The organism is Haloarchaeobius salinus, assembly GCF_024464185.1.
Taxonomy (GTDB): Archaea; Halobacteriota; Halobacteria; order Halobacteriales; family Natrialbaceae; genus Haloarchaeobius; species Haloarchaeobius salinus.
The window spans coordinates 1-55,469 of the sequence record NZ_JANHAU010000005.1; the positions used below are offsets into that span (position 1 = coordinate 1).

The 55,469-nt window shown below is 64.7% G+C and carries 55 protein-coding genes and 1 pseudogene (1 of these 56 running past the window's edge); 35 read left to right on the plus strand and 21 right to left on the minus strand.

Annotated elements, in window-relative coordinates; genetic code table 11:
• Positions 1-167: 167 nt before the first annotated feature.
• A complete protein-coding gene (locus tag NO345_RS15215) occupies positions 168-1,448 on the minus strand; it encodes an RNA-guided endonuclease InsQ/TnpB family protein (protein WP_256300588.1) in 1,281 nt (426 codons plus the stop codon).
• Positions 1,449-1,654: 206 nt separating this feature from the next.
• Here NO345_RS15215 and NO345_RS15220 point away from each other — a divergent pair, with 206 nt between their 5' ends.
• Positions 1,655-2,488 (plus strand): high-potential iron-sulfur protein, encoded by an 834-nt coding sequence (locus NO345_RS15220; protein ID WP_256300590.1) that lies wholly within the window; start codon positions 1,655-1,657, stop codon positions 2,486-2,488.
• A gap of 1 nt (position 2,489) precedes the next feature.
• Here NO345_RS15220 and NO345_RS15225 read toward each other — a convergent pair whose 3' ends face one another.
• Positions 2,490-3,347, minus strand: a complete 858-nt coding sequence (locus tag NO345_RS15225) for a universal stress protein (protein WP_256300592.1) — start codon at positions 3,345-3,347, stop codon at positions 2,490-2,492.
• Positions 3,348-3,592: 245 nt separating this feature from the next.
• On the opposite strand from NO345_RS15225, the gene NO345_RS15230 reads away from it, so the two are divergent.
• The gene (locus tag NO345_RS15230; RefSeq protein ID WP_256300594.1) at positions 3,593-3,757 is read left to right on the plus strand and encodes a hypothetical protein; all 165 of its coding nucleotides are present in this window, start codon (positions 3,593-3,595) and stop codon (positions 3,755-3,757) included.
• A 1-nt stretch (position 3,758) separates the two neighbouring features.
• Here the strand turns inward: NO345_RS15230 and NO345_RS15235 are convergent, their stop codons facing one another.
• The gene (locus NO345_RS15235) at positions 3,759-4,496 is read right to left on the minus strand and encodes a type 1 glutamine amidotransferase (RefSeq protein ID WP_256300596.1); all 738 of its coding nucleotides are present in this window, start codon (positions 4,494-4,496) and stop codon (positions 3,759-3,761) included.
• Positions 4,497-4,697: 201 nt separating this feature from the next.
• On the opposite strand from NO345_RS15235, the gene trxA reads away from it, so the two are divergent.
• From trxA to NO345_RS15255, 4 genes are all read left to right on the plus strand, one after another.
• Entirely contained in the window at positions 4,698-5,120 is a 423-nt protein-coding gene (trxA, locus tag NO345_RS15240) for a thioredoxin (RefSeq protein WP_256300598.1), read from the plus strand.
• A gap of 256 nt (positions 5,121-5,376) precedes the next feature.
• Complete coding sequence (locus NO345_RS15245) at positions 5,377-6,378, plus strand: lysylphosphatidylglycerol synthase domain-containing protein (RefSeq protein WP_256300600.1); 1,002 nt, start codon at positions 5,377-5,379, stop codon at positions 6,376-6,378.
• Positions 6,379-6,476: 98 nt separating this feature from the next.
• Positions 6,477-7,343: a universal stress protein gene (locus tag NO345_RS15250; RefSeq protein WP_256300602.1), complete on the plus strand. Its 867-nt coding sequence runs from the start codon at positions 6,477-6,479 to the stop codon at positions 7,341-7,343.
• A gap of 93 nt (positions 7,344-7,436) precedes the next feature.
• Positions 7,437-8,204 carry an SDR family NAD(P)-dependent oxidoreductase gene (locus NO345_RS15255; protein WP_256300604.1) on the plus strand — a complete coding sequence of 256 codons (768 nt, stop codon included), beginning with the start codon at positions 7,437-7,439 and terminating at the stop codon, positions 8,202-8,204.
• Between the two features lie 37 nt (positions 8,205-8,241).
• On the opposite strand, the gene NO345_RS15260 is transcribed toward NO345_RS15255, so the two are convergent.
• The 4 genes from NO345_RS15260 to NO345_RS15275 form a co-directional block, all read right to left on the minus strand.
• The gene (locus NO345_RS15260) at positions 8,242-8,931 is read right to left on the minus strand and encodes a LiaF transmembrane domain-containing protein (RefSeq protein ID WP_256300606.1); all 690 of its coding nucleotides are present in this window, start codon (positions 8,929-8,931) and stop codon (positions 8,242-8,244) included.
• Positions 8,932-9,050: 119 nt separating this feature from the next.
• Positions 9,051-9,767: a DUF2270 domain-containing protein gene (locus NO345_RS15265; protein ID WP_438266774.1), complete on the minus strand. Its 717-nt coding sequence runs from the start codon at positions 9,765-9,767 to the stop codon at positions 9,051-9,053.
• Between the two features lie 15 nt (positions 9,768-9,782).
• The gene (locus tag NO345_RS15270) at positions 9,783-10,367 is read right to left on the minus strand and encodes a DsrE/DsrF/DrsH-like family protein (RefSeq protein ID WP_256300608.1); all 585 of its coding nucleotides are present in this window, start codon (positions 10,365-10,367) and stop codon (positions 9,783-9,785) included.
• A 2-nt stretch (positions 10,368-10,369) separates the two neighbouring features.
• A complete protein-coding gene (locus NO345_RS15275; protein ID WP_256300610.1) occupies positions 10,370-10,612 on the minus strand; it encodes a sulfurtransferase TusA family protein in 243 nt (80 codons plus the stop codon).
• Positions 10,613-10,933: 321 nt separating this feature from the next.
• On the opposite strand from NO345_RS15275, the gene NO345_RS15280 reads away from it, so the two are divergent.
• The 3 genes from NO345_RS15280 to NO345_RS15290 all read left to right on the plus strand — a co-directional run bounded on the left by NO345_RS15280 (position 10,934) and on the right by NO345_RS15290 (position 12,388).
• Entirely contained in the window at positions 10,934-11,428 is a 495-nt protein-coding gene (locus tag NO345_RS15280) for a YeeE/YedE family protein (RefSeq protein ID WP_256300612.1), read from the plus strand.
• Entirely contained in the window at positions 11,425-11,904 is a 480-nt protein-coding gene (locus NO345_RS15285) for a YeeE/YedE family protein (RefSeq protein WP_256300614.1), read from the plus strand. Before NO345_RS15280 ends, NO345_RS15285 begins: the two co-directional genes overlap by 4 nt.
• A 79-nt stretch (positions 11,905-11,983) precedes the next feature.
• Positions 11,984-12,388: a helix-turn-helix domain-containing protein gene (locus tag NO345_RS15290; protein WP_256300616.1), complete on the plus strand. Its 405-nt coding sequence runs from the start codon at positions 11,984-11,986 to the stop codon at positions 12,386-12,388.
• Between the two features lies 1 nt (position 12,389).
• Here NO345_RS15290 and NO345_RS15295 read toward each other — a convergent pair whose 3' ends face one another.
• The 6 genes from NO345_RS15295 to NO345_RS15320 form a co-directional block, all read right to left on the minus strand.
• The gene (locus NO345_RS15295; protein ID WP_256300618.1) at positions 12,390-14,657 is read right to left on the minus strand and encodes an amino acid permease; all 2,268 of its coding nucleotides are present in this window, start codon (positions 14,655-14,657) and stop codon (positions 12,390-12,392) included.
• A complete protein-coding gene (locus NO345_RS15300; RefSeq protein ID WP_256300620.1) occupies positions 14,654-15,070 on the minus strand; it encodes a universal stress protein in 417 nt (138 codons plus the stop codon). The genes NO345_RS15295 and NO345_RS15300 overlap by 4 nt, the downstream gene beginning before the upstream one ends.
• Positions 15,071-15,119: 49 nt before the next feature.
• The gene (locus tag NO345_RS15305) at positions 15,120-15,899 is read right to left on the minus strand and encodes an Lrp/AsnC family transcriptional regulator (protein ID WP_256300622.1); all 780 of its coding nucleotides are present in this window, start codon (positions 15,897-15,899) and stop codon (positions 15,120-15,122) included.
• A gap of 128 nt (positions 15,900-16,027) precedes the next feature.
• The gene (locus tag NO345_RS15310) at positions 16,028-17,122 is read right to left on the minus strand and encodes an ABC transporter ATP-binding protein (protein ID WP_256300624.1); all 1,095 of its coding nucleotides are present in this window, start codon (positions 17,120-17,122) and stop codon (positions 16,028-16,030) included.
• Between the two features lie 2 nt (positions 17,123-17,124).
• A complete protein-coding gene (locus NO345_RS15315) occupies positions 17,125-17,922 on the minus strand; it encodes an ABC transporter permease (RefSeq protein WP_256300626.1) in 798 nt (265 codons plus the stop codon).
• A complete protein-coding gene (locus NO345_RS15320; protein WP_256300628.1) occupies positions 17,906-18,811 on the minus strand; it encodes an extracellular solute-binding protein in 906 nt (301 codons plus the stop codon). Before NO345_RS15320 ends, NO345_RS15315 begins: the two co-directional genes overlap by 17 nt.
• A gap of 119 nt (positions 18,812-18,930) precedes the next feature.
• Between NO345_RS15320 and NO345_RS15325 the strand changes: the two genes are divergently transcribed.
• The gene (locus NO345_RS15325; protein WP_256300630.1) at positions 18,931-19,620 is read left to right on the plus strand and encodes a YqjF family protein; all 690 of its coding nucleotides are present in this window, start codon (positions 18,931-18,933) and stop codon (positions 19,618-19,620) included.
• Positions 19,621-19,626: 6 nt separating this feature from the next.
• Here NO345_RS15325 and NO345_RS15330 read toward each other — a convergent pair whose 3' ends face one another.
• Positions 19,627-20,388, minus strand: coding sequence for a geranylgeranylglyceryl/heptaprenylglyceryl phosphate synthase (locus NO345_RS15330; protein ID WP_256300632.1), 762 nt, complete (start codon positions 20,386-20,388; stop codon positions 19,627-19,629).
• Positions 20,389-20,580: 192 nt separating this feature from the next.
• Here NO345_RS15330 and NO345_RS15335 point away from each other — a divergent pair, with 192 nt between their 5' ends.
• From NO345_RS15335 to NO345_RS15345, 3 genes are all read left to right on the plus strand, one after another.
• On the plus strand, positions 20,581-21,834 hold the full coding sequence (locus NO345_RS15335; protein ID WP_256300634.1) for an MgtC/SapB family protein: 1,254 nt from the start codon (positions 20,581-20,583) through the stop codon (positions 21,832-21,834).
• Positions 21,835-22,096: 262 nt separating this feature from the next.
• Positions 22,097-24,103 carry an SLC13 family permease gene (locus tag NO345_RS15340; RefSeq protein ID WP_256300636.1) on the plus strand — a complete coding sequence of 669 codons (2,007 nt, stop codon included), beginning with the start codon at positions 22,097-22,099 and terminating at the stop codon, positions 24,101-24,103.
• A 294-nt stretch (positions 24,104-24,397) separates the two neighbouring features.
• Entirely contained in the window at positions 24,398-24,577 is a 180-nt protein-coding gene (locus NO345_RS15345; RefSeq protein WP_256300638.1) for a hypothetical protein, read from the plus strand.
• A 614-nt stretch (positions 24,578-25,191) separates the two neighbouring features.
• Here NO345_RS15345 and NO345_RS15350 read toward each other — a convergent pair.
• Positions 25,192-26,898, minus strand: a pseudogene (locus NO345_RS15350) (transposase).
• 67 nt (positions 26,899-26,965) lie between these two features.
• Positions 26,966-27,406 carry a hypothetical protein gene (locus NO345_RS15355; protein WP_256300640.1) on the minus strand — a complete coding sequence of 147 codons (441 nt, stop codon included), beginning with the start codon at positions 27,404-27,406 and terminating at the stop codon, positions 26,966-26,968.
• Positions 27,407-27,830: 424 nt separating this feature from the next.
• Here NO345_RS15355 and NO345_RS15360 point away from each other — a divergent pair, with 424 nt between their 5' ends.
• From NO345_RS15360 to NO345_RS15395, 8 genes are all read left to right on the plus strand, one after another.
• Positions 27,831-28,208, plus strand: coding sequence for a winged helix-turn-helix domain-containing protein (locus tag NO345_RS15360; RefSeq protein ID WP_256300642.1), 378 nt, complete (start codon positions 27,831-27,833; stop codon positions 28,206-28,208).
• On the plus strand, positions 28,205-28,480 hold the full coding sequence (locus NO345_RS15365; protein WP_053947866.1) for a DUF7521 family protein: 276 nt from the start codon (positions 28,205-28,207) through the stop codon (positions 28,478-28,480). Before NO345_RS15360 ends, NO345_RS15365 begins: the two co-directional genes overlap by 4 nt.
• A gap of 194 nt (positions 28,481-28,674) precedes the next feature.
• Positions 28,675-31,275, plus strand: coding sequence for an efflux RND transporter permease subunit (locus NO345_RS15370; RefSeq protein ID WP_256300644.1), 2,601 nt, complete (start codon positions 28,675-28,677; stop codon positions 31,273-31,275).
• Positions 31,276-31,925: 650 nt separating this feature from the next.
• A complete protein-coding gene (locus NO345_RS15375; RefSeq protein WP_256300646.1) occupies positions 31,926-32,222 on the plus strand; it encodes a Rossmann-fold NAD(P)-binding domain-containing protein in 297 nt (98 codons plus the stop codon).
• A 671-nt stretch (positions 32,223-32,893) separates the two neighbouring features.
• On the plus strand, positions 32,894-33,769 hold the full coding sequence (locus tag NO345_RS15380) for a ParA family protein (protein ID WP_256300648.1): 876 nt from the start codon (positions 32,894-32,896) through the stop codon (positions 33,767-33,769).
• On the plus strand, positions 33,766-34,194 hold the full coding sequence (locus NO345_RS19855) for a DUF7970 domain-containing protein (RefSeq protein ID WP_368407885.1): 429 nt from the start codon (positions 33,766-33,768) through the stop codon (positions 34,192-34,194). The genes NO345_RS15380 and NO345_RS19855 overlap by 4 nt, the downstream gene beginning before the upstream one ends.
• Positions 34,195-34,393: 199 nt before the next feature.
• Entirely contained in the window at positions 34,394-35,143 is a 750-nt protein-coding gene (locus NO345_RS15390; protein WP_256300652.1) for a PGF-CTERM sorting domain-containing protein, read from the plus strand.
• A 253-nt stretch (positions 35,144-35,396) separates the two neighbouring features.
• Complete coding sequence (locus NO345_RS15395) at positions 35,397-36,779, plus strand: ATP-binding protein (RefSeq protein ID WP_256300654.1); 1,383 nt, start codon at positions 35,397-35,399, stop codon at positions 36,777-36,779.
• Between the two features lie 21 nt (positions 36,780-36,800).
• Here NO345_RS15395 and ilvA read toward each other — a convergent pair whose 3' ends face one another.
• Positions 36,801-38,018, minus strand: coding sequence for a threonine ammonia-lyase (gene ilvA, locus NO345_RS15400; RefSeq protein WP_256300656.1), 1,218 nt, complete (start codon positions 38,016-38,018; stop codon positions 36,801-36,803).
• A 174-nt stretch (positions 38,019-38,192) separates the two neighbouring features.
• Between ilvA and NO345_RS15405 the strand changes: the two genes are divergently transcribed.
• The 7 genes from NO345_RS15405 to NO345_RS15435 all read left to right on the plus strand — a co-directional run bounded on the left by NO345_RS15405 (position 38,193) and on the right by NO345_RS15435 (position 43,713).
• Positions 38,193-38,867 (plus strand): SCO family protein, encoded by a 675-nt coding sequence (locus NO345_RS15405; RefSeq protein ID WP_256300658.1) that lies wholly within the window; start codon positions 38,193-38,195, stop codon positions 38,865-38,867.
• The gene (locus NO345_RS15410) at positions 38,864-39,391 is read left to right on the plus strand and encodes a TlpA family protein disulfide reductase (protein WP_256300660.1); all 528 of its coding nucleotides are present in this window, start codon (positions 38,864-38,866) and stop codon (positions 39,389-39,391) included. The genes NO345_RS15405 and NO345_RS15410 overlap by 4 nt, the downstream gene beginning before the upstream one ends.
• Entirely contained in the window at positions 39,384-40,046 is a 663-nt protein-coding gene (locus NO345_RS15415) for a cytochrome c biogenesis protein CcdA (RefSeq protein ID WP_256300662.1), read from the plus strand. The genes NO345_RS15410 and NO345_RS15415 overlap by 8 nt, the downstream gene beginning before the upstream one ends.
• A 126-nt stretch (positions 40,047-40,172) precedes the next feature.
• Positions 40,173-40,598, plus strand: a complete 426-nt coding sequence (locus tag NO345_RS15420; protein ID WP_256300664.1) for a DUF2267 domain-containing protein — start codon at positions 40,173-40,175, stop codon at positions 40,596-40,598.
• 243 nt (positions 40,599-40,841) lie between these two features.
• A complete protein-coding gene (locus NO345_RS15425; protein ID WP_256300666.1) occupies positions 40,842-41,891 on the plus strand; it encodes a metal ABC transporter substrate-binding protein in 1,050 nt (349 codons plus the stop codon).
• On the plus strand, positions 41,888-42,694 hold the full coding sequence (locus tag NO345_RS15430) for a metal ABC transporter ATP-binding protein (protein ID WP_256300668.1): 807 nt from the start codon (positions 41,888-41,890) through the stop codon (positions 42,692-42,694). The genes NO345_RS15425 and NO345_RS15430 overlap by 4 nt, the downstream gene beginning before the upstream one ends.
• Positions 42,691-43,713, plus strand: coding sequence for a metal ABC transporter permease (locus tag NO345_RS15435; protein ID WP_368407886.1), 1,023 nt, complete (start codon positions 42,691-42,693; stop codon positions 43,711-43,713). Before NO345_RS15430 ends, NO345_RS15435 begins: the two co-directional genes overlap by 4 nt.
• 110 nt (positions 43,714-43,823) lie before the next feature.
• Here NO345_RS15435 and NO345_RS15440 read toward each other — a convergent pair whose 3' ends face one another.
• Both NO345_RS15440 and NO345_RS15445 read right to left on the minus strand, forming a co-directional pair.
• On the minus strand, positions 43,824-44,696 hold the full coding sequence (locus NO345_RS15440) for a DUF6920 family protein (RefSeq protein WP_256300670.1): 873 nt from the start codon (positions 44,694-44,696) through the stop codon (positions 43,824-43,826).
• The gene (locus tag NO345_RS15445) at positions 44,693-44,893 is read right to left on the minus strand and encodes a hypothetical protein (protein ID WP_256300671.1); all 201 of its coding nucleotides are present in this window, start codon (positions 44,891-44,893) and stop codon (positions 44,693-44,695) included. The genes NO345_RS15440 and NO345_RS15445 overlap by 4 nt, the downstream gene beginning before the upstream one ends.
• A 145-nt stretch (positions 44,894-45,038) precedes the next feature.
• On the opposite strand from NO345_RS15445, the gene NO345_RS15450 reads away from it, so the two are divergent.
• The gene (locus NO345_RS15450) at positions 45,039-45,629 is read left to right on the plus strand and encodes a hypothetical protein (protein WP_256300673.1); all 591 of its coding nucleotides are present in this window, start codon (positions 45,039-45,041) and stop codon (positions 45,627-45,629) included.
• A 90-nt stretch (positions 45,630-45,719) separates the two neighbouring features.
• Positions 45,720-46,637: a sodium:calcium antiporter gene (locus NO345_RS19860; protein ID WP_256300675.1), complete on the plus strand. Its 918-nt coding sequence runs from the start codon at positions 45,720-45,722 to the stop codon at positions 46,635-46,637.
• Positions 46,638-47,071: 434 nt separating this feature from the next.
• On the opposite strand, the gene NO345_RS15460 is transcribed toward NO345_RS19860, so the two are convergent.
• Positions 47,072-48,235: a Rossmann-fold NAD(P)-binding domain-containing protein gene (locus tag NO345_RS15460; RefSeq protein ID WP_256300677.1), complete on the minus strand. Its 1,164-nt coding sequence runs from the start codon at positions 48,233-48,235 to the stop codon at positions 47,072-47,074.
• 109 nt (positions 48,236-48,344) lie between these two features.
• On the opposite strand from NO345_RS15460, the gene NO345_RS15465 reads away from it, so the two are divergent.
• Both NO345_RS15465 and NO345_RS15470 read left to right on the plus strand, forming a co-directional pair.
• Positions 48,345-52,346, plus strand: coding sequence for a PAS domain S-box protein (locus tag NO345_RS15465; RefSeq protein ID WP_256300678.1), 4,002 nt, complete (start codon positions 48,345-48,347; stop codon positions 52,344-52,346).
• A 260-nt stretch (positions 52,347-52,606) separates the two neighbouring features.
• Positions 52,607-53,065, plus strand: coding sequence for an ArsR/SmtB family transcription factor (locus NO345_RS15470; RefSeq protein WP_256300680.1), 459 nt, complete (start codon positions 52,607-52,609; stop codon positions 53,063-53,065).
• Positions 53,066-53,324: 259 nt separating this feature from the next.
• Here NO345_RS15470 and NO345_RS15475 read toward each other — a convergent pair whose 3' ends face one another.
• Positions 53,325-53,807, minus strand: coding sequence for a dihydrofolate reductase (locus tag NO345_RS15475; protein ID WP_256300681.1), 483 nt, complete (start codon positions 53,805-53,807; stop codon positions 53,325-53,327).
• 119 nt (positions 53,808-53,926) lie between these two features.
• Between NO345_RS15475 and NO345_RS15480 the strand changes: the two genes are divergently transcribed.
• From NO345_RS15480 to NO345_RS15490, 3 genes are all read left to right on the plus strand, one after another.
• Entirely contained in the window at positions 53,927-54,343 is a 417-nt protein-coding gene (locus NO345_RS15480) for a hypothetical protein (protein WP_256300682.1), read from the plus strand.
• Between the two features lie 129 nt (positions 54,344-54,472).
• Positions 54,473-55,390, plus strand: coding sequence for an ABC transporter ATP-binding protein (locus NO345_RS15485; RefSeq protein WP_256300684.1), 918 nt, complete (start codon positions 54,473-54,475; stop codon positions 55,388-55,390).
• On the plus strand, positions 55,387-55,469 hold the 5' portion of the coding sequence (locus tag NO345_RS15490) for an ABC transporter permease (RefSeq protein ID WP_256300686.1). Its footprint extends 724 nt past the window's final position; 83 of the gene's 807 nt are visible here — the first part of the coding sequence; it begins with the start codon at positions 55,387-55,389; the stop codon falls past the right edge of the window. The genes NO345_RS15485 and NO345_RS15490 overlap by 4 nt, the downstream gene beginning before the upstream one ends.

The following is a 55,469-nucleotide window of genomic DNA, read 5'->3' on the forward strand; positions in this document are numbered from 1 at the left end:
CTACGTTCGGCGGCGTTCCCTCGCTCGGTCTCCACAGAGTTCGTCGAGAGATATTCCGAAACTCATTGCGAGACCGAATCAGTGGAGAGGTTCAACTCCGAGAACGATTTGATTCGGCGTCTACTGTGAAGGGCGAGGATTCCCGACCGCCGTTGGGATATTGTGGTTTACGACGTAGCCTGTTCTTGAGGTGCGAATGCACCAGTTTCCTTGTCAAACAAGAACGTCGATGGCTGTGCCAACCAGCCGTTACTCCTATCTCCCCCATCAGAGGCGAGACTCGGAGATACTTTCTGTCGGATATTCTCAGCACCGTTCACATCAGCGTTAGCTACCGTACCGCACTCATCGCAGACGTACAACCCGCGTTCAACACGGTTCGACTCGCGCTTTCTTCCACAACACGAACACGACTTCGATGTATCCCGTTCGGACACCTGCTCAACTGTGATGTCCTCTATCTCTGCTTTGTAGGTGAGCATCGAGGTGAAGCGGTCGAACGCCCACGAGTGCAGATCAAGGTTCCCGTGCTTTCCCCAGTTCTTCGACTCGCCGTTCTCCCCGTCCTCGCGGATACCGGAGAGGTCGCCCACCACAATCGTTCCAACTCCCTCTTCTACACACCGCTGGACGATGTGCTTGGAGAGCGTGTGGAAGTAGTGAGTGCGACGAGCCGACTTCTTCTGGTTCAGCCGGGTTGCTTGTTCGGAATCAGAGTCGTCACAGCGAGCAATCCGCTTGCTGAAGTAGTAGTCGTCCTGCTTCAAGCAGTTGAGCGGGTACAGTTCGCTGTTGCCGTCTTCGAAGGCGAGCGCGGCGAAGTTGTTGATACCGAGGTCAACACCCACGGTCTTCTCACCGGGTGATTCGGAAACCTCGATTGCGACTTTGCACACGAAGTGCAGTTCCCACTCATCACCTGTCCAGACTGCTCGAACCTGTTGGACGCTCTCCATGGTGGAGAGGTCAACGTCGGGCCGGGTCTGGTATTCGCAGAGGATGAAGTCCGACCAGTAGTCTTTCAGGGCCGAGCCTTTGCTGAGTCTGACCCGCTGGTATTTAGTGTCAATTTTGAAGCCTGCGGCTTTGAACGTGACCGTGGAACGCGGGTGGTTGTCACCGTGTTTGCGATACTTCGGCGGGTTCGCGTTCGTGTCTCCGTTGCGTCGGTTGCCGTACCAGCCGTTGAACGCCTCAGCGAGTTCTTGAAGGACTCGCTGACTTGACTGAGAATGCAGGTCATCATAGCGTTCGTGCGACTTCAGGTAGGTGGTGAGTTCGTTGTGACCGGGAATATGGCCTATCTCAGACCAGACGCGGTCGCACGTCCACCGTCCGACGTTCCAGAGTTTCGAGGCGGCGAACCCGAGCGAATCAAGGTCGTCGGACACCTGTTGCTGGTTCCGTATGGAAGCAGTGTAGGTGCGGGTGACGACCTGTCTCACCATACGTAACCTATGTCTGTATTATTACTTGAAGGTATGGACGGCGTGACGTGGAATATCCGGTCTTGCCATCGCCCGGCGGGTGCGGAGAGTATTGTCGGATTCATCCCCGTCCTGAAGGGCGGGGCTTTCTCCTTGACTCTCCGTAATGCCACGTTTCCAGTTATCAGTAGTTCATAATTTTGTGTGAGAGGAACCGACGGACACGCATGGCGAGTCGACGCTCGCGGGCGGACGACGGTTCGGGGTATCACCTGTGGAGCCGGCGACACTATCTCGTCGCCACGGCGGGGATCGGGGCGCTGAGCGGTTGTCTCGGCGGTGACGGGGACGACGCAGACGGCACCACCGTCGTCGAGACGACGACGATGGCGGCCGATGATACGGACGATGATGCGGACGACGGTGAGGACGACGACGACGAGGAGCTGCCGGAGGGCGTCTCACGGGAGGAGTTCGAGAGCGGTCCCGTCCCCGACGTCTACCTATCGGCGACCTCTATCGGCGGTGAACAGCGGGGGAGCGAGGAGCTGTTCCCGAAGGCGGACGTCCAGTTCTCCGAGTACGAGGAGGCACAGGAGAACAACGCCCATCAGCCGGGTCGGTGCTGTGCGAACTGTCACGAGTACATCTACGACCGGAACGGCGACGCGTTCGGTGCCTGTGTGACAGTCGAGGGCTACATCGACGGCGCGGACTGGTGTACCGTCTGGGAGGAGCTGCCCGAGCCGAGTGTGCCGGAGGGCCTGACGGAGGACGAGCTGCCGACCGCACAGGTCCCGGAACAGTACCGGACCGCCAGCTCACAGGGTGGTGGGGAACGTGACCCGACCGACCTCCAGACGCAGGAGGACGTTCGACTGATGGAGTCGGTGGACGCCATCGCCGACGGCCTCGGACAGCCGGGGCAGTCCTGTGGCAACTGCGCGGAGTTCATCCCGGACGAGAACGGCGACGGCTGGGGTGCCTGTGCGAAGGTCGAGGGCTACGTCGCGGCCGAGGACTGGTGTGCGATCTGGGTCCACATTACCGACGCACTCTGATTCAGCGCGTCCCAGTCGGGGGAACGAGCAGCACGTTGCACTGTGCCCTCGCGGTGACGTCCTCGGAGACACTGCCCAGCAGCAGGCGTCGCATCCGGCTCCGACCACGCGAGCCCATGAGGATGGTCGTGGGCTCGAACTCCTGCTCGGCGGCGAGGATCTCCTCGACGGCCGCACCCTCACGGACGACGGTCCGCGTCTCGATGCCCAGCTCCTCGAGTTCGGCGGCGAGTTCGGCGAGCCGGGCCTCGGCGTCGGCGACGGCGTCGGGGTCGCTTCCGGACCGGCGTTCGGGCGGGGCGACGTGGAGCAGCGTCACCTCCTTCGCCGCGTGCTGGAGGTGCTGGAACTGGTCGAACGCCCGCTCGGCGTTCTCCGAGAAGTCGGTCGCATAGAGGACGCGCTGGAAGAGGTGCTCGGCGGCGACCTCGTGTTCCTCCTCGCCGTGTTCGAGGATGCGCTGTACCAGGAGCGGTCGGCTCGCGGTGCGGGCCACGTTCTTCGCGGTTCCACCGATGAACCGCTGTTCGAGCGGGCTCTGCCCGCGGGACCCGATGATAACCAGATCCGCGTGCACGCGGTCGGCGAGCCCGTTGATGCGCCGGTGTGGCGTGCCCCGCATCACGTGCGTCCGCACGTCGAACCCCTCCTCCTCGAGCAGCCGGCGCTGGCGTTCGAGTCCGCGCTTCGTGCGAGCCCCGATGTCGCTACCGGGCATCCCGGATGTGACGTTCGGACTGGTGACCGTGACGAGGTCGATCTGGTCGATGCCGTACCGTTCGAGACACTCGAGACAGGTGCGTGAACTGATCGCGGTCTCGATGGCGTCGGACAGGTCGGTCGCGAGTACTGCGCGCATACGTTCATCTACGAGGACCGAGCTATTCAGTATTGTGCAAAATTGTGTTTATTGTTGGTGGTCTATCGGGCGCTCCTGCAGGGGCCTCTGCGAGGGGCCCTACTGTACTCAGAAATCACACACCTGACAGACAACCTATCGGAGTAGTATTGAAGGGACATCGCAAAAATGATGGTGGAAGATCCGGAAGCTGGAGCTATGAACGGTCGCACGGACACACCGGTCCCTGTGGTGGTGTGCTGGTGATGATCGAAGTGTTCGGTGGGACAGGGATTGGCGTGCTCATCATCGCCCTGGTCGTCCCCGCGGTCCTCGTCGCCTTCGGGACGTACGTCGGAGTACTGATGGCCCTCCAGGAGTTCTTCGGTGCGGAATCGTGGACGGAAGTCGCGGAGCGAGCGGACGAGTGAGTCAGTAGCGACGGCCTTCGAGCGGCGCTGTCCCCGGCTGGTGTGAGTCGACGAAGTCAAGGAAGTTCGGGAATACGGCTTTCGCTGCCTCGGCTTCTGCCACGGTCTCGTCCGTGATTGCGTCGAGGACCGCCTGGATGCGTTCGTCGGGGAGGTCCTTGCTCTCGGTGACCCAGACTGCCGTCTGCCGGTCGTACTCCGGGTGGAACTGCACGCCGTACGCACTGCCCACACGGAACGCCTGGACGCCGTAGTCGTTTCGCGCCAGCACGCTCGCCCCCGGCGGGAGCTCCGCCACCCGGTCGGAGTGCGTCTCGAAGCTGACGAACTCAGTCGGAACCTCGTCGAACAGTGGGTCCGTACCGACCCTGGAGAGCTCGCGGTATCCGAGCTCGTACTCCCCCATGTCGACCACGCGACCGCCCAGTGCCTGAGCGATGAACTGGTGACCCCAGCAGATGCCCAGCATGGGGACGCCAGCAGCGTGGCTCTCCCGTAGCCAGGCCGTCGCGTCGTGGATCCACTCCCGGTCCTCGTAGACGGAGGTCTGGGAGCCACTGACGACGACACCGTCGTAGTTCCACTCCGGGCTGGCCGCGGTAGGAGGAAGCGCCCCGGTGGGTAGCTTGTACACGTCGACGACGACGTCCTCGGCGGCGGCCGCGAGTTCGCGCCGGAGGTTGCGCTCGGCGGGCGTGTCGCCGAGCGACGCGTCGAGCACTGCGATGTGGCGGGCCATGCTCACACGTACGAGCCGGAGCGCCATAGTATTTCGTATTATACACACGATGGTGAACGTCGGGGGAACGTCATGAGTGGGCAAAAAGGCGTGAATAGCCTCACAAATCCGTTCTATCCTGTCACCTGTCTATTTTCGTAGCCACTATATTGTACGACTACAGCACAACACCTAAGTTCGAGGAGCGACAACCAACTGGTGATGAGTGGAGATAGTACAATCGAGGACATCCGCGAGCAGAAGAAGAAGGAACTCCAGAACCAGACCGAGGGTGAGACCACCGACGCGGTGGCTGACGGAGCCGCTCCGGCCGACCCCGTGTACGTGAACGGCGTCGACGAACTGACGTCGACCACCGACGAGTACGACGTCGTCCTCGTCGACTTCTACGCCGACTGGTGTGGCCCCTGCCAGATGCTCGAGCCCGTCGTCGAGTCCATCGCCGAGAGCACGGACGCCGCCGTCGCGAAGGTCGACGTCGACGCGAACCAGCAGCTCGCCGCCCAGTTCGGCGTCCAGGGCGTGCCGACGATGGTCCTGTTCGCCGACGGCGAGCCGGTCGAGCAGATGGTCGGGTTCGAGGACGAGGGCACCCTGCGCAGTCTCATCCAGCAGTACAGCTAACGGCTGATTCCCTTCCCGGGTGACCGTCCCGCCGCCCCCGACCCGTCTCTCCGGTCCGACGGGCACTCCGCAGTCACTCCCGCTGTCCGTCGGTGAGGACGTCGTCCGACCCGTCGACGAACAGCAGGTCGAACGCGACCACGTCGGGGTGATCCCGGACTGACTATACAGGAGGGGCGGCACGGATTCCGAGAGATCCAGTGGCCGGCCGCCGGGTGACGGCGGGTTTATCTGGATGCCCTTCGGAGACGGTGGTGTGCGCCCCGCCGTGCGGTTCCTCGTCGGTGTGACGTTGGGTGTGACGGCGATAGCCGCGTATCTCTGGTTCGTCGGTGTCGGCACCGTCGTCAGCCGGGCAACGACGCTCGCACCCTTGTTCGCGCTGCTGGTGCTCGTACTGGTCCTGGCCGAGGGAGCCGCGGACGGTATCGGCGTCTGGGCCTCGCTTCGGCCGCTCAACGGTGGGATTTCCCCGGGGAGGAGTGTCCAGTTCGCGTTCGCCGGGGACTTCTTCGACACCCTCAGCCCGGCCGGTCCGGTGACCTCGGAGCCGATCATGGCGCGGTTCATCGCCGTCGAGACCGAGACGACCTACAGCGAGGCGCTGGGTGTCCGAGGCGTCGCCAAGTACGTGAAGTCGGGCTCACAGCTGTTCGTCTCGACGCTCCTCGTCCTGGTGTTGGTCCTGCTGGGTCCGACCCCGTCGTTCCTCGTCTACACGCTCGGTGGGGCGGTCGGGGTGCTCCTCGTCGTCGGCCTCCTGCTGGCTGTGACTCACGCCCGGTTGAGCGATGGTCTCGTCGTCCTGCTGGCCCCACCGGTCAGCTTCGTCTCGTCGCTCTACCGTTCGGACCCGCACGACGGTGAGACCGTGGCGGCCGCCGTCGACCGGTTCTGGATGCGCGCGGGGGAGTTCCGTGACGCCCCGGGGCTGGTCGCCCTCATCGCGGTGGGTGGCATCGTCGAACAGCTGCTCACCGCGGTGACCCTCTGGGTGGCCCTCGGCGGCATGGGGACACCGGTTGCGCTGCTCCCCATCGTCGCAGTCATCCCGCTTCCGCAGGCGGCCAGTGTCTTCCCAATCCCGGCGAGTCTGGGTGCATACGACGTACTCCTGGGGGCCGTGCTGGGACTGCTCACCGCCGCCAGCCAGGCGGACGCGGCGGCTGCCGTGTTCGCGATGCGGACGTTCAGCATCGGCTCCGCACTCGCGGTGGGTGGTGTCTCGACGGGATTCCTGCGGGGCTGGCGTCCCTGAGGCGACCCGCCCGTCAGCCCCGGGTTTCCGGTCTGCCCGAACACGACCATCCGCTCCACCCCCGACATTATTGTCGTGCGACGACGAATCAACGGACGATGTTCGACGAGATACTGGTCCCGACCGACGGCAGCGAGTGTGCGACGGCGGCCGTCGGCTACGCGGAGGACCTGGCCCGTCACTACGATGCCGCAGTCCACGTCCTGCACGTCGTCGATTCGCGCACCGCCGAGAACGTCCCACAACAGGAGGAGAGAGGTCTTCGCGCTGAGGCCATCGTCGAGGAGGTCACCGAGGAGGTCGAGGCGGCCGACCTCGAGGTCGAAGGGGCCGTGCGGACCGGCGTCCCCCACAGGACCATTCTGGAGTACGTCGAAAAGAACGACATCGACCTGGTGGTGATGGGGACCCACGGTCGGACCGGCGTCGAACGCTACCTGCTGGGGAGTGTCACCGAGAAGGTGCTCCGTCGTTCGGACGTGCCGGTGCTGACGGTCAGGGACACCGACGACGGCTCGGTCCACTACCCGTTCGAGTCGGTGCTCATCCCGACGGACGGGAGCGACGCAGCCGACGCGGCTGCGGACGTCGGCCTCGACGTGGCGGCCCGGTACGGCTCCGAGGTCCACGTCGTCTCCGTCGTCGACGCGTTCTCGATGGGTCTGGACGTACGTTCCCAGCTGATGACCGACGCACTGGAGGACGCTGCAGCGGAGGCGGTCGAGAGCATCGCCGGACGGGCCGACGACTCGGTCGCCCGTGTCGAGAAAACGGTCGGCTACGGTCGGCCGTACAGGAAGCTCCGACGGTACGTCGAGGAGAATGACATCGACCTGGTGGTGATGGGGACCCACGGTCGAACCGGGCTCGAGCGCTACCTCATCGGGAGCGTCACCGAGAAGATCGTCCGCACCTCGCCCGTCCCGGTTCTGACCGTCCGGGATCCGGACCTCGACGCTGACTGACACCCACCGTTCGCGGGGGGCCGGCTCTCACCGTCTCGGAACTGTCGTCTTGTTTTATCTTGTCTCGGTGAGAAGTCCGAACGGTGTTCACAGATGTCACTACTCGATGACGAGATCGCGGTCATCACGGGCGGGAGTTCCGGAATCGGTCGCGGAATCGCACTCACGTTCGCCGAACACGGCGCGGAGGCCGTGGTCGTCGCAGACGTCCGCGAGGACCCCAAGGAGGAGGGGAAAGCAACCCACGAGAAGATCGAGACGGAGACCGACGCCGACGCCGCGTTCGTCCACTGTGACGTGACCGACCGGGACGACCTCACGGTGGCCATGGACGCTGCAGACGAGTTCGGCGGCGTCTCCATCATGGTGAACAACGCGGGCGTCTGGCGCGCCGAGGACTTCTTCCAGGTCAGCGAGGAGGACTACCGCTGGCTGATGGACATCAACCTCTACGGCGCGTTCTTCGGCTCGCAGGTCGCGGCCGAGCGGATGGCGGAGGGCGACGGCGGCAGCATCATCAACATCTCGAGCATCGCCGGCCTGTTCGGGAACGGCAACTGGCCGACGTACTCCGCCTCGAAGGGCGGACTCACGATGCTGACGTACTCGCTCGCCCACAAGCTCGCCGAGCACGACATCCGTGTCAACGCGATCCACCCCGGCGGCATCGAGACGATGATCGGTGGCGACCAGGAGAGCAGCGACGAGGCGGACGCGTCGTTCGCCCAGCAGGTCCCCCTCGGTCGACAGGGTCGGCCCGACGAGATCGGCGGGGCGGCGACGTTCCTGGCGAGCGACCTCGCGAGCTACGTCACGGGCGAGTCACTCGTCGTCGACGGCGGCTGGACGAGCTGGCGGTAGCTCGTCGGCTGGCCCCGAAAAATTGTCTCGCGCGGTTTCAGTCCTTGACCTCGATGCCACCGAACGCGGTGAAGCCACCGACGACGAGGTCGACCTCGTCGTTGATGGTCTCGTAGCGCCGACGGGAGTCCTCGGCAGCACCGAGGACCGGCAGGACGTCCATCTGGACGTTCCAGTCGCGAGGGACGATGACCTCGGCTGCACCGAACAGTGCCACTGCGTTGATACGGGCCGGTCGGTCGGTGACCTCTGCGTCGCGGAGGTCGATCTCTGCACCTCCGAAGAGAGCGGTGAGGTCGGCCCCCGTGAACGCCTTCGAGGTGTTCCGCCGTTCGACGCCACCGAAGGCCGCGAACATCGAGGTGTACGCGTCGTCGATTGCGACGGTCTTCGCCCGGTAGGTCCCGAGGACCACCGAGAGGCCGAACGCGATGACCAGCACCGGCCAGAAGACGATGACGTCGTCGACGGTCGCGAAGTCGAGCGCGACGGCCTGCCAGGCCGCTCCGATGGTGACGAGGACGACCGGGCCGACGATGTTCCGGAGTCGGCTCTGGAACAGCGCCCAGAGGCCGACGACGACGAACAGCGACGGGGCGTACAGTAGCAGGTCGGTCGTCGGGAACACGCCGGTCGTGTCGAGCAGCAGTAACGCTCCGAGGACGACGACGAGCGCGCCGAACAGTACCTGGACGGACGGGATTCTACGGGATGAAGTGGTGCTCATGGTTTAACATACGTCAGCTGATAAGATAAAGCCGCACTATCTGTCCCGTCGACTGAGAACCGGCACATCCGGTTCCCCGTGTCGGAGCGTGAGTCCGCGATGGGTCGCCTCGCCAGGTCTCACTTCCGGAGGTCCTCGAACCTGAGTTCGCCCCGCGCACGCCAGGTCCGGGGACGGAAGGCAACGAACAGTGCGGCCGCGTAGAAGACGGCCACCGACAGCGCGACGGTCGACCCAGGTATCGCGCCGACCCTGGCGGTCGCGAGCCAGGAGTCCGTCGCGAACGCGGTGATGCGGACGGCCCAGGCGACGAGCAGGAGGCCGAACAGCGGCAGGTAGATGCGGCGCAGCCGGTGTGCGATGGCCTCCTCGGTCGTGATCTTCAACGTCGGCCGGCTGTAGTCCGCCGCCAGCCCCGTCCGCCAGTCCGGGTTCGCGAGGTCGATCTCCGGGTCGAGCCCCTTCGCGAACACGTTCTGCTGGAGCGAGCGGACCCGGGTCCGCCAGATGTCGTACCCCCGGTAGCGGCGCGCCTCGATGACGAGGAAGACGGTCAGCGTCGCGATACCGATGAGGATGACGTAGTGTGGCGTGTCCGAGGAGGAGAACGACCACGTCAGGAGCGCGGAGATGACGACGACGGCCCAGTTCGTCGTCCGGTCCAGTCGCTCCCGCCAGAACGTCATCCGATGGATCTCGCCACGGTAGAGGTGGGCCATCGACGAGCTCGGCCCCATCTCCTCGTCGAGCATGCCCTCGCCCACCAGTGGGTCGGTAGCATCCCGGCTGTCCGTCTCGGCCTGCTGCGTCCGCTCGTCGGGGGATTCCTGTGTCATGAAGGAACTGGTCGGTCAGACCAGGAGCTGGATGTCGGCCTCGGCCATGTCCTGGATGGCCGTCGCTGCGCCGACGCCGGTCGTGACGCCGTCGAAGAAGTCGTCCTCGTCGTAGTCCATCAGGTCGATGGTCATCTGGCAGGCCTGGAACTCGACACCCATGTCGAGCGAGGTGTCGATGAGCTCCTGGATGGTCGCGGTGTCGTTGTCCGCGATCTGCTTCTCCATCATCTTGGTCGTCATCCGGTCCATGCCCGGCAGCGCGCCGATGACGTTCGGGACGGGCATGCTGGGGTTCCCGACCGAACTCAGCTGGAGCTTCTTGGACTTCTCCTCGTGCAGGATGTCGAGGCCCCAGAACGTGTGGAACACGGTGACCTCGTAGCCGAAGGCGGCCGCGGTGCTCGCGAGGATGAGCGGCGGGTACGCCATGTCGAGGGTGCCCTTCGTCGCGATGATGGACATCTTCGGGGTGTCGTCGGCCGTGTCGGCCTCGACGTCGGAGAGCCGCTGCTCGAGCGCTTCGACCTGTGCGGCCAGCTCGGCACGCGACGGCTCCTCGGCGTCGGACCCTGCGGCGTCTGGTGTGTCGGTCGACATGGTCACTCGGTCTTGCGCACGTAGTGCGTGTAGAGGCCGTCGCCCTCGACCTGGTCGACGAGCTCCACGCCGGGCGTGGAGTCCGCCCAGCCCGCGAGGTCGCTCATGCTCCCGGAGTCGGTCGACAGGACCTCGAGCACCTCACCGGCTGCGAGGGTGTCGATGTTCTGCTTGGTCTTGACGACCGGCATCGGGCAGTTCTCTCCTTTCACGTCGAGCGTCTCGGTGGTTTCGTACTCCGTCATGGTATTGGCTTCACCACCCAATACTGGTGGGTCAGTAAAAAGGGTGTCGGTAGCAGTTCGTGTTCTGAACACGACTGCCCATGGTCACGTAGGCGTAACCAGATATTTGAACGCTTTCGGTGGCGGTCTGCCTCTCCGGTATTGTGTAGCAATAGAATTACTATGCAAAGTCTTATCTGTGCGTCCGCTGTAGATGGAACCGACAATGACAGACGGACGGTACACCGGCCGCTCGACGGTCGGCGACCACGGTCCGGGCATCGACGCCAGCACCGCCCGGCGAACCGACACCGGAGACAACCGGGGGGGTGTCACCGCGAGATGACCGAACTCACACCGCTGCTCGCCCTGGGTGAACTCTTCCCCCGCGGGATACTCCCGTACGCCATCGGCGGCTTGCTCGTCGGGCTGGGAGCGTCGATAATCTACCTCTCGACGGGCATCATCGCGGGCGCGAGCACGTTCCTCGAGTCCACACTCTCGTACGTCTCGGACGTGGACCGGTTCAACCGCTTCAAGTACGTCCAGTCACGCGACTGGCGGCTCGTGTTCACCGCGGGTATCGTCAGCGGTGCGGCGATCTGGGGGCTCGTGTTGAACCCGGGTATCTGGACCACCGAGGTGCAGTGGTGGCGGCTCCTCGGCGGCGGCTTCCTCGTCGGGGTCGGCACCCGGCTCGGCAAGGGCTGTACGTCCGGACACGGCGTCTGTGGCGTCGGCTCGCTGTCGAACACCTCGCTCGTGAACGTCGCGACGTTCATGGCGTTCGCAATCGGGACAGCTCAGCTCGTGATGGCGCTGGGGGTGAACCCATGAGCACCGCAGAGCGGAGCCCGCTGTTCCTGCCCGCCATCTACCTCGGCGGCATCGTCTTCGGGCTCGGGCTCGCCATCAGCGGGATGGCCCGGCCGGAGGTCGTGCTCGACTTCCTCCAGTTCCAGGACTTCGGACTGCTGTTCGTGATGGGCGGTGCGGCGGTCGTCACGGGCGTCACGTTCTTCGTGGCGACGACGTTCCTCGACCGCGCGCCCATCACCGGCGACGAGTACAAGCGCCGCGTGAAGTCGTTCGACCGCAACGTCGTGATCGGTGGCTCCATCTTCGGCGTCGGCTGGGGTCTCTCCGGAATCTGTCCCGGGGCCGCCTACGCGAGCTTCGGCGTCGGCAACTACCCCATACTCTGGGCCATCGGGGGCATGTTCCTCGGCGCATACGCCCAGGGCTACTGGCGGTCCATGCGGTCCGCTGACAGCGCAGAGCAGGGTGCAGATCACGCCTCGTCGCAGGACTGAGCCCCTGTATTCGACGTTGCCGGCAGTATTGTGCCGAATTTGCAAACACTTTTGAGTGGGCAGCCCCTACGTTCATCAAATGGCTGACTCGATGAGCGAGATGCTCCGGCAGGACATGTACTGCGAGGGCCTGCTGGAGTGCTTCCACGACCTGAAGGGCATCGACAAGGAGATCTTCCAGCTGCTGAACCAGCGCGACGAGGGACTCACCGTCGACGAGATCGCCGAGGAGATCGACCGCGAACGCTCCACCGCGTACCGAGCGGTCCAGCGCCTGCTCTCGGCGGGCTTCCTGCAGAAGGAGCAGATCAACTACGACCAGGGTGGCTACTACCACGTCTACCGGCCACGTGATGCCGAGGAGATCGCCCAGGAGATGCAGCGCATGCTCAACGACTGGTACGCGAAGATGGGCAACCTCATCGGCGAGTTCAGCGAGAAGTACGCCGAAGGCGAGACGCAGTCGCCGCCGGCCCAGAGCTGACTCAGTTCCCGAACAGCTTGTCGAGGAAGCTCTTCTCGCGTGCCCGCTCCGCCAGGAGCACCGAGCACGACACCTCGTCGACCACGTCCAGCACGAGCGAACGCCTGACCAGCCGGGAGAGCAGCCCCTGTTCGGTCGCACCGACGATCATCATACTGGCGTCCTCGGCGGCCCGCGCGATGGCGTCCTCGACGTCACCGGACTCGACGAGCAACTCGGCGTCTTCGAGGCCGTGTCTCTCCGCCCAGTCGGCGAGGAACTCCCGGCCGGCGTCGGTGTCGTCGGCGACGTGGAGCAGCCGGATGGTCGAGCCGTACTCGGCCTGGAGCAGCTTCGCGACCTCGGCCGAGAGGTCCGAGTCCGGGCCGCCAGACGTCGGCACGAGAATCTCCGAGGCGTCGAAACCGCGATCCTTCAGCACCAGGAAGTCACAGGGCAGGTCCTCGGTCAGCTCGTCGAGTGCGCTCTCGACGCGCCCGGGCGAGCCGTGAGCGTCCTCGTCCCAGCCCATCACGACCATGTCCGCGTCGTGTGACTTCGCGGCGTCGAAGATTTGCTCGAACAGCCGGTGCGAGAGGATTGTGTGGGTCTCCACGTCGACCCCGAACGTCTCGGCGTTCTGTTCCGCCGCGTCGAGTATCCCGTGGTAGTCCTCCTCGAACACCTCGGGGTTCTCGGCTGCGTACTCCAGCGAGGTCTGGTCCGGGGCCTTGACTATGTGGACCGCGTCGACGGTGCCGCCCTTCTGCTTCGCGATGGCGCTCGCCAGCGTGATGAGGTCCTTCTCGGTCTTCGGGTTCGCGAGTGGGACCATGACGGAGAAATCGTCGTCCTCGTTCGGGGCTACCGCGTCAGCCGCGTCGACGACACCGTCCGGTAGCTCGTCCTCGCGCCGCGTGACGTACTCCGAGAGGACTCCCTCCTGCGTGGTTTCGTCGCGGGCGTAGAGGAAGTACCACACGATGGCGGCGAGGACGAACGCGCCCGACAGTGCGATCTCGATCTGATCCATGAACGCGACGAGACCGAGTGAAAGGAACCCACCTACTATCGGTGTGACCGGGTAGAACGGCACCGTGAACTCGGGGTCGTACTCCGGGTCGGCCTCTCGGAAGACGATGAGGGCCACGTTCATCAGTGCGTAGACGATGAGGTGGAGCACACTGGCGGCCTTCGCCAGGACTTCGATCTCCTGGCCGAGTGCCGCGATGAAGACGATGATGAGCGCACCGGTGACGAGGATCGACCGGTAGGGCGTCGCGTAGCTGGGATGGATCTCGTTGAGCCAGTTGGTGACGATCCGGTCCCTGCCCATCGCGAAGTTGATGCGTGCGGAGGCGAGGATGGACGCGTTCGCCGAGGAGGCGGTCGCCAGCAGCGCACCGAGGGTCATCACCGAGGCCGCGACCGCTGCGACCCCGCTGAAGCCGAGGAGGCTGCTGGGGAACGCGATTTCGGCGGCCTGCGCGACCGGTGCGTCCTCGACCAGATCCCGCCACGGGACGACGCCCAGCATCGTGCTGACCAGGATGGCGTAGATGGTCGTGACGATGGCGACGCTCCCGATGATGGCGATGGGGAGGTTGCGACCGGGATTCTTCAGCTCCTCCGCGACGGTCGCGATCTTCGCGTAGCCCAGGAAGGAGACGAAGACGAGTGCGGTTCCGGGGAGGATGACGCCGTACCCGTTCGGCGTGAGCCCTCCGTCGCTGGTGAGGATTCCGTAGTCGAACGAGAAGAAGCCGGCGACGGCGAAGGCCGCGAGGATGGCGAGCAGGAGCGTGACGATGACTGTCTGGACCCCGCCGGTCTCCTTCGCGCCGATGTAGTTGACGGCGACGAACACCGCCCCCGCGACGAGTGCGCCGACCTGGATCGGCGAGAGGAACGCGAGCGAGGGGAGTCCGACGAACACCGCGAGGTACTGCCCGAAGCCGATGCAGTAGAACGCGGACGCGAAGGCGAGCCCCATCCAGTCGCCCATCCCAGCGATGGAGCCGAACATCGGCCCGAGGGACTTGTTGATGTAGTAGTAGCCGCCGCCGGCCTTCGGCATGGCCGTCCCGAGTTCGGAGATCGAGAGCGCGTTCACCATCGCGATGACGCCCCCGACGAGGAACGAGACGACGACGATGGGGCCGGCGTCGTTGGTGTTGGCGGCGACGCCTGGCAGGACGAAGATACCCGCACCGATCATCGTCCCGATACCGATGGTCATCGCGGAGACGAGCCCGAGGTCCTTGGCGAGTTCCTCGTCGCCCTCCGTCATTCGTCGTCCTCCGAGGGGAGGGAGATGACCGGAATCGGTGACTGCGTCACGAGACGGAGCGAGTGGTCACCCGAGAGGAACCGGACGATGCGCCCCTCCTCGCGGGGCCTGAACGCGATGGCGCTGGCGTCCTCCTGTTCCGCGAGGTCGATAATGCCCCCGACCACGTCACGCCGGTAGGCGAGTGCGTCGTCGGCGTCCGGGAAGGTCTCGCGAAAGGCGGCGAAGGAGGCCTCGGCGATCTCCTCGGACTGCTCGACCGGGGTCTTGTCCGGTGCACCACCGGCCTTCTCGACGACGTGGACGACGACGACACGGTCGACGTCGTACGGTTCGAGGGCCGCTGCGGTCTTTCGGGCGTCCGATTCGTGTGCGACTGGAACGACTACTGTGTCGGTGAGTCTCTTGCTCATACGTGGATCTCCTGGTCCGTCGTTTCGGTCGGTCTCGCTGTCTGTCGGTTCATCCGTCGACGACCTCCGGATTGCCGCTACGGAACGTCTCCAGCACTCTCTCGTTCGCCGAACTGCGTGACAGTACGGTGACGATGTCGTCCGGCCGGACCTCGGTCCCACCGTGGGGGGTCAGCTCGGACTCCTCGCGTTCGATACCGATGACGAGCGTGTCCGAGTCGAGGATTCCCTCGGCGCTCGCCTCTTCGAGGCTTCGGCCGGCGATGGGGGCGTTCCCTTCGACGGTTATCTGGACGATGTTCGCCTCGCCGGTGAGGCTGATGACGTCCTCGGGGGCCCGGTCGCTACCGTCCCCATCGGGGTCGAACGGGGCGTAGGGGCTGAAGAACTCGTCCTCGACGAGGTCCTCGTCCTCGATCTCGATACCGAGCTGGGAGAGCTTCCGGGCGACCCGTTGCAGGTCGTTCGTCGTCTCCCCGACGGCGACGACGTGGAGGTTCTCCCGCCCCGTCATCAGGGCCCTGACGTTGATGACGCCCGGGATGGCTCGTGCCCGGTGTGCGAGCGCCTCGCGCTCCGGCACTGGCACGTTACAGAGGTAGAGGTTGGTGAGGTTCCCGCCCGCGCGCTCGAAGTCGATGTGTGCCGTGTACCCGCTGATGACACCCGCCTCCTCGAGGTTGCAGATCCTGTTCCGAACGGTCGCGCCGGAGACGTTGACCGTCTCGGCGATGGCCGCCGCCGTCGTGTGACGGCTCTCGCGCATCAGCATGTAGAGTATCCGGCGGTCGATGTCGTCGAGACGGTACTCGGTGTCGTGCTGTGGCATTCCTGGTCTCCGTGATGTTTCGGTTCTACAAACAGACGAACCCTGAATTCACTTAATGCTTGCTAGAGCGGCCCCGGATTACGCATTTCGAAACGACACCGCCCGACGGTCGATGACAAATCTTCACCTCAGTCGATGACGTGAACGTCTCCCGGTGAGATGGTCAAGGAGACGCTGTCACCCAGTTCGAGGGTGAGCCGGTCGACCATCGTCGGCGCGACCGTCGCGGTCAGTTCCACCGCGTCCGTCGTCACGCCGGTCGGGTTTCCCCCGTCCTGGCTCTCGTCGACCGGTTGGACGACGACCCGGTACTGGTCGCCCTCGTTGACCAGCCGACGGACCGTCCCGTGGAGTCGGTCATGCCGTCCGGTCGTCCCCGTCGATGGCGGTCCGAGTTCGAGTCGTGCGGGGTGGACACTGACGGTGACGGTCTCACCCACGGCGGGGCCGGAACCCGGATCGACGGCCCTCGTCGAGAGCCGTCCGTCCCCGACATCGAGGAGTAGACTGTCCGCCTTCCGCTCCACGACCCGCGCTTCCAGGACGTTCTCGCTGCCAGTGAACCGGGCGACGAACGGCGTGGCCGGTCGCTCCAGCACCGCTGCCGACGGGCCGACCTGTTCGACCTGCCCGTCGTGTAGCACCGCCAGACGGTCGCCGAGTGCACTCGCCGTCCGCTGGTCGTGCGTGACGTAGACGACCGGGATGTCGAGCGACTGGAACAGATCGTGGAGTTCCAGTCGGAGTCGTCGACGGATCGGCGCGTCGAGGCTCGAGAGCGGTTCGTCGAGCAACAGTGCATCCGGTTCGGCGGCGAGCGTACGCGCCAGTGCGACCCGCTGTCGCTCGCCACCCGAGAGCGCCCCCGGCCGGCGGTCGAGCACGTCGGCTATCTCGAGCAGTCCCGCCAGCTCGTCGACGCGTTCCGCGTCGGTCGCGGCGTAGGCGACGTTCTTCCGGGCGGTCATGTGGGGGAACAGCGCGCCCTCCTGGAACACCACACCGGTACCGCGGGCCTCCGGTGGCCTCCCGGTCAGGTCGCGACCGTCGAGACCGACCGAGCCGCCGGAGGCATCGACGATGCCTGCAACCGTGGACAGGAGCGTCGTCTTGCCACTGCCGGATGGCCCGAGTACCGCGAGCACCTCCTCGTCGACCGTCAGGTCCACGGGGCCGAACGTGAAGTCGCCGTACCTCGTTTCGAGGGAGTCGAGTTCGAGCATGGTCAGTCGAGTGGGTTGGTGCCGAGGAGGTTCAGGACGACGAGGCTGACGACCGCGACGGCGAGGAGGACGACGGCGACCGGGAACGCCTCGGACAGGCCCGCGGTGCTGAACGAGACCCAGATCTGGACCGGCATCGTCCGTGGGTAGTACGCCAGCATGATGGTCGCCCCGAACTCGCCGATGGCCCGGGCGAACGCCAGCGTCACCCCGGCGACGACGCCGGGCCATGCCAAGGGGAGCGTCACTCGTCGCACCGTCGTCGCCCTGCTCTTGCCGAGTGAACGGGACGCGGCCTCCAGCTGGTCGTCGACCCCTTCGAACGCCGCCTTCGCCGTGACCACGATGAACGGCGAGGCGACGAACGTCTGGGCGAGCACCACGCCCGCGAACGAGCGCGTGAGCGGGAGCCCACCTGCCGCCGCCAGACTCCCCACGAGCGTGTTCGGGCCCACGACCGTCAGCAGTACCATCCCACTGACGATGGGGGGCAGGACGAGCGGCAGGACGACGAGCGCGGTCAACAGCGTCTCGACCCGGCCCTCGGTCCGTGCCAGCCAGTACGCGAGCGGGAGTCCGAACGTCGCACCGATAGCTGTACTCACGGCCGACGTCGCGACGGACGTCGTCGTCGCCCCGACGACCGCCGGATCGTCCAGCCGCGAGAGGACGGTCCCGGGTGACTGGCTCGCGAGCAGCGAGAGCACCGGGACGAGGTAGTAGCAGAGCAACAGCGCCCCGAGCACGGTCGCGACGGCGAGCCAGTCCGGCCCGCGTTCCGACTCAGTTCGCGATGCCATCCGGTAGCTGTCCCGTGTAGCGGGGATACGATTCGGGGACGGCGAACCCGAACTCGGGCAGGTAGCCGTCGCCGATCAGTGCATCGAACACCGTGGTCGTGGCCGGAGACTCGTGTCGCTGTGTCGCCGCGTAGCTGATGGGGGCACCGCTCACGACCGTCCCGCCGGGCAGTTCGTAGCTCGTCGAGGCGTACTGTCCGGCCAGCCCGGGGTCACCGAGGTCGATAGCTGCGGGCAGGTCGACGAACTCGTAGCCACGGTCGACCGCCATGCTCCGGTAGGTGAAGGCCGCCTCGACCGCGCCGGTCTCGAACTGGCTCACGAGCTGGGTCTCCGGGTAGAGCTGGTCCGGGGAGGGTATCGCGGCCCTGAGGTCGGTGCCGGTATCGTAGTGGTCGGTCGCCAGTTCGAGCGCGAACAGCGTGCGGTAGCCCAGCGGGTCCAGGTCCGGGTCCGTCCGCCCGAGGGAGACGTCGTCGTTGAGCAGCGGCCGCCACCAGCCGTCCGTACCGGCGTCGGCGACGCGGCGGCCACCGGGGCTCTCCCCGTCGTAGGCGAGGACGACCGAGTTCGTCGCGAACTCCGCGTACCACGGCGGCGTGAGTGTCGACTCGAACAGCGCGACGTCCGCGACGGCGACGATGTCGGGGTCCTTCTGTCCCTCAGCGACGAGTCTGGCCACCCGGGCGGAGCCGTGTGCTTCGACCGTCACGCGCTGGGCCACTCGCTCTCGGAGCCCGTTCTCCAGTGCGTCGTTCAGGCTCCCCGCCGCGAGCACCGACACTGCCGACCCGGCACCGAAGAGGCCGCTGCAGCCCGCGAGACCGGCCGTCCCCCCCGCCACCCCGGCGAGAAACGCCCGCCGTCGGGGTGTGCCTCCAGTCGTCATGGCCTCACCTCGGGAGGGTCGACCAATAAAGGTACCTCACGGACGGACCGTCCTGGCCGCCCCGATTCAGCAGCGGGCTCGGGAGAGGAGTTTTCCACGCACGGTCCCAACTGGCAGCTATGCTACCACTGGCGATGGGCTGGCGGAACCTCCTCTTCGACAACTACCCCGTCGCGCCGGAGGTCGTGGACGCACACCTCCCTGACGCTATCGACGTCGACACGTACGATGGCGATGCGTGGCTCTCGGTCGTCCCCTTCACGAACGTCGACGTGCGGCCGAAGGGCGTGCCCGAGGGATGGGGGATGGCCCTCCCCGAGTTGAACCTCCGAACCTACGTCACCTGTGACGGCGAGCCGGGGGTCTACTTCTTCAACCTCGACGCACAGGGAGTTCTGGGCGTGACCGGCGCTCGGCTCTTCCATCACCTCCCGTACTACTACGCCCGTATCTCGCTGGATGACGTCGACGGCAAGGTCAGGTTCCTGAGCCGACGGCTCCACCCCGGAGCCCGGCCCGCACAGTACGAGGCGACGTACTGGCCGACGGGCGAAGCATTCAAAGCCCCCGACGACCCGCTCGCACGGTTCCTGCTCGAACGGTACCGGTTCTACACCGAGGCACCCGACGGGACGGTGCGCTACTCGAACGTCGACCACGAGCCGTGGACGCTCTATCCGGCCAGTGTCGAGGAGGGGACGAACACGCTGTTCGCCGCGAACGGCTTCGACTCCCCCGACAGCGAGCCGGTCAGGTACTACAGCCCGGGAGTGGACGTCACCGCGTCGCGGTCGAGGCGCTGGGACTGACCGTCCTCAGGGGAGCGTGTCGAGGTATCGCTCCGGGTCGTCGTGGAAGCAGTCACCGACGACGACCGCGTCCGCGCCGGCGTCGAGGACCTCCCGCGTCTGTCGCTGGCTCGTGATGCCGCCGCCGTAGAGCAGGACCGTCTCGTCGAGGTACTTCGCGGCGGCCGCGACGTCCTCTGTTCCGCCGTACGTTCCCGAGTACTCGATGTAGAAGATGGGGAACCCGTAGAACGACTCGGTGGCGAGTGCGGCCCCGGCGACCTCGTCGGGACTGTACGTCGTCTCGACGCCCGAGACGGACGCAGCCTTCGAGTCGAGGTTCTGGATGACGTAGCCCTCGCCGACTATCCGCTCCGATATCTCCGTAATCGCCTCCCGGCCACGCGCTGCGATGAACTCACCGACGACCGGCAGTCCCGTTCCGACGACCTCCGCCGGCCTGGTGCCGATCTCCGTGAAGAAGTCGACGTGTTTCGTGACGAAGCTCTCCCGGTCGCCGTTGTACACAGCGGGTACCGAGAGGTAGTCGGCCGAGTCGACGGTCTCCGTCGAGACGTGATTCGAACTGTAGGGTTCCTGGAACACTGGCAGGTCCGGAAACCGGGACTTGATGCGCTCGATCGCCTCGAGGGAGTTCTCCCGTGTCACGCCGTCGGACCCGCCGACGATGACGAGGTCCGTCCCGCCGAGGATGTCGAGGTCCCGCGGGAGCTGCTCCGCCGGGTCGACCTTCGTGACGTGGGAGATGCCGCGCCAGTCGAGTGGCATGTTAGCGCGTGTTGACGGCTAGGAGCCTTGATTCCACCGAAGTTGGACCGGTTCCGTTCGGCCCGTGATACTGGCAGTGAGGGTGAACGTCCACCGTCATCGGTGGACGGAACACCGGAACGAGGAGGCTACTCCGTCAATAGCTCGTCCCGCCCTACTGTTTGACAATCCACTGGCTGGATAGGCTACACAATGGTCGATCCTACCACGGGTCCCCTCGCGGAGACCATCTTCCATCTCCTGCTCGCGGGCGGCCTGGGGGCACTCATCGGTCTGGAACGGGAGCAGAGCGAGTCGGGCGGGTCGTTCGCCGGGAGCCGGACGTTTCCACTGATCGCGCTGTATGGGGCGCTCGTCCAGGGGTTCTTTCCGTCCACACTCCCGCTCGCCGTTGGAACGCTCGTCGTACCGCTCACCGTCGCGTACGTCGGGAAGATCTGGTACGAGGGCGATATCGGCCTGACGACGCTCGTGGCGGCCCTCGTCACAGTCATCCTCGGTGCGCTGGTGATGCATTCCGACCGCGGGGCAACCGTCGCCATCGTCGTCGGCGGGGCCGTCACAGTACTGCTCTCCGTGAAGGACCCGATACACGAATTCGCCGACCGGATCGAGGAGAGCGAACGGCGGGCGTCGGCGAAGTTCATCCTCGTCGTCCTCGTCGTCCTCCCGGCGCTCCCCGACCGTTCGCTCGACGTCCTCTACGGACTCAACCCGAGATTCGTCTGGTTGATGGTCGTCTTCGTCACTGGGCTCGGGTTCGTGGCGTACGTGCTCGGACAAACGCTCGGTCCCGAACGAGGGATCGCTCTCACGGGGATCGTCGGGGGGTTCGTCTCGTCCACGGCAACGACGGTCTCGATGGCTGAGAAGACGACCCGGAACGCGACACTCTACCACGTCTGCGCGTTCGCGGTCGTCACCGCCTCCATCGTGATGTTCCCCCGTGTGCTCATCGAGATCGCGGTGGTCAACCCCGACCTGCTCTCGAGCGTCGCACTGCCGCTGGGAGCGATGACCGTGGTCGGTGCGGTTGCCGCCGGGGTGTTGTACTGGCGGACCGCGTCAGACGAGACGGTCGAACCGGAAGAGCTCAAGAACCCGTTTCGCCTGCGGCCGGCCCTCATCTTCGGGGGAATCTTCGCTGCCGTCTTGCTCGTCTCCGAGTACGCCAACGAGTGGTTCGGAGCGTCGGGCGTGTATGCGACCGCGTTCTTCTCCGGACTCGCGGACGTCGACGCGATGGCGATCACGTTGAGTCGACTCGCAGCCGAAGGGGCTGTCTCGACAGAGGTCGCCACGACCGGGATCGTCATCGCGGCTATCGCGAACACCCTGGTCAAAGCCGGGTTAGCGTGGATCCTCGGCAACCGCAGGTTGGGAAGGCTCGTGTCGATCGTACTCGGCGTCGTCGTCCTGAGCGGTCTGGTTTTTCTCGTCGTGTGAACCATCCTGGAATCCACGGACGGTACCGTCGAACGTCGTCCCGCAACGTTGCGTCGGGCAAGCCCCTTCGATTCTCCCCCGATATCGTGTGAATGGTAGTCTTCGAAGTTCTGCCGGTGCTCCTCGATCTGGAATCGGCCCCCGTCTCGAACCACGTCTTCGGTGGATGCGCTGACAGCGGCGAATCCAGACAGTGGGAGGGGGAGTGGTGAACCCTAGTTCTATGACCCCATCCGAGCAACCTCTCAAGGAGAACTGATAAATGAGTGCTGTCGTAGCCACCTCCTCTTGGAGCTCCGGATGGCCGCTACAGATACTCCCCGTGCAGCTTCCGGTGTCTCTCGACGTGGTCGTCGTACTGGCGCTCATCGCCGCGGTCTTCGTCCTCTTTTTCACCCAGCCGGTACCGATCGACGCCACCGCGGTCGGCCTCGTGGTCGCGCTCGTCCTCCTCGGCGAGTGGACCGGCGTGTCGCCGGAACAGGGGGTCTCGGGCTTCTCGAACCCCGCGACACTCACCGTCCTGTCGATGTTCGTCCTGAGCGAAGGCGTCCGACGGACCGGAGTCATTCAGATCCTCACTCGGAAACTGGTCGCGTTCGCCGGGGACGACGAGTTCCGGCAGTTGCTCGCCACGGTCACGCTCTCCGGGCCGCCCGGCGGGGTCGTCAGCAACGTCTCTGTCGTCGCCGTGTTGATACCTGCGATAATGAACCTCGCTCGGCAGACGAAAACCTCACCGTCCAAGCTCCTGATACCCCTGTCGTTCGCCTCGATGCTCGGCGGCATGCTCACCGTCGTCGGCACGATAACGAACCTCCTGGCGAGCGAGGTGTGGGTCCAGGTGGGCGGCCCCGACGCACAGCCGTTCGCGCTGCTCGAGTTCACGCAACTGGGTGCCATCGTCTTGCTCGTCGGGATCGTGTACCTGCTCACCGTCGGCCGATACCTCACGCCGGCACGGATCAAGCCGGCGGAGTCGCCAACCGACGCGTTCGGCATGACCGACTACCTCACCGATGTCGTCGTCATGGAGGACTCGCCGCTCGTCGGTTCGCGGGTCGGGGAACTGAGCGAGCGGGACCTCGATCTCGACGTGTTCCAGATCGTTCGTGGCAACCGGACGCTCACCCGCGGACTCGGAGCGGAGCGGATCGAGACCGGCGACGTTCTCTCCGTCAGGGCCGACCAGGAAACCCTCCAGGAGGTCATCGAGCAGGACCACCTGCGGCTGTTACCGGAGGTCCTGGAGGCGGCCACGGAGGAGGACGCGTCCCTGCCGCCCGGCTTCTCACCACGGCGTCATGGCTGGGAGCCGTCCGACGCGGAGCCCAGCGACTCACTCGCCGGGGACGAGGAGTCGAGCGAAGACACGGAGGAAGCCGGCAACGAGACAGCCGAGGAGGCCCCCGACGAGGAGATCGAACTCACAGAAGTCGTGCTACTGCCCGGCCCGTGGTCGAGTCGACGCAGCGGTGTCACGGACTTCGAGCGGGACTACGACGTGACAGTGCTGGCGATCCGGCGCGGCGACGAGGTGATTCGCCAGCGTCTCCGTGAGGTCCGGTTACAGGCGGGCGACGTCATCCTCGTCCAGGCGCGCGACCAGGTGTTGGACCACATCGCGAGGGATACGAACGTCGCCATCGCGAGCGGGGACGGGTGGGAGGACTTCGACCGGTCGAAGATCCCCATCGCGCTGGGGATCCTCGCCGGCGCCCTCGGACTTGCGGCACTCGACATCCTCGGGCTCATGGTGAGTGCGCTGACGGGCGTCGCGGCGATGTTCTTCACCGGCGTCCTCACACCCGAAGAGGCGTACGAGGCCATCGACTGGGAGGTGATATTCATGGTCGCGGGTGTCATCCCACTCGGTATCGCAGTCGAGGCCTCAGGCACGGCGGATCTCATCGCCGACCTCGTCGTTTCAGTCAGCGTTCTCCTCCCCGTGATTGCGGTCCTGGGTCTGTTCTACCTTGGGACGGCGATTATCACGGAGATGATCAGCAACTCCGCCAGCGTCGTGTTGCTGTTGCCGATCGGGGTCGAGGTCGCCGGTCAACTCGGCGCGAACCCCTTCGCGTTCGCCATGGCCGTGACCTTCGCCGCCAGCACACCGCTACTGACCCCCGTCGGCTACCAGACGAACCTCATGGTCTACGGACCAGGCGGGTACAAATTCACTGATTTCGCACGCGTCGGTGCCCCATTACAGTTGATCCTGACGGTCGTCACTACAGCCGGCATCGCTTATTTCTGGGGACTCTGAGCGATGTCGGCTACTGCCGCGGGTGTTCACCTGCACCATCTACACCAGGGTGGTGGACAACTCTCGACGTCCACTGCTGTGCTGGGAAGGCGGTCCCCCATCAACGAGGTTCATCGGCCGAATTGGTACGACTCCAGTTAGTTCCACACCGATACGTCGGTCCAAACCTTCAGTCGACAGATAGGCTACTCCGAGGGGAACGATTCATATCGTTTGCACCAAACTGGGACTAGTGAGGTTCGTTACCGAACGATGGAACCGAAAACCGTCTTCTACAAGCATCCCTACGCTACCATGGTCACAGCCGTCTTTCTAGTCTCCATCGTGATAACCACGATGTACTACTTTCGGTTGATTCCCGGCGTCCCGGAACCCCGGCCCAAGCTGGACGGCTTACTCATGATGACAGCGATCCTTCTGGTGACAACGGTCGTGAGCTGGACCACGGCGATGATTATGCGGCCGAACGAGTGAGATCCGAATCCCCGAGCCCACCTACTCGTTCAGTACCAGCGCCTTCGAGGAAAGAGACCATCGACGGTCGACCAACCGAGAAGTTTGCTGCTGGTCTACTGCGTGTATGTAACCGACGGTGTCCGGTGCGACTGACCGGACGGGCGTCCCACTCGTCGAGCAGGCACCGGAGCACGGTCAGTCGGTCGTGGACTCCAACCGCTCATCCGCGAGTCTCGCCATCGAACGCGAGCGACCTGGAGTGATGGTCGGAGGTGGCGTCGGTAACAGGAGCTCTCTATCAGTAGCCGGTTCGACGGGACGGGGCTCCAGAGGGCGGTGCTCCGTGCCGAACGACTGAACGATGGGGATAGGGCAACAGCTTTCGGACCAGGGATCGCGACGATAGCTTCGAGAGGGTCGTCCGTGCAGACGTGGCCACATTCTTCGCGTCCTTTTAAGGCTACAAATGAAACTGGGAATTCTGGGAGTTGGTGAGTCCACAATCGCCCGAACACAGAACAGAATCGACTTACCGAGTGACCATCGCTCGAACTACTGACAGATACCGCGAAATACGCGAAAATGAACAGCGCAGCCGCTACCGAATCGGAGAACCCGGCGTGAGAAAAGCGTTACCCGAACTTCCGTAGGAAGTCACCTAACGCCCGTACGAACGTCTTTGCCGTGATCACTGGCGGTGACCGGATCGGTTTATCGAGTGCGACCTTGATCAGATAGTCTGTGAGCCGCCACAGGTTATAGATCAACGTCGACAACGCGAAGTTGCATAGCCGAAGCCGATAGTCCGTCGACGATGTCTTCGGCAGAAAGTCCTTGATTGACTTGTACTGGTTTTCGATGTCCCACCGCCGACTGTACCCGTTCACCACGCTCGCAATCTCCTCCGGCTCAACGCGGTCCTCGTTCGTCACGAACACCGCGTACTTCCCGTCAGCATCATCGCGTGTGCTCTGCGCGTAGAGAAACTCCGCCTCGTGATGAACCTCGCCGTCGATTCCCAGCGGCACATCGTGTTTGACAGCTGCATCCGCCGTCGGATGCTCCTGAATCTCCTGAATCGCCGCCAAGTCATCCTCGTACGTCGGAACTGGCGAGAGGTACGTCAGGTCCCGGTCATGAACGTCTGCGTACACCTGATTCACGTAGAATCCTCGGTCGAACACCACCGTGTCCAAATCGACGAACCGCTCGGCACTGTCCAGTAGTCGGCTCACCAGGTCGGCTTTCGAGTACGACGGGGAACCGTCAGGCTCCCACTCGGAATCCTCTTTGACCGGCTCGATACCGAGGACAATCGGTGCATGGTCTCCGACCAGGGTGATGGTCGCGTACTTGTACCCTCGCTTGTACTCGCCGTCTTTCTTGTACCCGCTCACCATCTTCGGATAATCTGGCTTGGCGACGCCTGCTTCCTTGTCTTCCCACGGCCAGACGTGGAACTGCTCGTGTGTGATGTCGATAGCTGCAATCGTCTCACGAGCGCTGAAAGGGTTCTCTCCGCGAATCGAGTTGATGATGTTGTCCGTCGCGGCGTCGAACGCCGTCATGATAGAGTCTCTAATCCGGTCGATTTCCAGCATCGAATCGTCATCCTCGAAGGTGAGTTGGCTGTCCGAATCGTCGGGTGTCGCTATCTTCTTAATCGCACGCAGGAACGTCGAGTCGTCGCAGATGAGGTCGTCTGTGAGCCAGCCGTACTCCGATTCAGAATGAGCACTCCCCTTGTTTGCACAGATTCGTGCGAACATGTCGAGTATCACTTCGTCGGAGTAGGTCTTGTGGGCCGCTCGGTGTGTGTCGAACTCGGGAAGGACGTGCTTTCGAGCGAGCGTCAGCGTCTTCTGGGCTTACTCCTTCTTGTACTCGTTCTCGCTCTTCGAGTTCTCCTCCTCGAGTTCAGTTGGACCGGTCGGAACCAGTCCCTCTGTAATCACGCCGTGGTCGAGTGCAGCCTGTCGCACGCCCGCAACCGTCCTGTTGAGAACCTCTTGCGTGTCCTCGCTGAACTTCCCGTGCGTGTACGAGAGGTCTTGTTGGGTGGGTGTGTTGGAGAGATCAGTAATGTCGAATTGGAAACTCTTTGTCAAGGCCGGACTCTGTCCTAATCTAGCCGCGAGTTTGTTCTGGGAGATGCCGCGGACCCCCATGAACAGCAGCGCACGAAACATCTCGTCGGTTCCGTAGGTGACGCGGTTCTGGTCGCGTGCGTCCTCAAGTTCGCTAACGGGAATCGAGAGCCTTTTGATGACGTCCCAGAGGTGGTCTTCACGCTCACAGAGCGTCTCTGCGTGAACAACGATGCCCTCCGCAACAGTCATTCGTCTTTTGACACCCTACTAAAGTAGAGTCCTAATCAACGGCTCTGATAACTCCTATCGACTCGTCTCACAGAAGCCCGGCAACGACGAGCAGCGCTATCGAGACACCGCTCGCACCAAGGAACCACGGTCGCGCTCGTGTTGCATCTGCGACCGCTGACGTCTCCGATTGGCTGCCAGTCAGTCGACGGAACCCGAAGAACAGCACGGTTGCGAGGACAAGCCACAGGCCGACCATCGTCAGGACGAGGTTTCCTCGGCTCGTCGCCTGGAGCGATTCGGCAGTATAGAGCGTCCCTGCGAGATGGCCGCCGCTGAACAACAGTAGCAGGACTGAGGCCACCGTAAGATACCAGAATCTTCTTGCGATAAGCGTCACCCCTTCTGTACTCAGCAAATCGTTGCGTGCTGCCGGGATGACGGCCCCTGCAACCACGAGTGTCCCGCCCGTCCATAATGCGGCGAAGACCGTGTGGATAGTCATTACCACATCAAGCATAGTTGTCATTGTCGCACCTCCGCGATCAATTGTGTGACAATCGAATTAGGGTTGCTCGATCGGCGTTTTGTCCTGGATTCTTCACTCCCCGCGTCTCGCAGGTTGATTCGTTTATTAGCTTCGTGTGTCATCAGTCGATTATTCGAGGCTGGCCATATACACCAAAGGAGGTGTCCCAGAGTCTGGGAGTAGTACCTATAAACGACCAAAAACAGCATTAACGCACCACAGCGTGCTATTCCAGCAACTTGGGAATAATCGGGGACTCTAAACCCATCGCGCCGAATCAATTAAACACTACAAAATACGCTGTTTATGAAATGCCACAGCACCTCTACAATATATAGCACCTGAGATGACCGAACAAAACGTTAATCCGAATCGGCTATCACTAATCCCGTCGAAGAATTCATTCCGCAATTCATCTACTGAAATGGATCGATGGTCGTCCGAGGAACTCGGCGATCCCGGCCTCCCGACGGTATTAAAATCCCTCGACGACGATAAATGTCGAACCATACTCACGCTACTGGCTGAACCGAAATCTGCCAGCGAACTCTGTGAGGAGTGCGGTCTCTCAAGCTCGACGGTGTATCGGAAGCTCGACTTGCTCCGTGAATCGATGCTCGTCCGTGAATACACCGAGGTTCGACGTGACGGACCCAACGTGACTCTCTACGAACGCGATTTTACTGATATCTCAATTAGCGTCACCGATGACGAGTTCACGATAGAGGTATCCCGACCCAAAGAAGACCCAGAAGACCGCATGGCAACGTTCTGGTCTGCAATGAAGGAGGATTCAAAATGAACCTCTCTATCGTGTTACTCGGCGTCGTGAAGATCACTGCTCTCATTCTCGGGGGAATTGTGTCTCTGATGGCGTACAGAGCATACAATCGCACGCGAATCGCGGGCCTCCAGTTCTTTGCGATAGGATTAGCAGTCATCACACTTGGAACGTTTCTCGTCGGAGTCTTCCATCACATCGGTGGAGCGTCCACTATCACCGGGATGACTCTTGAGAGTGTGATCATCAGCATTGGATTCGTCGTGATGATCTACGGGCTCAAGCAAACGTAGAATCCGATCTGTCGTTGCCGACGGTCGCTACTCCAGCAGGGACGTTCGAAGCTACGACTGGTTCTCCCACATCTTGGGACGCTTCCATCGCTCCTTATCAATCCCTATTGGAATACGCATATGGACACGTCCGATACAGAACGAACTCGATTAGACATCGTATTTTCTGGTATAGCTGGGGGTGTCAGTAATCGATGAAGCGAAGCCTTACTTCTGAGTACGCAGATTTCGTCGCATCGCGGAGCAGGTTGGTTATTGTACTGTTGCTCGTCATCAGTGCCGTCATTGGTGCTGGCGCGATTGTAGGCACCACTGCGGAAGGCCAGATTGGCCAAGCCGGAATCAATTCTCCGGAACAGGCGGCGCTTGACCGTATCGAAGCGACGTACGAGACGGACGATGCAGTTGTTGCACAGGTCGTGATCAGGGACGAAGGAGGTAACGTTCTCACCCGCGAATCATTACTTAAAAGTCTACGTCTTCAGCAGGAGCTCCGAGAAAACGAATCGGTCAATGCGACACTTCGTGACGGAACGGGGATGGTCGGCATTGAGAATATCGTTGCAAACGTTGCGTACTCACACCAACAGAGCAGCGGTTCGTCAGCTACCGGCGATGATTCTGGAAACAATACGTCGATGGCAAGACAGGGTCAGTCGTCAGCACCGACACTTGACCAGCAGATCACAGCACTTGAATCCAGCACCGACGAGGAAGTGGAAACGTATCTCAGCCGAATCCTCGACCCAGACACGTCTGTTCCCGGCAACGAGCCAACTCAATTTCTACCGACGGATTACGAACCAGGGACGACGAGTGCAGACGCGAGAACGACTCTCGTCTTTCAACAGAGTCCGAGCAGTTCGACTACAACCACCGAATCGGTGAACGATGCCCAGCTGGTCATCAGCTCTCTCGTCGAGAAGCGCTTCGACGACGCGTTCGTGTTCGGGCAGGGTCTCATCGAAGCGGAATCCTCCCAGGCCATCGGCGACACGTTCATCATCATCACGCCCGTCGCAATCGTTCTCTTGCTCACCGTCCTCACGATTGCCTACCGGGACCTCATCGACGTTCTCGTGAGCATATTCGGCGTGGCCGTCGTGCTGGTGTGGTACGCTGGCATACAGGGGTGGCTCGGGATTCCGTCGAATTCGACCCTGATCGCCGTTCCGTTCTTGCTTATCGGCCTGAGTATCGATTACTCGCTCCATGTCGTCATGCGCTACCGCGAAGCCCGAGAGGGAGCGCTCGACACCGACGATGAGAACGTCGATCGACGAGATCCCACGACAGCGATGCGTCTCGGAATCGCTGGGGTCGTTCTCACCCTCGCTACCGCCGCGTTCTCGACGGCTGTCGGGTTCCTCTCGAACTACGTCAGTCCGCTGGGCTCAATTCAGGATTTCGCCATCCTGAGCGGTGTGGGAATCGTCGCCATCTTCGTCGTTTTCGCCGCGCTTGTACCAGCCGTCAAACTTGAACTCGAACAGTTTTTCGACCGCCGTGGCCGCGACCGGCATACCCCCGCCGTCGGCGTCGGTTCGGGGCGGCTGAACCGTGTTCTCTCGGGTACCGCTACGCTTGCTCGGCGAGCCCCCCTCGTCGTCATCGTTCTATCGTTACTCCTCGCCTCCGCAGGGGCGTACGGCGCGACCAGTATCGACACCGAGTTCAACCAAGCCGATTTCATCCCGCAGGATGCGCCGTCGTGGATGGATTCTCTCCCGGAACCGTTCGCACCCGGTGAATACGAGGTGAGTGAGAATCTTGCATACCTCAGCGACAATTTCCGCCAACGTGGAGAGGGATCAGAAGGTCAAATATTGATACATGGGAACGTGACCGCGCCAGCACTCCTTACCGCGACCGACGATGTGGTCCGCAATACTAAGAGCAGCGGGACAGTCGTCATCGGTTCCGATGGAAGACCAGCTATCGAAAGTCCAACATCTGTCCTTCGAGCTGTCGCTTCGGAGAATCAAACGGTTGCGGATGCAATCGCAGCCCGTGACACGGATGGTGATGGCCTCCCAGACAGAGACGTCGCGGCAGTCTATGACCTGATGTTCAATGTTGCTCCCGAACAAGCATCGTCGGTTCTCTATCGTGCCGAGAACGGGTCATACGAATCTGCCCGGCTAACTGTCGGCGTGCAGGGGGACGCCTCGGCTCAGTCGGTCGCAAGGGACGTACGAGACATCTCCTCGACCATTGAACAGGACGCCCCAGTACGAGCTACTGCAACGGGTGGTCCGGTCATCACTGCTGTCGTCCAGAGTGCTCTGTTCGAAACGCTCGTCGAAGGATTCGCTATCACCTTAGGGGTCATCCTTGCCCTTCTTATCAGTATGTACTGGTGGCGGTACCATGCACCGGGGCTGGGTATCGTGACGCTCGCACCCGTCCTAATCGCGCTCGCGTGGTTGCTCGGCACCATGTCCGTGCTCGATATCCCATTCAACAGCGAGACCGTCGTGATCACGAGTTTAGCCATTGGTCTCGGCGTGGATTACAGCATTCACGTCAGTGAGCGGTTCGTCGATGAACGCGCTCGCTACGATTCGCTCGCCGAAACGCTGGGGACAGCACTTGAGGGAACTGGTGGTGCGTTACTCGGAAGTGCGGTGACGACTGCGGCGGGCTTTGGGGTGCTCGCACTGGCGCTATCACCCCCGCTCCAACGCTTTGGCATCGTCACAGGCTTGAGTATCGTCTACGCTTTCATCGCGTGCGTGACGGTACTTCCGTGTCTGCTCGTGGTTCGGGAGCGCGTGCTCACACGAATGGCCTGAGCATCTCCTTGGGACGCACACGCGTTCTTTTTCCACTCGGGATGTAGTTTCTCAGCCAGGTTGATCACTTTGCGGTTCAGAGACCAGTCTGAAGTGTAGCCGATTGTGCACATCTGCCACGGTTGATGTACGAGGAACTATCTACTCCGTGCCTGTGTTGAAGTTGACGCGAGCACCTATTGATTCCCGTCCGCAGGATAAATGTTGGAAGATTGGTGGTTTGTAGGAGTATAAACGCAGAATCTGTGAGTGGCACCCTTCGTTCTAGATATCGTGAATATTGGTTTATACATCTGCGAACTCCCCAAGGCTGGTCGGTCGGGAGCGCCTCGCAATCGAGCGGTGACTCGTGTCCGGACCGGGTCCTCGTCACCGAGGCGACCGGCACGGTCGGTAGTCACTCCGTGCGGAGCTCGCGGCGTACGAGGGCCCGACCGCCCGTGACCCGGATGGACACGATGGGCCTGCAGACGAGGCATCCCGTTCGACTTCACCGACCCCAAGACGTGTCGAGACGCGTTCGCCGCCGCGGATTCCTCGTTCCTGGTCGGGCCGCCCGCGATTTCGCGGGTCGAGCGGGAGAGGGTCCCCGCTCTCGCCGCCGCGGTCGGTGCCGGCATCGGCCACATGGTCTTCCGCTCGGACATCGGATGGAGCGCAACCCGGTGGTCCCGCACGCGATGATCGAGTCCTGGCTCAGCAGGAGCGGTGTCGAGACCACGGTCCTCCGAGCACCGTTCGTACAGAACCTCGTCGCCGAGCACCTGGCCGAGGTTCGCGCGGGCGTACTGTTCATCCCCGCTGGTGATGGTGGAACGAGTTTCGTCGATGCACGCGACGTGGCCGCTGTCGCGGCGGTCGCACCCACGACAGTTCGCACGGGCCACGTACGACCTCCCGGGTCCGATTCGCTCGGGTACCACGGGGTCGCCGGGGTTCGTCCCTGAGCTGGATCACCCCGTCCGGTACGTTTGGCTGTCCCTTTCCCGGTTCTGTTGGCGTCGGGTACGTTCCGGTCGTGATCTCCGCCCGGTGCCCGTCAGGTCTGCTCTCGACCCGACCGCGCGTCTGGGGTTCGATGTTCGGGCGTCTAGAATCGTGCGTCATCTGCTCGGCCGTGATTCCCGTTCGTTCTCGGCGTTCGTTCGTGACTCGAGGGGCGTGCTGTCGTGATGTTCAGTCGGTCGGTAGCCTCCATGAAACACCACCAGAATCGACTCCCGTACCGACATTCATCTTCTGTGTTCATCGACCATATTCACTAGTTGTGTTCATAAGATACATTCATCTATGTAGTTCCATCATTGTGTTCATTGCTGCAATTCATTGGTGAATTGAGTAGCATATAAGATGAGAGTGGAACACTGAATACAGACGATGAATGTAGCGCCTTACTGTAGGCCGTTGGTGTACTTTATTACTGGAAGGTGTTGCAGTACGTAGTTGTTGAGAAAAGTTGTGTTCGTTGATTGCTGAAAGTTGTTGAGTTCAAGAGGCGAATTCAGTACATGTGCTCGTTAGGTGTGTTCAACGTTCGTGTTCACTTGTCACGTTCACCACCGGAAGTCACGAATGCGTCTGACGAACATTCAAGATGAATGGGTGTGATGAACCGAGCATGTTAGCGTACTCGACGTACAGCGAGGCCGGCGGGGTCGGCAAGACGACGACCGCCGCCAACCTGGCAGTGGCGCACGCTCGCGCCGGGCTAAAGCCACTCGTCGTCCCGCTCGACCCACAGGACGGCGACCTCTCCCGGCTGTTCGGCGTCGACGACCAGCGGACGGAACCGGTCGACAACGTCGTCCGGCACATGATCCGACGACCGAAAGGTGAGTTCGACGACCTCGTCAGAACCGTCGAGGGCGTCGACATCGTCCCCGAGCACAACATGCTCTCGGACCTCGCGGAGTACCTCCAGCGCGAGAAGGACCAGGCCGAGGCGATGGGCGAGGCCTTCGGGATGCACGCCCAGCTCCTCCGGGTGCTGCGCGAGGCCGGCGTCCCCGAGAAGTACGATGTCCTCATCTGTGACCCGCCGGCGACGGAGGGCCCGCACCTCTACAACGCCATCCACGCCACGCGCTCGCTCGTGATCCCCGTGGAGCCGAGCGCGAAGGGCCGTGCCGCAGTCGAAGGTCTCGAATCCCTCGTGGCGGGGCTGGAGGAGCAACTGGAGGTCGACGTCGGTGTGCTCGGTGCCATCCCCATCGGGTTCAAGGACACGCGCGACCAGCGGACCATCCTCGACGAGATCCAGTACCCGATTCCGGAGATCATCGGCGAGCGAGCGTCGATGATGGAGGGCTGCTGGATGCAGCAGTGCTCGGCGTACCGGTACGTGCGCGAGCACCGCGACCGACAGCGTGACTACGAGGTGGAGACGCTGGCCCAGTTCGACCGCATCGCCCGCCATCTGGAACGCGAGGTCGGACTGCAGGCCCCGAACCCGCCCGAACCTGGCGATCTCGAACACGAGGTGCTCGCCCCATGACGGGGATGAAAGAGGGTGCCGGAGAGGACCCGTTCGCGGAGGAAACGCCGGAAGACACTGGGCCGTCCGGAAGTTCGAGCACAGGCACGACGACGGGGGCAGCGTCAGGCGAATCGAGCAGCACCGAAAGCGCCGACCACTCCTCCTCGGGCAGTAGTCGGAGCGGCGGTCGCCGCTCGATGTCCATCCCGTACAAGTTCCGGCGCGACGGCGTCCAGGACGGGCGTGACCGTGTCCCGCTGTTCCTCAAGCCCGAGACGAAGAGCGCCGAGCGAGACGCACTCCGGGAGCTGGAGGAGCGCTTCGACGCCGACGTATCGCTCACGGACCTCCGAGAGGCGCTCGTGATGGTCGGTCTCGAGCATCTCGACGAGGTCGAGGGCGAGCTGGAGGAGTGGGGCTACGGGATGACGTTCGACGAGTAGCCTACGATAAACCGTTATCGACGATATCGTTTCGAAAGTGGCCTGCCGGCGAACGACGCCATAGAGCTCTCCAGGAGGATCCCCTTTCCACGACCACAGAACGGTACTCAAAGCAGGAGGTGTCCTCGCCCTCATCGGTCACGGTGCGGGTACAGCGGCCGGCGATCCGTCGGAACAGGCCGGGACCAGCAGTGACCCGTTGAACGAACTCTACACGGAGGAGCTCAACGGTGGTGCCACCGGCGACACCGCACTGACGGACGTCACGGGGTCTGGCCTGACGATCAACGGGGCCGGCGAACTCACCGTGTCCGGCGTCAGCAAGTGGGCCGAGGGCGACGACACGGCTCTGTTGGAACCCACCTCGAAAGACGGCGTCGAGGTCGACACGACCACCGCCATATCCGGCCAACGCGTCTGTCGGAACTTCAGCCGGACGCTGTTCGGACTCAGCCAGGGTGATACCCTAGAGGTGGAGGTAACCGTCAACGTGAACGTTACCCTCGCTACCGACGCAACCCAGGCCGCGAACTACACCGTCGCGCTCTACGTCGACGGTGTACACGTGGGGAACGAGACGGTCAGCCTCCCTGCCGAGGGGAACCGGACTATCTCACTGAGTCACAGGTTCGCCGAGCCCGGTGAGTACGCATTCGCTATCGACAACCAGTCGGTCGGATCGGTCACCGTCGAATCCGCAGGGACCACGACGACGAGAACCACAGCCGACCCGTCCCAGACCACTGAAGTCACCGATGGACCCACCCAGACGACGGGAACCACAGGTGTACCTGCCCAGACGACGCGTCCCACTGAGGGAGAGGCGACCAGTGCTCCTGCGTCGTCGCCGACCGAGCCGGCCACCGACGGGGACGTGCCAGGCTTCGGCGTACTTGCGGCGGTGCTGGCACTACTGGCGACCGCGCCCCTCGCACGGCGGTGGTACTGACGGGTCCTGTGGCCGTCTGTTGCGGTGATCGATGGCTGTGGACACCGGATTGATCGGTCGGCCGCCTCCGTCGTCTGCGACCTCGTCTGTGCGACCGATGCCGGTGTGGGCGTCCGGAACGCTGTGCTCTGGGGGAGTCGACCCCTGGTGGACTGGACTCGATTCCACCGACCTCGATTATAGAAATCACGATTTCAGAAATCTACATTTCCATAATCGAAGCTTCCAAGTGTCGGGTTGACGCACGTGTCGTATGGCGTCGTTCGTCGACCGGAAGAAGGAGGTAGCACGGCTCAGGGCCGCCTACGAGTCCGACGAGGCCGAGTTCGTCGTCCTGTACGGCCGTCGACGGCTCGGGAAGAGCGAGCTGGTGCGGCAGTCGATCCTCGACCGGAACGACGCGGTGTACTACCAGGCGACGGAGTCCACCGCGGAGAACCAGCTCGAGTACTTCGTCGAGGCGGCGACGGAAGCGGTACCGTCGGTCGGGAACGTCAGGCGGGACTGGGAGGCACTACTCGAGGCACTCGGCCGGGAGGAGGCCGTCGTCGTCATCGACGAGTTCCCGTTCCTGATCGACGCCGACGAGTCGCTGCCATCGCGGCTCCAGCGCGTCTGGGACACGCAGCTGGAGGAGACAGGGATGACGCTGGTCCTCATCGGTTCGTCCATCAGCGTGATGGAGGAGAAGGTCCTCTCGGGGGGCAGTCCCCTCTACGGTCGGCGAACCGCGACGATAGACCTCGGGCCGCTCTCGGTCGGCGACGCCCGCGAGTTCTTCCCCGGGTACGACGCCGAGACCGCCGTCGAGACGTGGGCCATCTTCGGCGGGACACCGTACTACCTGCGGACCATCGACCCGGAGCAGCGGCTCGCCGAGAACGTCCGGGAGAACATCCTCTCGGAGCAGGGATTGCTCTACTCCGAGCCGGAGTTCCTGCTGCGGACGGAGCTGCGCCAGCCGAACACGTACTTCAGCATCCTCCGGGCGCTGGCACACGGCCGCCGGACGCCGAACGAGATCGCCGGGATGGCGGGCATCGAGTCAGCGTCGTTGAGCACGTACCTCCAGAAGCTCCGCAGACTCAGACTGGTCGAACGGCACATCCCGGTCACTGAATCACCGACGTCGTCGAAGCGCGGCCGGTACCGGATCGCCGCCCCGCTGTTCCGGTTCTGGTTCCGGTTCGTCTACGGTCAGCAGGACAGGCTACGCCTGCTTGGGGAAGATGCCTTCGAGGAACTGGTCGCGCCGGCGCTCGCGGACTACGTGAGCCCACTGTTCGAACGCCTGTGTCAGCAGACGCTGCCGCAGCTGCTCGACGGCCAGTACCGGGCCGTCGGCCAGTGGTGGTACAAGGAGCACGAACTCGACGTGCTGGGGTTGAGCGACGCGGGCCTGGTCGCGGGCGAGTGCAAGTTCACCGAGTCGCCGGTGGGCGAGGGGGTACTTGCCGACCTCGAGCGGACCACGACGGAGGTCCGCTGGTCCGAGGAGCCGGCCGACGCGACGACGCGGTACGCACTATTCAGTCGTTCGGGGTTCACCGACGACCTGCGGGCGACGGCACGGGAGCGAACGGACGTCTCCCTGTTCGAACTCGAGGATGTCCTCGGGGCCACCGGCGGTCGTTGAGGGGTCCGGGACTCGCCCCGGTCAGTTCAGGAGGTCGACTTCGTATCCGGCGTCGCGCAGCGACGCGAGGATGCGTTCGGTCTGGCCGGTCCCGCTGGTCTGGACGTGGAACTGGAGGTAGGCGTCGCCGACGTCGAGCTCCTTCGCGGAGCGCTCGTGGGTCACGTCGTGGATGTTCGCCCCGCAGTCGGCGATGAGGGCGGAGACGCGGCTCATCTCCCCGGGGCGGTCGACGATGTGTACCTGGAGGTGGACGAGCTGGTTGCGATGGGTGAGCCCGTGGGTCAGCACGGTCTGGAGGTCGGTCATGCTGAGGTTCCCGCCACAGAGCAGGGGGACGACCACCTCGTCGCTCACGTCGAGCGCGTCGCTCCGGACGGCCGCGACCGACGTCGCCCCGGCCCCCTCGACCATCTGCTTCGTCCGTTCGAGCATGAACAGCACGCTCTCCGCGATCTGGGTATCGGTGACGGTGACGACCTCGTCGACGTGCGCCGAGATGAGCTCGTAGGTCAGCTGGGAGATACCGCCGGTCGCGATGCCGTCGGCGATGGTCTGCATGGAGTCGATGGTCACCGGGAAGCCCTTATCGAGGCTCTCGGGGACGGTCGCAGCGGACTCGGCCTGTACGCCGACGACGCGAGTCTCGGGCGACCGTGCCTTGACGGCGGTCGCGATACCGCCGATGAGCCCGCCGCCGCCGATGGGAACGACGACGGTGTCCACGTCGGGCACCTGTTCGACGATCTCCAGCCCGAGGGTCCCCTGTCCGGCGACGATGTCGGGGTCGTCGTAGGCGTGGACGAAGACGCTGTCGTCGTCGTTCAACGTCTTCGCGTGCCGCATCGCCGCCTGGAAGTCCTCGCCGTGGAGGACGACCTCGGCACCGTAGCTCTCCGTCGCGTCGATCTTCGCCTGCGGAGCGCCCTTCGGCATCACGATGGTCGCGTCGAGGCCGACCTTCGTCGCGGCGAGGGCGACGCCCTGTGCGTGGTTCCCCGCGCTGGCGGCGAGTGCACGGGTCGCGTCGCTCCCCGAGGCGACGACCTGCGTGAGCTTGTTGTACGCACCGCGTGTCTTGAACGAGCCGGTGCGCTGGAGGTGCTCCATCTTCAGGCGGACCGCGGCGTCGGCCTCGGCGGCGAGCGAGCGGTTCGTCTCGATGGGTGTCTCGCGGACGACGGAGTCGTCGTCGAGCCGCTCGCGGGCCGCTTCGATGTCGGTGACGGTGACCTGCATGGCGATTACTGCTACAGACCACCGGATGACTCGGCATAAAACTACATACTCGTTTTCAGACACGGGTTACTGGCTGCCGCGGGAGTGGCCGACGTCGCGGTGTGCCGTCGTGTGACGACGAGATTCGACCGACGAACCAGATTACACTTGTTCTCGTCGGGGCAAGTGTCGGGCATGAAACGGCGGAACGTGCTCGCGACCGTGGGGACCGTCGCCGGTGGCAGCGCCCTCTCGGGCTGCCTCGGGGTTCTGAGCGAGGATTCGAACCCGAACGTCGTGCTCGGAGACCCCGGGAACCCGTTCGAGAGCGAGGACGTGGCTTACCCGGCCTGGGGCCAGCGGCTCCCGGACGTCACGCTCCCGGCTCCGCTCGAGACCCGGGACGTCAAGCTCGCATCCATCGAGCGACCACAGCTCCTGACGTTCTTCTACAGCCACTGCCAGACCGTCTGTCCGGTCCTCATCTCGACGTTGCGGAACGTCCAGACCCACGCCCACAACAACGGCTACGCTGACGAGGTGGCGCTCCTGCCGGTGACGTTCGACCCGGAACGGGACACGGAAACCCGGCTGCGGAGCTACGCCGAGGAGCGGAACGTCGCCGCGGACGCGGCGAACTGGCACTTCCTGCGGCCGTCGTCGACGGAGCGTGCGAAGGCCGTCGTCGAGGACGAGTTCGGGGTCGCGTTCCGGCGGACCGAGCCGGAGGACATGGAGATGTACATGTTCACGCACACGTCGCTCACGTTGCTCGTGAACGCCGACGGCTACGTCGAGCGGGCCTACCGCGACCAGTCCCCTGACGTCGACACCATCCTCTCGGACCTCGAACGGGTGAGGACGGCGTGAACAGACGGCGGGTCCTGACCGCGCTGGCGGGGGTGGGCCTGACCGGTGGGAGCCTGTGGGTCGCACGGAACGGGCTCGGGTCGTCGAGCAGCGACCGACTCCCGCTGACGGTCGAGACGCTCGACGCGAACGGGTCGGCCGCCGGGTCGGCCACGGTACCGACCCCCGGAACGGTGACCGTCGTTGACCTCTTCGCGACGTGGTGTGCACCCTGTGACGACCAGCTCGCCGAGTTGAACGAACTCGAACCGGCGTACGACTCCGTCTCGTTCGTCTCGGTCACCAACGAGCGGCCCGGCGAGACCCTGACCAGAGAGGACATCGCCGACTGGTGGAACCGGAACGGCGGCGACTGGACCGTCGGCGTCGACCCCGGGAGCGAGCTGCTGACCGCGTTCGGGGCGAGCGGACTCCCGTTCATCGTCATCGTCGACGCGGACGGCGAACCCGTGTACGAACACGGCGGGCTCGCGAGCGCAGCGACGCTCCGGAGCCGGCTCGACCCGCTCGTCGGGGATGACTGAACTCGACCTCGCCGCGGTCGTCGCGTTCGCCGCGAGCGCCGGTGTCGCGACCTTCTTCGCCCCGTGTGCGTTCCCGCTGCTGCCCGGCTACGTGGGCTACTACCTGAGCGAGAGCGACTCGGAGACGTCGATGGTCCCCGTGGCGGTGGCCGCTGCCGTCGGTGCGCTGGCCGCACTGTCGGCCGTCGCCGGGCTGGTGCTCGCAGTCGGCGGCCCGGTCAGACGGTCGCTCCCGTTGCTGGAGCCTGTCGTCGGTGGGGGGATGGTCGTGTTCGGGCTCCTCACGCTGACGGGTCGCGGCCCGGAGCTCCGGCTCTCGCTCCCGAAGCGCCCGACCTCCGTGCTCGGGTTCGGCGTGTTCGGCGCGGTGTACGCCGTCGCCGCCGCGGGCTGTGTGGTCCCGCTGTTCGTCGGGGTGCTGACCCAGGCCCTATCGCTGCCGACGGGGGGTGCCGCGGTCGTGCTGGCGGTGTACGCACTCGCCGTCGCGCTCCCGCTAGTCGGCGTGACGCTCCTCGCGGGAGTGGGTGTCGACGCGTGGCGGGAGCTGGGCGCGTACTCCCGGCACGTCCAGCTGGTCGCGGGCGTGGTGATGGTCCTCGCGGGGCTCGGCCAGGTGTACCTCGCAGTGTTCGAACTCGGGGTGCTGTCCTGACGACGCTCCCACCAGGGTCGACACGGATTCCGCGACGCTCGGTGGTCGGTAAGCTGTGCTTAGGCAATAGTTGTCCCGGGTAGTCACTGTGTTCTATTGCGGGCCGCGGTCCAACCGGTACGGGAGATGAACTTCGACGAGTTCACGGGTGAGGTACAGCACCGCCTCGAACTGCCGGGAACCGGCGAGACGGTCCGTGCCATCAGGGCGACGCTCACGACGCTGGGTCAGCGCATCCCCGCGGGCAACGCGGCGGACCTCGCGGCGTCGCTCCCGCTGGAGGTCAAGTGGTACCCGACCGGCGCGGTGGTGGAACACGGTCAGCGGTTCGACTGGTCCGAGTTCGTCGACCGGGTCGCCGAGATAGAGGGGACTGAGCGTCAGGAGGCGGCGTACCACGCGCAGGTCATCGTGGATCTGGTTGCGTCGCAGGTGCCGGCGTCCGACTTCCAGCATCTCCGGGACCAGCTTCCACAGGCGCGGGACGACGAGAACTGGGGGAAGCTGTTCGCCGTGATCGACGCTGGCGGGTGGCAGGAGTCGACGGGATAGTCGGCGGAATCTGGTATGAGAGCTTCTACCCCGACTCGAGTGGAGGGATGGATACGCCGAAAAACGAGTTTAGACGTTAGTAATACAGGGAGGAGGAGCACTGATGGCGTGGGGGTAGTCACGCGAAAGGATAGTCAGCTCGTGACCGTCTCGGTCACCACTACGTAATATGGTTTAGATACGTCTAATTTCAGAGTTAGAAGATAATAGTTATATGTTTTGAGAGACTAGCGTCGACCGAGTATGAACGATACGAACGGGATTTCCTCCTCTCGTCTCTCTCGCCGGCAGGCACTCGCAGTCGGCGGTGGAGCACTGCTGAGCGGAATCGCGGGCTGTCTCGGTGGAACGAACGCCAGTTCCGACGATGGACTGACGGCCGCGGCCTCCTTCTTCAGCTTCTACGACTTCGCCCGGAAGATAGCGGACGGGACGGCCATCCGGATCGAGAACCTCGTTCCGGTCGGGATGCACGGACACGGCTGGCAGCCCAACGCACAGGTGACGCGGGACATCATCGAGGCCGACGCGTTCATCCACGTCGGGCCGGGGTTCCAGCCGTGGGCCGACCGTGCCATCCAGACGCTCGAGGACGACAACGTGGACACGCAGCTCATCAATGTCCGCGAGGGCGTGGAGCTGGTCGACCTCGCTGCCAGCCTCGACCCCGACGAGGAAGGTGTGGGCGAACAGAAGGGGAAGGACCCACACTTCTGGCTCGACCCCCACCGCGCCCGGAAGTCGGTTGACAACATCACCGAGGGGCTCGTCGAGCTCGCGCCCGACGAGGAGGACACGCTGCGAGAGAACGCCCGCACCTACAAGAGCGAGCGACTCGCCCGGATCGACGCGGACTACCAGGCCATCTTCGACGCAGCCGACCGGCAGGTCGTCCAGCTGGCCGCCCACAACGCCTTCCAGTACATCGGGGTCCGGTACGGCGTCGAGATGCGACCGCTGGTGACGAACCTGGCCGCGAGCGGTGACGTGGCTCCGGAGGACATGCGACGGGCCCAGGAGACCATCCGGGAGCACGACATCAGGTACATCGCGAACGGCGTGTTCGAGACCCGTCGCCCGGCGGTCCAGCTGATGGAGGAGACCGACGTGGAGGCGTACTTCCCGGTGACTCCGTACGCCGGTGTCAAGGAGGAGTGGGTCGCGGAGAACTGGGGCTACGAGGAGATCGCCTACAACATCAACATGCCCACCTTCGAGGTCGTTCTCGGAAACAAGCCCCCCGACGAGGCCGGGCCGAACGGCTGGGCTTCCGAGTGGAGGAACTTCCAATGAGTGCCGAAGACGCGGAGGAAACGGTGGAGAGAGGGGCAACGGCCGACGTTCCAGCATCGGCGACGGGTGGGACCGTCATCGAGCTGCGCGACGTCGAATTCGGCTACACCGCCACGCCGGTCGTCGAGGACGTCTCCCTCTCGATAACCGAGGGGGAGTACGTCGCGGTCGTCGGGCCGAACGGGTCGGGCAAGTCGACGCTGATGCAGCTCATGCTCGGCCTGCTCGAGCCCGACAGCGGCGAGGCACGACTGTTCGGCGAGCCAGCGCATCGGTTCGACGACGGGGAACGGCTCGGCTACGTCGCCCAGCACGCCAGCGCCTCGAAGGAGATGCCCATCACGGTCCGCGAGGTCGTGAACATGGGTCGGTTCCCACACGTCGGCTTCGGCCGCCTCTGGGAGGAGGACAGGGAGATCGTCGACGAGGCGCTGGCGACGGTCGGGATGTCGGCGTTCGCGGACCGGCGCATCACGCAGCTCTCCGGGGGCCAGCGTCAGCGAGCCTTCATCGCGCGTGCGCTGGCGGGCGAGGCCGAACTGCTGGTGCTCGACGAGCCGACGGTCGGCGTCGATGCGGAATCGGTGCAGGCGTTCTACGAACTCCTCCAGTCGCTGAACGACCGGGGAATCACCGTCCTGCTCATCGAACACGACCTCGGTGCCGTGACCGAGCACGCCGAACGCGTCGTCTGTCTCAACCGCGAGGTGTACTTCGACGGTCCCACCGACGAGTTCGTCGAGAGCGACGCGCTCGGCCGCGCCTTCGGGACGGCCGCGAACTTCCTGGGTGAGCGACAATGACGGGGACGCTCGCGGCAGTGTGGCTCCAGTCCACCCCGAACGAGACGCTCGATACGGCGTTGGCACCGATGTACTGGCTCCTCGACCTCTGGTCGGGTGCGATGTCGTGGCTCGCCCGGACGGCCGGCATCGAGATGCTGAGCTACGGCTTCATGCAGCGGGGCATCCTCGTCGGCCTCTGCATCGGGGTCATGGCACCGCTCATCGGGACGTTCCTGGTGCACAGACAGCTCGCACTCATCGGCGACGCCCTCGCCCACACCGCGTTCGCGGGCGTCGCGGTCGGGCTGTTCCTCAACGCGGCCATCGACCTCGGGGTGACGCCGTACCTGACGGCGGTCGTCGTGGCGATGATCGCCGCGCTGTTCATCGAACTCATCTCGGAGGTGACCGACGCGTACAACGACGTGTCGATGGCCATCGTGCTGTCGACCGGTTTCGCCATCGGGACGACACTCATCAGCATCAACGCGGGCGGATTGACGGTCAGCGTCGACCAGTACCTCTTCGGGAACCTCTCGACGGTGACCTCCCAGAGCGCCGCCATCCTCCTCGTGCTGTTCGCCATCATCGTCGGCGTCGTCGCCCTGACGCGCAACCAGTTGCTCTACGTCACCTTCGACGAGACGGCGGCGGAGGTCGCCGGCATCTCCGTGAGCTGGTACAACCGTATCATGGTGATGCTGACCGCGCTCGTCGTCGTCGGCGCGATGCAGATAATGGGCGTCATCCTCGTGGCGGCGATGCTCGTGGTCCCCGTGGCGGGCGCATCGCAGGTCGCCAGGAGCTTCAACGAATCGTTGCTCGTCTCCATCGTACTCGCCGAGCTCTCGGTGCTGCTCGGCATCGCAGTCTCGTACGAGATCGGCGCGACTGCCGGCGGTGTGGTCGTCCTGTGTGGCGTGGGTATCTACGCGGTCGCCGTGGCCATCGGGAAGCTCCAGACCAGCCTCGGGGACCAGTCCGCGCCCGAGATGGGGAGCATCGACGTTACCGAGGGCCAGTCGAAGGCGGACTGATGGGACGAGTCCGGACCGACTGTCGGTCCTGCAAACCCGTCGTCGGCGACCGGACGTCGAGCGTGCAACCCCAGCGCCAGACGCTCCACACGAGGGGCTCCGGAGGCAGGTCAAGCGTCCGGGAGCCCGCGCCGTGAGCGGTCTGCAACGTCGTATTCGACCGCCGTGACACGCGCTCGCCAGTACGGTGACGCCCCCGTGGAGGTCTCCCACTCGACGCGTGCTTCGGTCGGAACACGGACGCCGTCGTGCCACTCGTACTCGCCGAAGTGGCCCGTCCACGGGAGGAAGTCGTCGTCTTCCTGCCGATAGCGGCGCTCGGCGGTGACCCGTTCGACCAGGCCGGCATCGTCGAAGTGGAACACGAGCGATGCCGCCGTCGAGCCGTCGACGATAGTCGCCTTCGCGCGATTCTCGTCCACGGGCTCCCACGCGACACCGTTGGACGGGAGCAATGCGGACGGTACCCAGGGGCCCTCGGCGAGGTACCGCAGCAGTTCGCTCCGGTCCATCTCCGGGTTCGACGGCGCGGTCGCGACCGGAACGACACCGAGGGCGAGTGCCCGGAGCGAGCCCGCACCGCCCTCGTAGGCGTCGACGACGCGGACCGGAACGAGCGGTGCCGCGTGGATGCTCGCGTCCCAGACGAACCCCGGCGGGTCGACGGTGACGTGCTGGGTCGCGGTCATCGGCCGCCACTCGTCGCCGAGCAGGAACGACCCCTGCTGGTGCAGCCGTGCGGTCCGAGGGAGTGCTCGCTCCGGAGCCAGCACCGCGTCGAAGTACCGACGGACTGGAGACGGGAGGTCGGACAGCCCGTCGACCGCATCGAGTTCGACTGCCGGTCGCCCCGCGGCTGCGAGGAGACCGTCGACCCGGCGACGTGTCGACCGTTCGGTCCGGACCCGACCGACCACGAGACCGACAGCACCGACCAGCAGGCCGCCGATGGTGACCAGGCCCAGGCGTTTCCGCAGCGTCATGCCGTTCGTCCCCCGCCGTCGGCGTTGCGCGTCGCGGCCCCGACGCCGACGAGTACGAGGGCGAGCGTTCCGAGCACGGGGAGCGGGACCTCGACCTGGTAGTCGAACACCACGACCGACGCACCGGCGACGAACAGCAGCAGTCCGAGGAGTAGCGTCAGGTTCCCTGCGAGTGACCGATTGCTCCGTTTGTTCATACGTTGTGATACGTCAGGTGACCACATCTGACTACTGCTGGCTCCCACCACCTGAGAACCAGAACGAGGGCTCTCGGGGCCCCGTCGTTCCCATCCGGTGAGACGGACCGTCCGAGTTCAAGTCCACTCACGGCGTCTCTAGAGCATGGAAACTACCGTCACCACCAGAACCAAAAAGCGGCCCCGCAGGGAGGGCGGATTCCCGGCGTACGGCCCCGTCGACGCGGCCCTCGGCTACTGGCTGTTCTACGTCGTCGTCGATCGGGCGACACCGACCGTCGTCGACCTGTTCGCCGGGCGCGTGCTCGAACTCTCGCCGTCGCTGGTCCGGCTCGGACTCGCGGCGCTGCTCTGGTTCGTGCTCGCCGTGACGCTGCTCGACCAGCTACGGACACAGTTCGACGCCCTCACCCGCCGCTCGGTTCCCGAGCGTGACTGGTGGTCCGTCTCCCGGCTGGTTCCGGATCAGTACTGGATGCTGGCGTACGGCCTGGGGACCGTGCTGGCCGGTGCGACGGCACTCGTCACCTTCGAGGTCGGCACTGCTGCGGCGGTGACACTCATCGAGAGCGTCGCGACGGTCGACGTGGCGGCCATCTCCCTTCTGGACGTGGTCGCAGTCGTGGTGTTCTTCGTCTCCTTCGCGGTGGCCTCGTTCAGCCTCGACCGACTGGCGATTCGGGCCATCCGCGTGCTGCTGGCCGGGGAGCGCGTGTCCACTGCACCGAAACGCTGAGGGGGGCCGACGTGGACAGACCAGTCACGGAACCGGTCCGGCGGACGGTGGCGACCCCACCAACGAGTAGACCGGCGTGAGGTCCAGCCCGTGCTCGAACAGTACATCCTCTTCGTCGGCGGGCTCGCACTCCTCGTGGTCGGTGCGGAGCGGGCCGTCTCCTCGGCGGGCGACCTCGCGCTCTACTACGGCGTCTCGAAGCTGTTCGTCGGCGTCAGCGTCATCGCCGTGGGGACGTCCGTACCGGAGATGACGACCTCCGTCTACGCCGCTTCGTACGGTGCAGGGGACCTGCTGGTCGGGAACATCGTCGGGTCGGAGACCGCACAGATCACGCTCGCCATCGGGGTGGTGGCGCTCATCTCCCCCATCGTCGCCCAGCGGCGGAACGTGATGGTGTACGGCGGGGCGATGGTGCTCTCGATGATCATCATGATACTCACCATCGAGGACGGCGAGATTATCCGTTCCGAGGGGTTCCTGATGATGCTCTCGTACGTCTTCTTCATCTACACGATGTACACCAACGAAGGTGGCGAGGAGATCACCGAGGAGGTCGTCGAGCGCGAGCCGCCCCGGCGGACGGTCCCGTGGATCGTCCTCGGGCTCGGGATGGTCGTCCTCGGCGGCCACATCATGGTGACCGCCGGCGTCGAGATCGCACGCGCCGTCGGCATCTCCGAGTACATCGTCGGCCTGCTCACCGGGCTGGGAACGACCGCGCCGGAGATCGTGGTCGCGGGTATCGCGGCCCGCGGGGGTGAGGAGGGCATCTCTGTGGGAGCCATCCTCGGGAGCAACATCACCGACCCCGTCTTCTCCCTCGGCATCGGACCGCTGTTCTACGACGTCGCCCTCGAGGACCCCGGCGGCGTCGTCTCCTCGGCGCAGTACATGCTCGTCGTCTCGTTGCTGGTGCTCGGCCTGTTCTACTGGCAGCGGGGCATCGACCGCCGGGCGGCGGTGCTCTGTCTGTTGCTGTATCCACCGAGCTTCTACATCGCCTAGCAGACGGGAGATGGAGTCCGGTCTCGACCGTTCAGGGGCTCCAGAATCGTCGGGAACGGGCGGTTCGTCCTCGGTCGTGCTCGAGTGTGTCTCCGTGGTCGGCCCGTCCTCGCGGCGGTTGTACCGGGAGACCCCACCGACGACGGCAGCACGAGGATGGCGAGCGGGACGACGAGAACGAACAGGACGACGAGTATCTCCAGAAGTCCGAATGTCCGTAGTGGTCTCCTCACCCACGTGCCCCCGTCCACAGTCCGAACTCCCCTAGCAGGGAGCCGCGGCCATCGCCATAGCAGCCGCCAGTTCGAGCGGCGGCCGGCCCGACGCGGCGGACATCGCACGGGAGGCTGGGCGCTCGTCGTCGACCGCCAGCGAAGACCTCCAACGCGCCGAATCCGTGGTGCTCGCGGCGCTGTTCGACGGCCGAGATGAGACTACCCACGAGGGCTCGGGAGGAACTCGCCCCCGAGGTCGAGCGCACGGAGCGTCGCGTCCACACACAGCGAGACCTCTCCATCCGGTACGAACGATTCGAACCAGGACTGGACATCGTCACGTGTCGCCTCCCTGATGCCGAGCGTCCGGGCACGCCTGTCCCTCGCGTAGTGTTCTATCGCGGCTGTACAGTCCTCGGCCGTCCGAAGCGAGGACGCGAGCACCATGGCGTCCTCGACGGCGAGCGTCGTGTCGAGCCCGCCCGCCCAGCCGAGCGGTGTGGCCGCTGTTCCGCAGAACACCACGGACCCGGCGAACCACGTGGATTCGACGGTCGGGTCGGGGAGCAGCCGGTAGGTGCTCCGGTCGGGGATGCGTCCGCCGAGGACGGTCGCGATCGAGTCGTCGGTAGCATCGAGGACCGCGTCCGCGCGGCCACGCGGGTCGGAGTCGGAGCCGGGACGCCGTGGAAACCTGACGCTGACTGCGAGTTCGTCCGACACCGATGCCGCGGACAGGAGTGCGCGACGGTCCCATCGCTCCCAGAGACACTCGTCCCACGACGACGGCCGCTCGGTACGAACGGTCCACTCGTGCATTCCCGTCTCGAACTCGTGAACCGTGTCCGTGAGGGTTCCGAGGAACGAGTTCGGTCCGTCGGCCGCGACGACGAGATCGAACGTCGTGCGCGACCCGTCGTCGAACGATACAGCCACGCCATCCGGCGTCTCCCGAACGGATGTGACGTCTGCCTGTCGCTGCGGACTGTCACACGACCGGCGGAAGCGACGACGGAGTTCTCGACGTTCGACCAGGACCGGTGGGGATGCGTCGTCCACCGGGGAGAGTGTCGCCGACTCGACGCCGCTGGCGACGCTGAGACGGTCGACCGGTGAGCCGACGCCATCGAGGTCGACCGCGGGAACGACCGTGGCGAGTGCGTCGAACGTCGAACGGGAGAGGCGGACGACGTCGGCGGAGATGGCCGCTTCGTGTCGCCCGGTCACGAGCGTCGGTCGGTGACCGGTCCGTTCGAGGAGTGCGGTCACCACGAACGCGGTCACGGTTCCACCGACGACGAGGATCCGAGCGTCGCTGGGGGGGTCGTCAGCAGGCTCGAAGGGGGTGACGCCAACGAGCGGCGGAGGGAGGCGGCTCGACATCGATGGGAGACAGTCTTTCGTCTCGGGGGATAAGTCGGTGAGCGCGGTTTCTGAACCTGAAACGGGACCGTCCGGGAGTACTTTGCCGCTGGATACTGAATCTCGGCCCATGTCAGGGTTGGACGACCGAGGGGGAGTGCTTCTCGTTGGGGACGAGGGGGGACCCGTCGCGACACTCCTCGGCGGTTCGAACACCGGAGGGGGATGGGGTGGGTCGGTCGAGTTGTCCCGGCTCTCCCCGTCGTTCGACGGCGACCTCGACCAGTACGGGGTCGCGGTGATCGATGGAACGGACGCCGTCGGAACGGCCGGGGCCAGTATCGTGGAGGCTGTCTCGGCACTGCAGTCGGCAGACGGTGAACTACCCGTGGTCCCCATTCTCCCCGAGGACGAGGAGACGCCGGCCGACGAGTTGCTCTCGACGGGTGCGACCGTGGTCCTACCCTGGGTCACGGCCCGTGAGCAGCCGGCGACGACCGTCGAGCTGCTTGCTGACGTTGCGCGTCGGGCGGCTTCAGACGGGGTACTGGAGCGGACGGGTGGGAACACCGAACAGCGAGCGCGCAGGGTGGAACAAACGCACCTCGACGCTGCATTCGAGGCGAATCCGGACCCCGTGGTCGTCGCCGAGACGGAGACGGGGGATATCGTTCACGCGACGGGGGGCTTCGCCGACCTCGTCGGGTTCGACACCGCGGAGATACGCGAACGTGGTTTCGAGGGCCTCGCCGCCTCGTCGGCCGGCGATGGGCGGACACCGCTTTCGGCGCTCGAGGCCGTCACCGCCGGCGAAGGTCCGGTCAGGGTCGAGTGGGAGGTCGCAACCGCGAGCGGCCACCGGCGATGGCTGGAGGCGGCGGTGGACGAGACCGAGGTTGCCGGGGAGCGATTCCTCGTCTCGGCCATGCGCGACGCGACGCGCCGCCGTGCCGAACGACCCGACCTCGACCACATCATGGCCGCCTCCAAGACGGCGACGACGTTCCACGACCCGGAGACCGCCGCCATCATCGAGACCAGCAGCGGTTTCGCGGAGGCGCTCGGCTACGAGGACCGCGATGCGGTGCTGTCGGCCGGGCTCGATGCCGTCGAACCGGTAGGGGAGTCGGACACACTCACGGCGTTCCGCGAGACAGTGCGCCAGGTGGGCCAGAGTGCGACGATGGAGACCGAGGAGTGGGCGACGACCGATCGTGACGGCGACACCGTCCGGTTCCAGCTGTTCCTCTCGCCCGGCGTCGCCGAGGGAGAGCCGATCGTCATCTGCCAGTGGACTGATGTGACCGAACGCCGGGAGCTGGAGCGGACGTATCGGGAGGTGTTCGAGAACGTGAGCGACGGCCTCGTCGTCCACGAGCCCGGGACGGGCGAGATAGTCGAGGTCAACGGCCGGTTCTGCGAGATGATGGGGTACGACCGCGACGAACTCATCGGTGAGAGCGTCGGTATCATCACAGCCGGCGACGAGGGCTACTCGTTCGAGCGGGCACGGAGCCTCATCGGTCGCGCAGAGGAGCGAGGCCCCCAGCTGTTCGAGTGGCAGAACGAGCACGCGGACGGCCACACGTTCCCGGTCGAGGTCCACCTGTCATTGGTCGAGATTCACGGGAGTGAGCGCGTCCTCGCGAGCGTCCGCGACATCACGGAGCGGAAGCGCCGAGAGCGGGAGTTCGAGCAGATATTCAACAACGTGAACGACGCCATCGCGGTGCACGACCCCGAGACCGGTGAGTTCATCGACGTGAACGACTCCTACGTCGACCAGTTCGGGTACGACCCCGAGACGATCCGGGAGCTCGGTGTAGCGGGCCTGAGCCTCACGGAGGACGGGTTCACGACGGAACAGAACCAGGGCATCATCCAACGCGTGGCGGCGACCGGAGAGCCGGAGACGGTCGAGTGGCGGGTCGAACACGCCAACGGCGACGAACGCATCTACGAGGCAAAGGCGACCGCGGCGACCATCGACGGGGAGCACCGCGTCGTGGTCATCAACCGTGACATCACGGAGCGGAGAGAACGCGAGAGGGAACTGCGGCGGACACAGCGTCAGTTCCGGCAGATCTCGGAAGCAGTCGACGAAGTCATCCATCTCGCGTCCGCGGACCTGTCGGAGACCCATTACCTCAGCCCGTCGTACGAAGATATCTGGGGCCGCCCTGTCGAGGAGATGTACGAGGATTCGTTCTCCTTCGAGGAGACGGTCCACCCCGACGACCGAGCGGGCTTCCTCGCGTTCCTCGACGAGGTGACGACCGAGTTGACCGACCCCGATATCGACGAGGCCGACCAGTACAGCTACGACTACCGGGTCCAGCGCGACGACGGCGAGGTCCGCTGGGTCTCCGGACGGCTCTACCCCATCCACGACGCCGAGGGCCGGGCGATCCGGCTCGTCTCCGTGAACCGCGACGTGACCGAGACGAGACAGCGCCAGCAGACGCTCGAATCGTTCCAGGACGCGACGGCCGAACTGACGACGGCCGATTCGACCGACGAGGCTTGCCGGACTGCTGTCGAGGCCGCGAGCGACGTGTTCGGCCTGCAAGCGGTGTCGGTCCACACGTACGACGGGGACGACGGGCGACTGGTTCCAACCGCCGCGACCGATGCACTGGGACCGGCCGAGGCCCTCCCAACCTGGGACGCCAGCGATACCGTGCCGTGGGAAGCCTTCGTCGATGAACGGGTGGTCCGAACCGACGTGGACGACGATCCCGCGTTCTCGTTCGGCCCCGAGCGCCCCCTCCTGATGATGCCGCTCTCCGGCCACGGTGTGATGACGGTCTGGGCCGAGGACGAGACGCCGGTCGAGACCGCTCACCTCATCGCAGCGACACTGGAGGGAGCCCTCAACCACGTCGTCGGGGAGCGCCGGCTGGAGTCCCAGCGGGCGGAGCTCCAGGCGCAGACGGAACGCGCGGACCAGCTCGCACGGATCGCCGAACTGAACAGGCGCGTCGAGGCCGCGATAACCGACCAGTCGACCCGGGTGGGCGTCGCGAGAGCAGTCTGTGAGCGACTCGTGGAAATCGAGTCGTTCGCTCACGCGTGGGTCGCCGAGGACGGGGCCGGTGGTGGAACGCTCGAACCGATGGCCACGGCAGGTATCTCCCGAGAGACGGTCCAGCAGTGGCTCCACGCGGACGGGGAGCGGGAGGTAGACGTCCACCCAGCTGTGGCGGCCTGGAACAACGACGAGGTGACGGTCGAGGACGACCTGGTCAGTGCGGCCGGGACTGGGTGGCGGCGCGACCTGCTCCGCCGCGGCGTCCAGACCGTCTGTGCCCTGCCGCTCTCGTACGAGGGTATCGTCCACGGTGTACTCGTGGTCAACGCGACGGTCCCCGGGGCGTTCGAGGGGCGGGTCCACGAGACACTCGACCAGCTCGGTAGCTCCATCGGGTACTCGGTGACCGCGATCGACCGCCGGCGCGCGCTCGAGTCCGACGAGACGTTCGAACTGGAGTTCCGGGACGACGGTGCCTCGCTCCCCTTCGCGCGACTCGCGGAGGAGACTGGCTGCCAGGTCCGGCACGAGCGCACCGTCCGCAGACAGGACGGCTCCATCCGTGTCGTGTACCGAATCGTCGGTGAGGTGCCGTCGGACGTGGCTTCCACGGCTGCGGAGACCTTACCAGGTGAGACGGAGGTCCTGACACGGGAGGCCGACCACGCCGTGATCGAACGGAGCGGAGCGACGTGGTTCGGGTCCATCGTCTCGGAGTACGGGGGCGTGCTCAGACGTGGACACGCGACGCCCAGCAGGACGACGGTCGTCGTCGAGCTCCCGACCGAGGCGAACACGCGCCGGTTCGTCCGACGGCTGGAGGAGACGATCCCCGGAATCGACCTCCACGCGCAACGACAGCAGGGGGCTAGCGATCCAGCCCCCGGTGCGCTGACCGAGCGCATAGACCAGCGCCTGTCACCTCGACAGCGGGAGGCACTCGAGACGGCGTTCCGGATGGGCTACTTCGACTGGCCACGGGAGCACAGTGGCGAGGACATCGCGGAGGAGATGGACATCACGCAGCCGACGTTGAACAAGCACCTCAGGGTCGGTGAACGCAAACTGCTGGAGACCATCCTCGACGAGCCAGCCGGGTAGCTGACGACCTGCTCCCCGGACGGCGGCGGCACTGGCCCGTGTCACACCGTGTCGTATCTATACGTATAGCCCTGGGAACCCCTCACAGACTTCTCACGTAGCGCCCACGCTTCAGTGGGCGGAGGACGTCGGTACTGTTGCGATGAGCCAGTACAGGAAAGCGATCGTGACTGACGGCCACTCCCTCCAGCCATTCCACCACGAGATACCCACGCCGTCCGTCACGTCCGACGTCCATACCCCGCCGGAGGTGTCGGTCGATGGTCGGTAAACAGCTACGTCGAAGCCCGGAACGCCGGGAAGACGAATCGACCCCTCGTGGCAGTGCGACCGCACGTGCAGGTGCGGCCTGTGACCAGACCGAACGTCGCTTCACGGCCGAAGACGACGACGCGTCCGACATCCTGGAGCTGCTCGACGACGACTACGCCCGACGAATCCTCGAGGTGCTGGAGGACGGTCCCCTCCCGGCTCGAGCCCTCGTCGACCGGTGCGAAGCGTCGAAACCCACCGTCTACCGCCGGTTGAACCGACTCGAGGAACAGGGCTTCGTCTCGGTCGATATCGACATCGACCGGGACGGCCATCATCGAAAGGTGTTCGAATCTACCCTGGTCAGTGCCACCTTCGAACTCGATGGTGGCACCGCGGCCGTCCAGGTCACGGTCGAGGCTGCCAGCGCCGGCCCCGGCTCCAAGCTGATCCCTCCATCCGACTGATTCCCCTGCTTCGGCTCTCCGAATTCAGCAGCTGTGACTTCCGAAGTAGGCGACTCCGTTGTACTTGCCGCAAGTTCCGCCACCGAACCTGCTGACGGGGACTCGTCTGAAGGAGGCGTAACCAGTGACGTACGGTGTGGCGGCTATCCGAATCGATGAACGACGACAGACGCCATACCGTTTCGTCACGCCGGCCAGGAGCGCGTCTTCGGTGACCACCACCGGGACGGCGGAGAACGAGTGGTCTGGACCGACGACGTCAGCGGTGGTTCGACCGTGGCTCCCACTCCTCCAGCACGTAGCCGTCGAACTGCGTCTCGGAGACCAGCACCCAGTCGTCGCGGTCGAACTCGGGGAAGTGTGCATCGCCCTCGTACTCGCCCTCGATACGACTCAGGAGCATCCGGTCGTAGTGTGGCAGCAGCGCCTCGTATATCGAACCCCCACCGAGGACGTACAGCACCGGTGCCCCTCGCTCCCGGGCGATCTCGAGCGCCGCGTCGACGCTCCCTGCGTGTGTCACGTCGGGATTCTCGTACTCCCGGTCGCTCCGGCTCAGGACGAGCTGCGTCGCGCCGGGTGGGTCGTCGAACATCTCGAACGTGCGACGGCCGATGAGTACCAGGTCGTCCGCGACGCGCTCTCTGTACCGGCGGACCTCCTCGGGGAGACTCCAGGGGAGCGTCGGCCCGTCTCCGATGACACCGTTCTCGCTGACAGCCGCGACCGCGATGACGTCCATAGCTGGGATTACATCTCCACCGAGTAAGCCCCATCGTTCACGGACGGTCGTTCCAGCCAGTTCTCACGTCGGGAGAGACAGGAGTCGGTTATAAGCACGTGGCTGACCTATCAGTAACCATGAACGGTACACTACGAAAGTTCGGGGCTGGTATCGGTATCCCGCTCGGCGCGGGTATCGGCAGCACGGTCGCCGTGGTGACGGGACAGTCCGCGGACCTCGCGCTCCTCGCCGGCTACGGCATCTCGGGTGGGCTGCTCACCGGCGCGTTCGTCGGTCGGTTCGCCGACACCTACAGCGGGGAGAGCGACTGGGCGAGCCGTGTCTTCGGCGTCGCGGTGCTCGTCGGCCTGCTCGTCGGCACCGCGCTGGGCCTGCTCGTCGCCTGGTCACTCGACGCCGCGTTCGCGAACGGGGCAGCGGTCGGTGCGGTGGCGGGGGTCTCGCTCGGCGTGCTGCTGGGCGGTATCCTCCTGACGTCCGCGCGGACCAGTGAGAAGCCGACACAGGGGAACGTCGGCGGCTCCGAGCAGTGATCCGGGGGTCCGTCACCACCGCCGCCGCCGAGGTCGGGACCGACGCATTGACACGGTAGCATCCCACAAACTTTCAGAGTCGGAAACCGGAGGGTGTCGATTATAAGTCTGCCGTCAGATGGTCGATGCATGAATGCCATCGACGCGACGAACGTATCGAAACACTACGGCTCGACCACGGCCCTCGACCGGGTCGACCTCACCGTCGAGGAGGGCGAGACGTTCGGCTTCCTCGGCCCGAACGGCGCCGGGAAGTCGACGTTCATCAACATCCTGCTCGACTTCGCGAAGCCGAGCGACGGGCACGTCGAGATCTTCGGCACCGACTGCCAGCGCAACGGCGTCGAGGCACGCGACCGGATCGGCGTGCTGCCGGAGGGCTACTCGGTCATCGAGCGCCTGACCGGCCGCCAGCACATCGAGTACGCCATCCGGTCGAAGGACGCCCACGACACGAACCCGCTCGACATCCTCGACCGGGTGGGCATCCGCGACGCCGCCGACCGGAAGGCAAGCGGGTACTCGAAGGGGATGGCACAGCGGCTCGTCCTCGGGATGGCCCTCGTCGGCGAGCCCGACCTCCTGCTGCTCGACGAGCCGAGCACCGGGCTCGACCCAAACGGCGCGGCCGAGATGCGCCAGATACTCCGCGAGGAGAACGAACGCGGCGCGACCATCTTCTTCTCCTCGCACATCCTCGAGCAGGTCGAGGCGGTCTGTGACCGCGTCGGCATCCTCCAGCGGGGCGAACTCGTCGCCGTCGACACCATCGAGGGACTGCGCGACTCGATGGGCGGTGGGACGAAGCTGGTGCTCACGCTCGACGAGCTGCGCGACAGCACGCTCGCCGAGATCGAGACCATCGACGGGGTCGAGACCGTCGTCTCACAGGGTGACTCCACCATCGAGGTCACGTGTACGAACGACGCGAAGATGGACATCGTCGTCGCCCTCCACGAGGCCGGCATCGAGGTGATGAACTTCAAGACCGAGGAGGCCTCGCTCGAGGACATGTTCATCGAGTACACGGGTTCCAGAGGCCGATGAGCTGGCAGATCATCGCGCGGCAGGACTGGTCGGACACCGCCGACCAGCGGTCGACGAAGACCCTGCTGGCGCTCGTCTC

Excerpts from the sequence above, each read along its gene's own strand:
- NO345_RS15335 (WP_256300634.1), top strand. The coding sequence starts at position 20,581 with ATGGTCGATCCTACCACGGGTCCCCTCGCGGAGACCATCTTCCATCTC.
- NO345_RS15215 (WP_256300588.1), bottom strand. The coding sequence starts at position 1,448 with ATGGTGAGACAGGTCGTCACCCGCACCTACACTGCTTCCATACGGAAC.
- NO345_RS15375 (WP_256300646.1), top strand. The coding sequence starts at position 31,926 with ATGGAGCGCAACCCGGTGGTCCCGCACGCGATGATCGAGTCCTGGCTC.
- NO345_RS15255 (WP_256300604.1), top strand. The coding sequence starts at position 7,437 with ATGTCACTACTCGATGACGAGATCGCGGTCATCACGGGCGGGAGTTCC.
- NO345_RS15470 (WP_256300680.1), top strand. The coding sequence starts at position 52,607 with ATGGTCGGTAAACAGCTACGTCGAAGCCCGGAACGCCGGGAAGACGAA.
- NO345_RS15325 (WP_256300630.1), top strand. The coding sequence starts at position 18,931 with ATGCTACCACTGGCGATGGGCTGGCGGAACCTCCTCTTCGACAACTAC.
- NO345_RS15380 (WP_256300648.1), top strand. The coding sequence starts at position 32,894 with ATGTTAGCGTACTCGACGTACAGCGAGGCCGGCGGGGTCGGCAAGACG.
- NO345_RS15430 (WP_256300668.1), top strand. The coding sequence starts at position 41,888 with ATGAGTGCCGAAGACGCGGAGGAAACGGTGGAGAGAGGGGCAACGGCC.
- NO345_RS15285 (WP_256300614.1), top strand. The coding sequence starts at position 11,425 with ATGAGCACCGCAGAGCGGAGCCCGCTGTTCCTGCCCGCCATCTACCTC.
- NO345_RS15270 (WP_256300608.1), bottom strand. The coding sequence starts at position 10,367 with ATGTCGACCGACACACCAGACGCCGCAGGGTCCGACGCCGAGGAGCCG.
- NO345_RS15280 (WP_256300612.1), top strand. The coding sequence starts at position 10,934 with ATGACCGAACTCACACCGCTGCTCGCCCTGGGTGAACTCTTCCCCCGC.
- NO345_RS15450 (WP_256300673.1), top strand. The coding sequence starts at position 45,039 with ATGGAAACTACCGTCACCACCAGAACCAAAAAGCGGCCCCGCAGGGAG.
- NO345_RS15485 (WP_256300684.1), top strand. The coding sequence starts at position 54,473 with ATGAATGCCATCGACGCGACGAACGTATCGAAACACTACGGCTCGACC.
- NO345_RS15250 (WP_256300602.1), top strand. The coding sequence starts at position 6,477 with ATGTTCGACGAGATACTGGTCCCGACCGACGGCAGCGAGTGTGCGACG.
- NO345_RS15445 (WP_256300671.1), bottom strand. The coding sequence starts at position 44,893 with ATGAACAAACGGAGCAATCGGTCACTCGCAGGGAACCTGACGCTACTC.
- NO345_RS15220 (WP_256300590.1), top strand. The coding sequence starts at position 1,655 with ATGGCGAGTCGACGCTCGCGGGCGGACGACGGTTCGGGGTATCACCTG.
- NO345_RS15345 (WP_256300638.1), top strand. The coding sequence starts at position 24,398 with ATGGTCACAGCCGTCTTTCTAGTCTCCATCGTGATAACCACGATGTAC.
- NO345_RS15260 (WP_256300606.1), bottom strand. The coding sequence starts at position 8,931 with ATGAGCACCACTTCATCCCGTAGAATCCCGTCCGTCCAGGTACTGTTC.
- trxA (WP_256300598.1), top strand. The coding sequence starts at position 4,698 with ATGAGTGGAGATAGTACAATCGAGGACATCCGCGAGCAGAAGAAGAAG.
- NO345_RS15465 (WP_256300678.1), top strand. The coding sequence starts at position 48,345 with ATGTCAGGGTTGGACGACCGAGGGGGAGTGCTTCTCGTTGGGGACGAG.
- NO345_RS15305 (WP_256300622.1), bottom strand. The coding sequence starts at position 15,899 with ATGCCACAGCACGACACCGAGTACCGTCTCGACGACATCGACCGCCGG.
- NO345_RS15460 (WP_256300677.1), bottom strand. The coding sequence starts at position 48,235 with ATGTCGAGCCGCCTCCCTCCGCCGCTCGTTGGCGTCACCCCCTTCGAG.
- NO345_RS15290 (WP_256300616.1), top strand. The coding sequence starts at position 11,984 with ATGGCTGACTCGATGAGCGAGATGCTCCGGCAGGACATGTACTGCGAG.
- NO345_RS15475 (WP_256300681.1), bottom strand. The coding sequence starts at position 53,807 with ATGGACGTCATCGCGGTCGCGGCTGTCAGCGAGAACGGTGTCATCGGA.
- NO345_RS15235 (WP_256300596.1), bottom strand. The coding sequence starts at position 4,496 with ATGGCCCGCCACATCGCAGTGCTCGACGCGTCGCTCGGCGACACGCCC.
- NO345_RS15405 (WP_256300658.1), top strand. The coding sequence starts at position 38,193 with ATGAAACGGCGGAACGTGCTCGCGACCGTGGGGACCGTCGCCGGTGGC.
- NO345_RS15295 (WP_256300618.1), bottom strand. The coding sequence starts at position 14,657 with ATGACGGAGGGCGACGAGGAACTCGCCAAGGACCTCGGGCTCGTCTCC.
- NO345_RS15320 (WP_256300628.1), bottom strand. The coding sequence starts at position 18,811 with ATGACGACTGGAGGCACACCCCGACGGCGGGCGTTTCTCGCCGGGGTG.
- NO345_RS15275 (WP_256300610.1), bottom strand. The coding sequence starts at position 10,612 with ATGACGGAGTACGAAACCACCGAGACGCTCGACGTGAAAGGAGAGAAC.
- NO345_RS15425 (WP_256300666.1), top strand. The coding sequence starts at position 40,842 with ATGAACGATACGAACGGGATTTCCTCCTCTCGTCTCTCTCGCCGGCAG.
- NO345_RS15300 (WP_256300620.1), bottom strand. The coding sequence starts at position 15,070 with ATGAGCAAGAGACTCACCGACACAGTAGTCGTTCCAGTCGCACACGAA.
- NO345_RS15225 (WP_256300592.1), bottom strand. The coding sequence starts at position 3,347 with ATGCGCGCAGTACTCGCGACCGACCTGTCCGACGCCATCGAGACCGCG.
- NO345_RS15355 (WP_256300640.1), bottom strand. The coding sequence starts at position 27,406 with ATGACAACTATGCTTGATGTGGTAATGACTATCCACACGGTCTTCGCC.
- NO345_RS15265 (WP_438266774.1), bottom strand. The coding sequence starts at position 9,767 with ATGACACAGGAATCCCCCGACGAGCGGACGCAGCAGGCCGAGACGGAC.
- NO345_RS15415 (WP_256300662.1), top strand. The coding sequence starts at position 39,384 with ATGACTGAACTCGACCTCGCCGCGGTCGTCGCGTTCGCCGCGAGCGCC.
- NO345_RS15330 (WP_256300632.1), bottom strand. The coding sequence starts at position 20,388 with ATGCCACTCGACTGGCGCGGCATCTCCCACGTCACGAAGGTCGACCCG.
- NO345_RS15480 (WP_256300682.1), top strand. The coding sequence starts at position 53,927 with ATGAACGGTACACTACGAAAGTTCGGGGCTGGTATCGGTATCCCGCTC.
- NO345_RS15230 (WP_256300594.1), top strand. The coding sequence starts at position 3,593 with ATGATCGAAGTGTTCGGTGGGACAGGGATTGGCGTGCTCATCATCGCC.
- NO345_RS15365 (WP_053947866.1), top strand. The coding sequence starts at position 28,205 with ATGAACCTCTCTATCGTGTTACTCGGCGTCGTGAAGATCACTGCTCTC.
- NO345_RS15340 (WP_256300636.1), top strand. The coding sequence starts at position 22,097 with ATGAGTGCTGTCGTAGCCACCTCCTCTTGGAGCTCCGGATGGCCGCTA.
- NO345_RS15435 (WP_368407886.1), top strand. The coding sequence starts at position 42,691 with ATGACGGGGACGCTCGCGGCAGTGTGGCTCCAGTCCACCCCGAACGAG.
- NO345_RS15360 (WP_256300642.1), top strand. The coding sequence starts at position 27,831 with ATGGATCGATGGTCGTCCGAGGAACTCGGCGATCCCGGCCTCCCGACG.
- ilvA (WP_256300656.1), bottom strand. The coding sequence starts at position 38,018 with ATGCAGGTCACCGTCACCGACATCGAAGCGGCCCGCGAGCGGCTCGAC.
- NO345_RS19855 (WP_368407885.1), top strand. The coding sequence starts at position 33,766 with ATGACGGGGATGAAAGAGGGTGCCGGAGAGGACCCGTTCGCGGAGGAA.
- NO345_RS15420 (WP_256300664.1), top strand. The coding sequence starts at position 40,173 with ATGAACTTCGACGAGTTCACGGGTGAGGTACAGCACCGCCTCGAACTG.
- NO345_RS15370 (WP_256300644.1), top strand. The coding sequence starts at position 28,675 with ATGAAGCGAAGCCTTACTTCTGAGTACGCAGATTTCGTCGCATCGCGG.
- NO345_RS15440 (WP_256300670.1), bottom strand. The coding sequence starts at position 44,696 with ATGACGCTGCGGAAACGCCTGGGCCTGGTCACCATCGGCGGCCTGCTG.
- NO345_RS15310 (WP_256300624.1), bottom strand. The coding sequence starts at position 17,122 with ATGCTCGAACTCGACTCCCTCGAAACGAGGTACGGCGACTTCACGTTC.
- NO345_RS15395 (WP_256300654.1), top strand. The coding sequence starts at position 35,397 with ATGGCGTCGTTCGTCGACCGGAAGAAGGAGGTAGCACGGCTCAGGGCC.
- NO345_RS15315 (WP_256300626.1), bottom strand. The coding sequence starts at position 17,922 with ATGGCATCGCGAACTGAGTCGGAACGCGGGCCGGACTGGCTCGCCGTC.